Origin of the sequence: Mangrovibacterium diazotrophicum, from assembly GCF_003610535.1 — a bacterium.
GTDB classification, from domain to species: domain Bacteria; phylum Bacteroidota; class Bacteroidia; order Bacteroidales; family Prolixibacteraceae; genus Mangrovibacterium; species Mangrovibacterium diazotrophicum.
Window position 1 is genome coordinate 2,941,242 of the sequence record NZ_RAPN01000001.1, and the last position, 57,671, is coordinate 2,998,912.

The 57,671-nt window shown below is 43.2% G+C and carries 44 protein-coding genes and 1 tRNA gene (2 of these 45 cut by a window edge); 33 read left to right on the forward strand and 12 right to left on the reverse strand.

Features of this window, described 5'->3' with window-relative positions:
* The 24 genes from BC643_RS11605 to BC643_RS11720 form a co-directional block, all read left to right on the forward strand.
* A protein-coding gene (locus BC643_RS11605) for a radical SAM protein (protein WP_120273244.1) crosses the window boundary here: on the forward strand, positions 1–963 show its 3' portion. It extends 171 nt beyond the left edge of the window; only the last 963 of its 1,134 coding nucleotides appear in the window; its start codon lies off the left edge, out of view; its stop codon occupies positions 961–963.
* A gap of 469 nt (positions 964–1,432) precedes the next feature.
* A complete protein-coding gene (locus BC643_RS11610; RefSeq protein WP_120273245.1) occupies positions 1,433–2,575 on the forward strand; it encodes a glycosyltransferase family 4 protein in 1,143 nt (380 codons plus the stop codon).
* Between the two features lie 510 nt (positions 2,576–3,085).
* Positions 3,086–4,324: a YjbH domain-containing protein gene (locus BC643_RS11615; RefSeq protein ID WP_120273246.1), complete on the forward strand. Its 1,239-nt coding sequence runs from the start codon at positions 3,086–3,088 to the stop codon at positions 4,322–4,324.
* On the forward strand, positions 4,321–5,079 hold the full coding sequence (locus BC643_RS11620) for a hypothetical protein (RefSeq protein ID WP_120273247.1): 759 nt from the start codon (positions 4,321–4,323) through the stop codon (positions 5,077–5,079). The genes BC643_RS11615 and BC643_RS11620 overlap by 4 nt, the downstream gene beginning before the upstream one ends.
* Before the next feature lie 258 nt (positions 5,080–5,337).
* On the forward strand, positions 5,338–6,018 hold the full coding sequence (locus BC643_RS11625) for a YjbH domain-containing protein (RefSeq protein WP_147377204.1): 681 nt from the start codon (positions 5,338–5,340) through the stop codon (positions 6,016–6,018).
* Positions 6,019–6,205: 187 nt separating this feature from the next.
* On the forward strand, positions 6,206–8,650 hold the full coding sequence (locus BC643_RS11630) for a GumC family protein (protein WP_120273249.1): 2,445 nt from the start codon (positions 6,206–6,208) through the stop codon (positions 8,648–8,650).
* Positions 8,634–9,026 (forward strand): BT0820 family HAD-type phosphatase, encoded by a 393-nt coding sequence (locus BC643_RS11635; protein ID WP_120273250.1) that lies wholly within the window; start codon positions 8,634–8,636, stop codon positions 9,024–9,026. The genes BC643_RS11630 and BC643_RS11635 overlap by 17 nt, the downstream gene beginning before the upstream one ends.
* Before the next feature lie 1,060 nt (positions 9,027–10,086).
* Complete coding sequence (locus BC643_RS11640) at positions 10,087–11,778, forward strand: capsule assembly Wzi family protein (RefSeq protein WP_120273251.1); 1,692 nt, start codon at positions 10,087–10,089, stop codon at positions 11,776–11,778.
* A gap of 97 nt (positions 11,779–11,875) precedes the next feature.
* Positions 11,876–13,408, forward strand: a complete 1,533-nt coding sequence (locus BC643_RS11645) for a lipopolysaccharide biosynthesis protein (RefSeq protein ID WP_120273252.1) — start codon at positions 11,876–11,878, stop codon at positions 13,406–13,408.
* Positions 13,401–14,423 (forward strand): nitroreductase family protein, encoded by a 1,023-nt coding sequence (locus tag BC643_RS11650; protein ID WP_120273253.1) that lies wholly within the window; start codon positions 13,401–13,403, stop codon positions 14,421–14,423. Before BC643_RS11645 ends, BC643_RS11650 begins: the two co-directional genes overlap by 8 nt.
* A 5-nt stretch (positions 14,424–14,428) precedes the next feature.
* Positions 14,429–15,529: a polysaccharide pyruvyl transferase family protein gene (locus BC643_RS11655; protein WP_120273254.1), complete on the forward strand. Its 1,101-nt coding sequence runs from the start codon at positions 14,429–14,431 to the stop codon at positions 15,527–15,529.
* 7 nt (positions 15,530–15,536) lie between these two features.
* Complete coding sequence (locus BC643_RS11660) at positions 15,537–16,529, forward strand: glycosyltransferase (RefSeq protein ID WP_120274249.1); 993 nt, start codon at positions 15,537–15,539, stop codon at positions 16,527–16,529.
* A gap of 17 nt (positions 16,530–16,546) precedes the next feature.
* The gene (locus tag BC643_RS11665) at positions 16,547–17,803 is read left to right on the forward strand and encodes a VpsF family polysaccharide biosynthesis protein (protein ID WP_211338042.1); all 1,257 of its coding nucleotides are present in this window, start codon (positions 16,547–16,549) and stop codon (positions 17,801–17,803) included.
* A gap of 112 nt (positions 17,804–17,915) precedes the next feature.
* Entirely contained in the window at positions 17,916–19,022 is a 1,107-nt protein-coding gene (locus BC643_RS11670) for a glycosyltransferase family 4 protein (RefSeq protein WP_120273256.1), read from the forward strand.
* Positions 19,023–20,150, forward strand: a complete 1,128-nt coding sequence (locus tag BC643_RS11675; protein ID WP_120273257.1) for a polysaccharide pyruvyl transferase family protein — start codon at positions 19,023–19,025, stop codon at positions 20,148–20,150.
* A 71-nt stretch (positions 20,151–20,221) separates the two neighbouring features.
* Positions 20,222–21,409, forward strand: a complete 1,188-nt coding sequence (locus BC643_RS11680) for a glycosyltransferase family 4 protein (RefSeq protein ID WP_120273258.1) — start codon at positions 20,222–20,224, stop codon at positions 21,407–21,409.
* Between the two features lie 11 nt (positions 21,410–21,420).
* Entirely contained in the window at positions 21,421–22,581 is a 1,161-nt protein-coding gene (locus BC643_RS11685) for a polysaccharide pyruvyl transferase family protein (RefSeq protein ID WP_170154530.1), read from the forward strand.
* A gap of 35 nt (positions 22,582–22,616) precedes the next feature.
* Positions 22,617–23,060, forward strand: a complete 444-nt coding sequence (locus tag BC643_RS11690) for a glycosyltransferase family 28 protein (protein WP_120273260.1) — start codon at positions 22,617–22,619, stop codon at positions 23,058–23,060.
* Complete coding sequence (locus tag BC643_RS11695) at positions 23,057–23,539, forward strand: glycosyltransferase (RefSeq protein WP_120273261.1); 483 nt, start codon at positions 23,057–23,059, stop codon at positions 23,537–23,539. The genes BC643_RS11690 and BC643_RS11695 overlap by 4 nt, the downstream gene beginning before the upstream one ends.
* 62 nt (positions 23,540–23,601) lie before the next feature.
* Positions 23,602–25,017: a Coenzyme F420 hydrogenase/dehydrogenase, beta subunit C-terminal domain gene (locus BC643_RS11700; protein WP_120273262.1), complete on the forward strand. Its 1,416-nt coding sequence runs from the start codon at positions 23,602–23,604 to the stop codon at positions 25,015–25,017.
* Positions 25,018–25,041: 24 nt separating this feature from the next.
* A complete protein-coding gene (locus BC643_RS11705; protein ID WP_120273263.1) occupies positions 25,042–27,423 on the forward strand; it encodes a GumC family protein in 2,382 nt (793 codons plus the stop codon).
* A gap of 32 nt (positions 27,424–27,455) precedes the next feature.
* Positions 27,456–27,851: a BT0820 family HAD-type phosphatase gene (locus BC643_RS11710; protein ID WP_120273264.1), complete on the forward strand. Its 396-nt coding sequence runs from the start codon at positions 27,456–27,458 to the stop codon at positions 27,849–27,851.
* A gap of 117 nt (positions 27,852–27,968) precedes the next feature.
* On the forward strand, positions 27,969–28,490 hold the full coding sequence (locus BC643_RS11715; protein ID WP_245994921.1) for a DNA-3-methyladenine glycosylase: 522 nt from the start codon (positions 27,969–27,971) through the stop codon (positions 28,488–28,490).
* A 222-nt stretch (positions 28,491–28,712) separates the two neighbouring features.
* Positions 28,713–30,398: a S41 family peptidase gene (locus BC643_RS11720; protein ID WP_120273265.1), complete on the forward strand. Its 1,686-nt coding sequence runs from the start codon at positions 28,713–28,715 to the stop codon at positions 30,396–30,398.
* An 87-nt stretch (positions 30,399–30,485) separates the two neighbouring features.
* On the opposite strand, the gene BC643_RS11725 is transcribed toward BC643_RS11720, so the two are convergent.
* Positions 30,486–31,001 carry a response regulator gene (locus BC643_RS11725; RefSeq protein ID WP_120273266.1) on the reverse strand — a complete coding sequence of 172 codons (516 nt, stop codon included), beginning with the start codon at positions 30,999–31,001 and terminating at the stop codon, positions 30,486–30,488.
* A gap of 204 nt (positions 31,002–31,205) precedes the next feature.
* On the opposite strand from BC643_RS11725, the gene BC643_RS11730 reads away from it, so the two are divergent.
* The 7 genes from BC643_RS11730 to BC643_RS11760 all read left to right on the forward strand — a co-directional run bounded on the left by BC643_RS11730 (position 31,206) and on the right by BC643_RS11760 (position 35,633).
* Entirely contained in the window at positions 31,206–31,967 is a 762-nt protein-coding gene (locus tag BC643_RS11730; RefSeq protein ID WP_147377206.1) for a type III pantothenate kinase, read from the forward strand.
* A 132-nt stretch (positions 31,968–32,099) separates the two neighbouring features.
* The gene (locus BC643_RS11735; protein ID WP_120273268.1) at positions 32,100–32,816 is read left to right on the forward strand and encodes a head GIN domain-containing protein; all 717 of its coding nucleotides are present in this window, start codon (positions 32,100–32,102) and stop codon (positions 32,814–32,816) included.
* 55 nt (positions 32,817–32,871) lie between these two features.
* The gene (locus BC643_RS11740; protein WP_120273269.1) at positions 32,872–33,585 is read left to right on the forward strand and encodes a head GIN domain-containing protein; all 714 of its coding nucleotides are present in this window, start codon (positions 32,872–32,874) and stop codon (positions 33,583–33,585) included.
* Positions 33,586–33,889: 304 nt separating this feature from the next.
* The gene (locus tag BC643_RS11745) at positions 33,890–34,153 is read left to right on the forward strand and encodes a YtxH domain-containing protein (protein WP_120273270.1); all 264 of its coding nucleotides are present in this window, start codon (positions 33,890–33,892) and stop codon (positions 34,151–34,153) included.
* 44 nt (positions 34,154–34,197) lie between these two features.
* Positions 34,198–34,554 (forward strand): hypothetical protein, encoded by a 357-nt coding sequence (locus BC643_RS11750; protein WP_120273271.1) that lies wholly within the window; start codon positions 34,198–34,200, stop codon positions 34,552–34,554.
* Entirely contained in the window at positions 34,551–35,045 is a 495-nt protein-coding gene (locus BC643_RS11755; protein ID WP_120273272.1) for a hypothetical protein, read from the forward strand. Before BC643_RS11750 ends, BC643_RS11755 begins: the two co-directional genes overlap by 4 nt.
* A gap of 156 nt (positions 35,046–35,201) precedes the next feature.
* Positions 35,202–35,633 carry a DUF1761 family protein gene (locus tag BC643_RS11760; RefSeq protein ID WP_120273273.1) on the forward strand — a complete coding sequence of 144 codons (432 nt, stop codon included), beginning with the start codon at positions 35,202–35,204 and terminating at the stop codon, positions 35,631–35,633.
* A gap of 109 nt (positions 35,634–35,742) precedes the next feature.
* Here the strand turns inward: BC643_RS11760 and BC643_RS11765 are convergent, their stop codons facing one another.
* From BC643_RS11765 to BC643_RS11775, 3 genes are read right to left on the reverse strand one after another with little or no spacing between them, the layout of a single operon-like run.
* Positions 35,743–36,498 carry a succinate dehydrogenase/fumarate reductase iron-sulfur subunit gene (locus BC643_RS11765; protein WP_120273274.1) on the reverse strand — a complete coding sequence of 252 codons (756 nt, stop codon included), beginning with the start codon at positions 36,496–36,498 and terminating at the stop codon, positions 35,743–35,745.
* A 24-nt stretch (positions 36,499–36,522) separates the two neighbouring features.
* The gene (locus tag BC643_RS11770; RefSeq protein WP_120273275.1) at positions 36,523–38,460 is read right to left on the reverse strand and encodes a fumarate reductase/succinate dehydrogenase flavoprotein subunit; all 1,938 of its coding nucleotides are present in this window, start codon (positions 38,458–38,460) and stop codon (positions 36,523–36,525) included.
* Positions 38,461–38,479: 19 nt separating this feature from the next.
* The gene (locus tag BC643_RS11775; RefSeq protein WP_120273276.1) at positions 38,480–39,160 is read right to left on the reverse strand and encodes a succinate dehydrogenase cytochrome b subunit; all 681 of its coding nucleotides are present in this window, start codon (positions 39,158–39,160) and stop codon (positions 38,480–38,482) included.
* A gap of 381 nt (positions 39,161–39,541) precedes the next feature.
* On the opposite strand from BC643_RS11775, the gene BC643_RS11780 reads away from it, so the two are divergent.
* Positions 39,542–39,616, forward strand: a tRNA-Arg gene (locus BC643_RS11780).
* 68 nt (positions 39,617–39,684) lie between these two features.
* Here BC643_RS11780 and BC643_RS11785 read toward each other — a convergent pair.
* The 7 genes from BC643_RS11785 to BC643_RS11815 all read right to left on the reverse strand — a co-directional run bounded on the left by BC643_RS11785 (position 39,685) and on the right by BC643_RS11815 (position 54,106).
* Positions 39,685–40,914, reverse strand: coding sequence for an ROK family transcriptional regulator (locus BC643_RS11785; RefSeq protein WP_120273277.1), 1,230 nt, complete (start codon positions 40,912–40,914; stop codon positions 39,685–39,687).
* Positions 40,915–41,144: 230 nt separating this feature from the next.
* Positions 41,145–42,830, reverse strand: a complete 1,686-nt coding sequence (locus BC643_RS11790; protein WP_245994924.1) for a SusD/RagB family nutrient-binding outer membrane lipoprotein — start codon at positions 42,828–42,830, stop codon at positions 41,145–41,147.
* 19 nt (positions 42,831–42,849) lie between these two features.
* Complete coding sequence (locus BC643_RS11795) at positions 42,850–45,948, reverse strand: SusC/RagA family TonB-linked outer membrane protein (protein WP_120273279.1); 3,099 nt, start codon at positions 45,946–45,948, stop codon at positions 42,850–42,852.
* A gap of 740 nt (positions 45,949–46,688) precedes the next feature.
* The gene (locus tag BC643_RS11800; protein ID WP_120274251.1) at positions 46,689–47,969 is read right to left on the reverse strand and encodes a TolB family protein; all 1,281 of its coding nucleotides are present in this window, start codon (positions 47,967–47,969) and stop codon (positions 46,689–46,691) included.
* A gap of 117 nt (positions 47,970–48,086) precedes the next feature.
* Positions 48,087–49,664, reverse strand: coding sequence for a RagB/SusD family nutrient uptake outer membrane protein (locus tag BC643_RS11805; RefSeq protein ID WP_120273280.1), 1,578 nt, complete (start codon positions 49,662–49,664; stop codon positions 48,087–48,089).
* Positions 49,665–49,698: 34 nt separating this feature from the next.
* Positions 49,699–52,953: a TonB-dependent receptor gene (locus BC643_RS11810; RefSeq protein WP_170154531.1), complete on the reverse strand. Its 3,255-nt coding sequence runs from the start codon at positions 52,951–52,953 to the stop codon at positions 49,699–49,701.
* A gap of 190 nt (positions 52,954–53,143) precedes the next feature.
* Positions 53,144–54,106 carry a FecR family protein gene (locus tag BC643_RS11815; protein ID WP_120273281.1) on the reverse strand — a complete coding sequence of 321 codons (963 nt, stop codon included), beginning with the start codon at positions 54,104–54,106 and terminating at the stop codon, positions 53,144–53,146.
* 143 nt (positions 54,107–54,249) lie between these two features.
* Between BC643_RS11815 and BC643_RS11820 the strand changes: the two genes are divergently transcribed.
* A complete protein-coding gene (locus tag BC643_RS11820; protein WP_120273282.1) occupies positions 54,250–54,822 on the forward strand; it encodes an RNA polymerase sigma factor in 573 nt (190 codons plus the stop codon).
* 25 nt (positions 54,823–54,847) lie between these two features.
* Here BC643_RS11820 and BC643_RS11825 read toward each other — a convergent pair whose 3' ends face one another.
* Positions 54,848–57,671: the 3' portion of a hybrid sensor histidine kinase/response regulator transcription factor gene (locus BC643_RS11825; protein ID WP_170154532.1), read on the reverse strand. It continues 1,376 nt past the right edge of the window; only the last 2,824 of its 4,200 coding nucleotides appear in the window; the start codon falls outside the window, past its right edge; its stop codon occupies positions 54,848–54,850.

A 57,671-nucleotide genomic window follows, 5' to 3' on the forward strand; every position in this document is an offset into this window, starting at 1 on the left:
GGCGAGCCTTTCCAGCGGGAAGACCTGGAAGATATCGTGGAAGTGATGTTCCGCAAGGCGCCGCGCATTGTAATTTCCACCTCGGGCTGGCATCACGACCGCATTTTGAAGCTGGCCGAGAAATATCCCAACATTGGTCTCCGAGTCAGTATTGAAGGGCTGGAACGCACCAACGACTCGTTGCGTGGCCGGATCGGCGGATTCGAGCGTGGCTATGGCCTGCTAAAGGAACTGAGCCAAATGGGCATAAAAGACATTGGTTTCGGAATGACGGTTTCGAACCTGAACCACGGCGACCTGATTCCCCTTTACGAACTGTCGCGCGAGCTAAAACTGGAATTTGCCACCGCTGCTTTTCACAACTCGTACTACTTTCACAAGGAGGACAACCTGATTAGCAACAAGGAGGCTGTGAATGCCGATTTCGAAAAGCTGATCAACGCCTTGTTGAAAGAAAACAGTCCGAAAAGCTGGTTCCGGGCATTCTTCAACATGGGTTTAATCAACTACATCAACGGAGGGCGCCGTATGCTCCCCTGCGAGGCGGGCCTGGTAAACTTTTTTATTGAACCTTACGGTGAAGTGTATCCGTGCAACGGGCTGGAAGACGGCATCTGGAAACAAAGCATGGGCAACATTCGCGAGGCGAAGAACTTCGAGGAGATTTGGTATGGCGAGAAAGCCCGCCAGGTACGCGAACGGGTGGCCAACTGCCCCAAAAACTGCTGGATGGTGGGTACAGCCGCCCCGGTGATGAAGAAATACATTAAGCACCCGGCGACCTGGGTGGCTAAAAATAAACTGAAAAGCCTGATGGGCCAACATATTTGCGCGGATCAAATCCCCTGGTTCAATGTGGGCCAGGATCCGAAGCAAGGAGACCTGAACTTTCACCGTCTTCAACCTTACAACGACGGCACGGGCGTTAAACCCGACCGCAAGCTGCCGCTGGTAGAGGAATAAAGAACAACAAAGTCAGCGCAAAGATTGCTTTTCGATACTCGCCCGTCTGGCCTGCCGGACAGGTAATGACGGACGAAGGTTCCTTAGATCGTCCTTGCGGGGAGAAACAACGAAGCAATCCATTGATTCCAACACGGCCTCGTCATTGCAAGGAGGATCCGCCAGTCGGCGGAAAGGACGAAGCAAGCTCTGCGGATACTGGTAACAGATTGCTTCATTCCGCTAAGCTTCATTCGCAATGACGATGCCAGAGACAGATTGCCGCACTTCACTGCGTTTCGCTCGCAATGACGATGCCCAATTGGGGTAAAACTACACCCCCTCTATAAAACACCTCCGTCATTGCGAGGGAGGAACGACCGAAGCAAACTCAGATTGCCGCTCCCAATAACAGCTATAACAAAACACAAACAACCCAAAAACCTTTTCTCTCCACCCCTGAGAGAAGCCTAACCCAAACTCACAAAACATGAAAATCTTTGTCACGGGCACCCGCGGGATACCAGGTATCCAGGGTGGTGTGGAAACCCATTGCCAGGAGCTTTACCCGCGCCTGGTGAAGATGGGGCACGAGGTGGTTATTGCCCGCCGCAAGGCTTACGTGGACGATCATTGCCAAAGCAACACGTATAAAGGGGTTCGTTTAGTTGACGTACCTACTGTAAAATCGAATGCGATTGAAGCCTTCGTACATACCTTTCTTGCTGTGCTAAAAGCACGGACGATGAACCCGGATTTGGTACATATCCATGCCATCGGCCCAAGCATCATGGCTCCTTTAGCGCGTTTGCTGGGCCTGAAGGTTGTGGTGACCAACCACGGGCCCGACTATGACCGCCAGAAATGGGGACGCTTTGCCAAGCGGGTCCTGAAAACCGGTGAGAACTTAGGAACCCGCTATTCCAACCAGGTGATTGCGATCTCGGAACCGATCCGCACAACACTTAAAGAGGATTATAAGCGTCAGGATGTCCATTTGGTTTTTAACGGGGTGAATACGCCAATTAAACATCCCCGAACCGATTACCTGGAATCCCTGGGAATTCAACCGGGCAACTATCTGTTTGCAGCGGGACGCTTTGTTCCGGAGAAAGGCTTTATCGACCTGATCAAAGCCTGGGATCAGCTGCCGGAGCCCAAACCTCAGCTGGTGATTGCGGGCGACTCAGATCACGAAACCTGCTACAGCAAAGGAATCAAGAAACACGCGAAAAAGTACGGCGCCATCCTGACCGGATTTGTTAAAGGGGGAAAACTAAACCAGCTGTTCAGTCATGCCCGGTTGTTTGTGATGCCTTCCTACCATGAAGGTTTACCAATTGCCTTGCTGGAAGCCTTGTCCTATGGGTTGGATGTGGTGGTGTCGAACATCCCGGCCAACCTCGAAGTCGCCCTCGACCCGGCTTGCTTCTTCGAAACCGGAAACAGGCAGGCCCTGACCGCATCGATTCAAAAGCGGCTTACCCTTAACCAACAACCGGATTATGAGCAGCTGTTGAAAAAATACAATTGGGACACGATTGCTTTACAAACAGAAGCCGTCTACAAGCGCTGCATGAAGAATCCGCTTTCCAAAGCTATTAAACCAGACCCGGTTCGGGTAACACACTAAGGGCGTGGAGCACGGAGCGCTGAGAAGAGGAGAATGTGAGAGGGAGAGAAGATGAAAAGGATAGATGGAATGACTGATTGAAGGTTAATTAATGATTAATGATTAACGATTGAGGATTAACGAATAGCGATTGTAGTAATCGAACTACCTGCAACTTGGAATCTGAAACATGGAACTTACATTAACGCCCAATAATAAATATTCAATATAGAATAACCAATAAAAAAACTCTACGGTTAACTCTGCGTCCTCTGCGGTTAAAATGGATTAACGATTTGAACCCAGAACTCGAACCCTAAGAGACAGATTTTCAGACACCGGATTTCCAGATTGCCGGACAAGAAACGCAAGGCGCAAAGAGCAGAGCGATTGATTAGTGATTAACGATTGAGGATTAACGAATAACGATTGCTGAAATCGAATTAGCCGGAACTTGAAATCTGAAACCAGAAACTTGGAACTTAAACCAACACGCACCCACCTCTGCGAAGCTGAATAAAAAAATAAAACATGGGAAACTTAACGCGAAGATTTTTACACACGCTGGCAGCGACGCTGGTCGTGGGAACGGCTGTGGCCCAACAGGCCGCTAAAGAAGTGCAACAACAACTTCGGGAAACCGGGTTCGAAGAGATCCGGTTGGAGGCTGTACGTATGCTGGAAGGCGATTCGATTGTGACCTGCACAGTAGAACGTGGCCTGGAAACTTCGCCGGGCAAAGATTTCCGGAAGGCATTGGATTTGTTGAGCAGCCATTACCCAGCAACAACGACCATCCGCATTGTTATGCTCGAGCAGGGACAAGCGACTTATGTCCTGGAAAGCGCCGGATCAGCTGTTTCTGTCCAAAACAGCGACGAACAAACCGATGGCAGCTCCCAACGTGCTTTTGAATTAAACTATGCCGACGGAACGTACTTTAAACGGATTGAATGGCAAAAGCCCCTACGTTCGGTGCATTCGGGAGTCACCTTTACAATCTTCCCGCAGCTTCGTTTGCAGAATACCTATTACGACAAAATCTACGAGGTTCAGTTCAACCTGGCTCCCGCCCTCGAATATTCGCCCTGGCGCGGCATGTTGTTAACCGGTCAAATGCTATTCCCTCTGTATAACGACCTGGATTACGCCGGCGACTATATCCGTCCGGGCTTCCTGACCGCCCGTCAGCAATTCAACCTCCCCCACCTGAACCGAATTGCCTTGACAGTTGGTAATTTCAACCAAAGCCGCTACGGCGCCGATCTGAAATGGTACAAGTTCTTTCAAAACAGTCCGTGGAGTGTTCGCGCTCAGATAGGATTGACCGGGCACTCGAATGTGAAAAACTGGTATTGGGATCACAGCTCTGTTGAAGATCTTAGCTGGAATGTCCGGGCTTCGTATTACCTAAGCCGGTATAACCTGCGGGCCGATGTGCAAGCCGGTCGATACTTTGCCGGCGACTATGGTACACGCGTTGACTTGACCCGTCACTTTGGGCAGGTAAGTGTCGGCTTTTATGCCTCGTATGCCGGTGGCGATGCCAATGGTGGCTTCCATGTAGCTATTCCGATCGACCCGTTCCGTCATCGCCACCAACATGCCGTTCGCGTGATGGTTGCCCCTTACTTCGACCAGGAATACACGCTTGAGGGCGCCCTTACGACCGCCCGGTACTATGAAACGAGCCCGCGCGAAAACCGTTCAGAAATGGATCTTTACCCGCAATACATAGACTATTTAATCAATAAATCGAAAACAAAATGATGAACGTGGAAAAAACTCTGAAAGCACCTTTTATTTTACTCGCCTTTTTAACTCTCGGACTTTGCAGCCTGAATGCCTGCCGTGATGAAGATCCGGAATTTACAACGATCGACGACATCCTGGATGTTAGTGTAGCAACCGACTATTCTTCCGCTATCACATCGGCGACCAGCCTGGATGCATTACCGGAAGAGGTTGATGCCGCTGCCACGGTAGCCGAAGAGGTGATAAGTACAGAGAGCATTGAAACCTTCAGCAGTGTTGACCTGACTAATGTTGTTGCCGATCTGGAAGCACAAATCACACTGAGTAAAGAAGAAACCTCCCTGTTATTGAAAAACGACGCGGCGACCTACAAGACGGTTGTCAGCCGCTTTGCGACTTTACCCGGCTTTACATCAGGCACGGAAATGAATCAGATTGCCTCGAATATGGCAGGGAGCGAGGAATGGAGTGACTTCCGGATCGAGGTGAGCGGTTCGGCAGAATACCTGTATGCTGACGACTATTACAAAGCAGTGGTGACGATGCAGAAGTTTATCAGTCAAACAACCATCCCAACACTCGAACAGATTGAAGTCCTCAAAACATCAGGCGACAAGGCAGCCTATATCAACCAGCAGACGGCTGCACTTACGGACGCGCAAAAGCGCCAAATTGCAACGATGGTTTGCATCAGCATTCATCATTTTCAGCAATTCGTACAAGCATTCCTGAACTCTCTGCCCGACCACGATGGCGGCGCGTCGAACTAATCCTGATCTTCATTGAATTTGTCAGTTCTAAAAAAACGCAACGCAAAAGCTGCGGAAACCAATTTCATCCAGCAGCTTTCGCATTCGTTTCACTATAGCGGAAATCAGACCTTGCAGCATAGGCGATTTCCCGAACGGAAGACTCCTTGTCGTGAGAAAATTGATGCAACGTCCGAAACAGATGTCCATCGTGCTGAGCTGAGCCGACGCGGTCGAAAGACAAAACCAGCTGCTAGAGGCGCACTCAAAATCTGTCTTATGATTGGGCTTACAATTCTGGCATTTTCGAGTCAACTATCCGCTCAACAATACATCGGCGGTAGTGGTTTACTAAAGATCCCCGGGGGAGAATTGCGCCCGGATAAAACCGTAATAATTGGTTCCAATTATCTACCGGAAGGAATCGAAACCGCTCGTATCCATTATAACACCGCTAACTATTTTTTCAGCATTAGTTTTCTTCCTTTTCTGGAAGCGAACTACTACTTAACCTTCTTAAAAGACAATGCTGGTGTATTCAATCAACAAGATCGTTCTTTCGGGCTAAAACTGAGAGCATGGAAAGAAAAGGCCGCCCGCCCGTCTCTTTTACTTGGCATGAACGACTTTTACACTCACACAGCCGAAGAAAACAATCAAACCTTTGCCAGTATCTACCTTGTCTCTGACAAAACACTGCCGATTCAAGACCATCGACTGAAACTCACACTTGGTTATGGGTTCCGTTTTAAAGGGAAGAGCAATTTGAATGGCTTGTTTGGTGGCCTTCGTTTTTACCCGGCAAAACTAAACTGGCTGGAGCTATTGGCGGAATATGACTCAAAGCACCTCAACTGTGCAGTCTCGGTGCTACTATGGAAACACCTTTCGCTTTACGGTGGCTGGTACGGAATTGGAGAACCGGCTGCAGGATTGGCTTATCGGTTTCAGTTACCCTAGCAGAGAGCTGGGAGCAAAGAGCGAAGAGTCCTGTGATAAGTGATCAGTCGCAGTTTACAGGGATAGAAGGATGGATGGATTGATGGATTGATTTACTCTTGAAACCCGTAACCTGTAACTCAAAACCCACAACGCGTAACTCGAAAACAACGAATCAACAAATAGAATAATTTTACTGACCTGAAACATGGATAACAACGAAGAATTACTAAAACTCTTACTACCGAAAGAGGAAGAACCGCAGAACATCAAAGATTTTCTGTTTAAAATACTTTACTACTGGAAGTGGTTTCTGCTGACTGCGATTCTGGGTGTAGGTGCAGCTTTTGTGTTCAATCATTTCGCGCCTCCTCAATACCGGGTGAACAGCGTACTAATCGTGAAAGACAGTAAATCTGAAAGCCTGAGCCTGGATAATATTTTCAGCAGTTCACCGCTAAAATCAGATGTGAAAATCGAGAACCACATCGGCATGCTGACTTCATTCACGATGAACCACCAGGTTTTGGAAAACCTGGGCTGGCATATTTCGTGGTATAAATCGATGCCACTGGGCGATTTTACCATGTACGGAAACGAACCTTACCGAGTTGAATTCAGTTCCGATGCGTTTAACCTAAAAGGAGTTCCCATCCATGTTGAGGTTTTAGACGATAAACGCTACAAAGTTGACGTCGATGCAAAGACGATGCTATTGGGGATTGAAACCGAAGTTGTCTTTGAAAAAGAGGGCGTGTTCGGACAGCCCTTCGAGAACCAGTATTTTAGTTTTACCCTGCAAAAAGCGGTTACTCCTAAAGAAGGGAAATATTACTTTGTGTTTAACGATCTGGGGAAACTCACCCTGGCTAATCTCGCAAAACTCCAGATCAGCGCCGTTAATAAAAATGCGGATCTGATCAATCTGCAGATTGAGGGACAAAACCCGAACCAAGAGATTACCTATCTGAACGAGCTTTCGCATGTGTACATTCAATACGGGCTGAAGGAAAAGAATCAGATTTCAGAAAATACGATTCAATTTATAGACCACCAGTTGAAGGACATCGTAGATACCTTGAAATCGACCAGCAACCAGTTCACAGAGTACCGTTCCAGCAAAAAGGTATTTGACCTGGGGACAGAAGCCTCGCTGGTTGCAGAGAAACTCTCGGACCTTGATTCGAAACGCTCCATGGCTAAATTACAACTCGAGTATTACGAAAACCTTCGCAAATACGCGAGCCAGGAAGACGAGATGAAAAACATGGTCATTCCGAGTGTGGTTGGCATCACCGACCAGGGCTTAAACAGCATGGTGGTTCGTTTGAGCGAGCTGAATAGTAAAAAAGAAGCCCTCTCCTACAGTTTGCATAGCAAAAACCCGAGCGTATTGGTCATTGACAAAGAGATCGAATACCTGCGAAAGAGCCTGGAAGAAAACCTGAACAACCTGGTTTTCAACACAACCAACGAGCTTAAATCGATTGAGAAAGACATTGCAGAGGTAAACAAACAGCTGGCCATGTATCCGCAAACCGAACAGGACCTGATCAACATCAAACGGATGGTAGACCTGAACAACGAATTGTACACCTTCCTGTTACAACGCCGGGCTGAGGCCCAGATTACAAAGGCTTCCAATGTACCGGATGTCGACATTTTGGATCCGGCGCGCTATGATACGATCGAAAAAACCGGTCCCCGTAAGAAGCTAAACCTGATCATCGGGCTAATTATGGGCTTGGCAATTCCTTTTGTGATCATAGTTATCCGGGACTTTTTAGATGAAACAGTGCACGATCGCGAACAGGTTGAAAAACTAACCGACATACCGGTTGTTGCCGATATTATGCACAGCAACTACCGTGAGCCTTTGCCGGTGATCACGCACACCCGGTCGGTGTTGGCCGAATCCTTCCGCGATTTACGTACGAGCCTCGAGTACCTGAGCCTCGGCAAGGAAAATGGTGTTCTGGGCGTCCACTCTACAATTCCTGGAGAAGGTAAGTCATTCGTTGCCTCCAACCTGGCTGCGATGATCGCCATGAACAAGATGAAAGTTGTGATCGTTGGAGCCGACATGCGCAAACCGACACTGCATAACTATTTTGGCTTACCTAAAGAAGTGGGTCTAAGCACTTACCTGATCGGCCATCACGATTTGGATGAAGTGATCAAACACAGTGAATTGGAAAACCTGGATGTCATAACATCGGGGATTGTTCCTCCAAACCCGGTTGAATTGTTGAGTTCTGACGAATTCGGAAATCTTATCGACGATCTAAAGCAACGTTACGACCTTGTGGTCATCGACAATTCTCCGATGAACCTGGTAACAGACGGTGCGGTCATTAGCCGCTATACAGATAGCAACCTGTTTGTCGTGCGTCAAAAATATACACCACGCAAACTCATTCTGAAACTGAAACAAATTATCAGTAAGAACAAAATGGAGAAGGCCGGCATTGTATTAAATGATATTAACCCGAAACGCTACGCCAGCTATAGCTATAATTATAGTGGTGGCTACTATAAGAAAGGCTACTATGGTAAACGCGACGGCTACTTTGACGAAAACACGAACGGGAAAGGCAGTCTGAATGATTTTAAACCCGGCAAGAAAAAGAAAGTAAATGATTTTAGCCATTGATTTCGACGGCACGATCGTCGAGCATAAATACCCAAAAATCGGTAAAGAAATCCCCTTGGCGATTGACAAACTACGCCAGCTACAGGAAGATGGTTTCCAATTAATCCTTTGGACATCGAGGTACGGCGAATTGCTCGATGAAGCGGTAGCCTATTGTCAAGACCGGGGGCTGGAATTCTATGCCATCAATAAGAACTTCCCTGAAGAGACAGATAACCATGAAGCGGGCCGCAAGATTGTCGCCGATTGTTACATTGACGACCGCAATCTGGGCGGCCTTCCCAACTGGACAGAGATCTACCGGCTCGTAACGGGTAAAGAAGAAATTGTCACTCCGGTTCGTCGGGCATCTGTTTTCAGTTGGCGGAGAAGCTGACCAGTTTGAAAATGTGATAGAAGTAACACTGGTTATTTAAAGTCAATGGTAGCCCCGGGAGTTGTCAGTTATAAGGTTACAGTTTTGAGTTAGAGGTTCCAAGTGCTGCCCTTAATCGTTAATCAATTACTCTGTTCCCGGTGCTCTCCCTCTCCGCTATCTTAGGCTTTTGCGTTCTGTAATCGTTATTCGTTAATCCGTCAAGGATAATCTTGCAGCAAGCACCTGGCTACTTGTAGCCTGACTACCATCTAAAATCCGATATTCCTCGTCCTTGAGTTAATAGCCCCGGCTTGAAAACTCATCCTATACTTACGGCTGATTCGTTGTTAAATAGCAGCAGGCCCTTGCTCCTTGCGTTTACTCGCTTTGGTAGCAGGGGCTTTTTAATTTTAATTGAATGATCTTTGCATTAAGACACGCTTCCCCAAAAAAAGCCCCCTGATATCTATATTACCTTCCTAAAACATCAAAATCTCCATCGACTGACTATTCATTTTGCTTCCACCCCCTTGCAAATCCAAACAATCTGTCAACAAATCCTCAATCAACCGATCAGCCGCCTCGGTTTTTGTTAATTTAATCTAAACGACTCTATCCTTAAAAAGTGCTGTGAAACATTATTTTTCTCATTTCGTGTTCTGAAATTACGCTTTCAATCACCAATTCACCTCATTCATCCAACTTTGCATTGGCTTAACACATATTAACATCAATTGTCGTAATTTAGACTTGTGACTCTTTTTCTCCGAAAGGTAAAAGAATAAGATTCACCTAGGACTTAGTAATTCAATCATTTTTTTCAGCATTACAACTACATGTAACTGACGAGGCGAAGCTATGCGCTTCTATCTACCTTTCAGGGTTTAATCATTCGGGGTTCGACTTTTAAAGCATAAAATAATTTGTATTCGGCTCTTTAAACGATGCGTTTTCAACATCGAGCCAAACTGGTTTAGTTCGGGATTTACGTCTATTGAAGCGTCGATCAGTCAGGACATACCTGAAGTCGAAATCAAATTTGACTTCGATCAGTGTTTAAGAGATCAACGGAAAAATCATGAGAAAATTAAAATTCGGAAAAGCGGCTCAATTGATCTGCTCTTCTCTTTACATAGTCATACTCCTATTGGCATGCTTTAGCAACACGCTACATGCACAATCGAACGAGACACTTCCTACTTTATCTAAAGTGGAAGGGAGTGGCTCTCCGACCAGGTATGCCCTATTCGCAGAGATGAAGCAAGATGGCTTCGGAGCAGTCACCAATAGCCCTGCTTATCCTAAATATTATACCTCGAGTGGGACTTCTCAGCAAGTGTATGAATCCCCAAAAACAAAAAATTACGGCGCGTTCATCCAGACAGGAGTTATCTTGACAACTGACAGTCTGGTTCCCTTTTGGATGCGAAGCCGCCAGTACGGGAGTATCCCCTTGGATGGGTTTTCCGGCTCTGTCTTGGCCGGAGCTCACAAGGAGTACAATAAGAACCGCAAGCAACTTCTTGATTGGGCGGCAGGATTCGAAGGGCGATTTAACGTCAACGAATCAAAGAATGAAGTTCTCTTGATTGAGGGCTACGTGAAAGGCCGCATAAGTATGTTTGAGATCAAAGGTGGTCGCTTCAAGGATTTTACCGGATTAGTTGACAGCACACTCTCCAGTGGAGCATTCTCACTCTCCGGCAATGCCTTAGGTATTCCTAAAGTTGAAATCGGATTCCCTGAATATTGGGATATCCCGTTTACAAGAAAACTTATTGCCGTCAAAGGCAACCTATCTTACGGTTGGTTCGGAAAAAATTACTATCGAAATTGGAAATATTATTTCTACACCGAAACTTATTATCACCAAACCAGTTTTTACGGGAGACTTGGCAAGCCAAATTGGAAAGTTAAACTCTACGGAGGGATAAACCATCAAGCAATTTGGGGCGGGGAAGATGAAGCTTATAACAGTTGGGATCTCTCTCAATGGGAAACCTTTAAATATGTCTTTATAGGAAAAACATATCGAAAAAAGAATATACCAGCAACCAAAATAGGCAATCATGTGGGTTCCATAGACCAAGCATTGACTTATGATACCAAGAAATTATCGTTCTTTCTGTACCATCAATTTTTCTACGAAGCTGGTGCTATCGCAACCTTTGCAAATGCAAAAGACGGTCTTTGGGGGCTTAGCGTAAAGAATAAAGTCCCAAATTCGAATACTGTTTTTACTTGGAATAAAATCTTGTTTGAATTTCTTTATTCCAAAAGCCAGGGTGGAGAGCCTGATTCAAAACCAAGAAATTCCGGTTTCGAGGACTACTATGACAACCCCTATTACGTCTCTGGTTGGACCTACCAGGGAGAAAATTTGGGTAACCCATTCTTCACTCAGGTTAAGTACGCGCGAGACGAATTACCCGAACCGAAGTCAACATTTCAAAGTTTCTCAAACAATCGGCTGATGCTTTTCCATCTTGCATCAGAATTTTCCATTAGCGGATTCTATTGTAAAACACTTCTAAGCTATTCGATGAACTATGGGAATTACACCACCAGCCCCTCTGCTAGAGGATTGGGAGACCATATACGATATTTCCCACCACCCTATTTTGGACAACAGAATCAATTCTCCGGTTATCTGGAAACTTGCAAGCTCGTTGGCAAAAACCTTGAACTGGGCGTAAAATTTTCGATCGATCAAGGAGACTTACTATACAATTCTCTGGGTGGAGCCATCACACTAACCAAAAGATGGTAAACCAACATAGAACTACAATAAAATCTTTTCTGCTCCTGGAAATGTAATTACAATCGAGCAAAAATATAAGCCCTCAACATCAACAGAACACTCTCTCATGTCTACTTCCGCAAACAACAAGCGAATCGCTAAGAATACGATGATGCTCTATATCAGGATGCTCTTAACCATGGGAGTTTCCTTGTATACAGTGCGGGTTGTACTGGACACGCTCGGAACTATTGATTACGGTCTATATAATGTCGTCGGTGGAGTCGTCACCATGTTTGCTTTTTTAAGTGGCACCATGGCTTCCGCTTCTCAACGTTTTTTCGCCTTTGAACTAGGACGAAATAACATGGGGAAACTTACACAAACGTTCAGTATGACGATGAATATTTATCTCATCATAGCAGTAATAATTGTCGTACTCGCGGAAACTGTCGGACTTTGGTTTTTGACCCATAAGATGACCATTCCGCCGGAACGAATGGACGCAGCTCAATGGGTTTTCCATTTTTCGATTCTGACATTCATGATGACCATGTTCACAATACCTTACAATGCTGCGATTATAGTACAGGAAAAAATGACTGTATATGCATACGTCAGTATATTGGAAGTGGTGCTTAAGCTTATTCTAGTCTTTTTACTTGTTTTTTCTCCATATGACAAACTAAAGCTATACTCGGTGCTAATGTTTTCTGTAACCACGCTTGTTACGCTAATTTATCGCACATATTGCAAACGTAAATTCCAACATTACCGCTACTCCTTTTTTTGGGACAAAGCGTTATTTTATAAATTGATTGGCTATTCGGGATGGAACTTGTTTGGTGCTTTAGCGGGAATGTTCAATAATCAGGGGGTTAACATCATTTTAAATCTCTTCTTTGGACCGACCATTAATGCAGCCAGAGCAATAGCATACCAGGTGAGCGCTGCGATCAATCGCTTTGCCCAAAATTTTATGACAGCTACCCGACCCCAAATTGTTAAACACTATGCGGGCGGCGAGAACAAGCAAATGCTAAAACTAGTATTTCAAAGCTCAAAGCTTTCTTTCTTTTTACTATTTATCATTTCAATGCCTATGTTGCTTGAGACCAATTTTATTATTGGACTGTGGCTTAAAAAGGTTCCGGAGTACGTAACACTATTCACCAGATTAGTCATATTGACCGCGCTAATTGATTCTTTGTCACTTCCATTAATGACAGCCGCTCAGGCTACAGGTAAAATACGAAAATACCAAACGGCTGTTGGTGGGACGATGCTACTGGCCCTACCAGTCTCCTACTTTCTTCTTCTAGGTGGATTCCCTCCCGAAACCGTTATGTATGTTGCTATTGTCAACTCTGTAATTTGCCTCTTCCTCAGGCTACTCATATTAAAAGACTTAGTTGAACTTCCTGTAAAAAAATATTTGATGGAAGTCATTCTTCCTAGTTTATCAGCGGCTCTTGTAGCCTACGCAGTACCCTCAATTCTATCATCACAAATCCCTAGAAGCATGGCCCGCGTTTTTATTGTCGGCTTTACCGGAATAATAACTTCCACGTTGGCCATATATCTGATTGCCTTGACAATGAACGAAAAAAGATACATCCTCGAAACACTACATAAATTAAAAACCAGACGCAATGCTTAAGCAAACAGTCAAAAAAATAATTCCGCCTGAGTTGTTAGACCGATATAAAAAGAAGAAAAAAGTTTTCTCTTTCAAAAAAGGTCTGAAAAAATCATACGAATATGACTACACCAAATATGTTCTCCATTCAAACTCGATTGGGAATGGCACAGCCGATAAGTTGATTGGTGACATTATAAAAGAGTACCACGTTATCGAAAAAGGATTGACGATGCCTGATACCCGGCTTGGATTTGGTCAACCAAAACTTATAAACCTGATTAACAACTGCATCAAATACATCAACCTCTATGGTAACGCGGACGAGCAAGTAGCACATGCAATACAGGTCATTTTAGAGTACGAAGACTTTCATAGAAAGGAAAATTACATTTTACTCGCAGAGACAATACAAGCGCTAAGTAAGATAAAAGAATCCGCTCAAGGGATGAATGCTTGTTCTCAAAGAGAGGTATCGAAAGCGGCTTACTTTAGCCATATCGAAGATCCTTTTCCTGAGTTCTCAGAATCAAGATCGAGCATACGTAACTACAGCCAGGAAGAAGTTCCAATCAAAGAAATTGAAGATGTTCTGATATTGGCTAAAAACACACCTTCAGCCTGTAACCGCCAAACGTGGAGGACCTACGTCTACACAAACAAAAATCGAATCAACAAAATACTGGAGGTTCAAGGCGGAAACAGAGGCTTTGGACATTTAGCGAATAAACTCATTGTTATAACATCTGAATTGGGTGTTTTTTCGAATACCGCCGAACGTTACCAGGCGTATGTTGACGGAGGAATGTATGCGATGAATCTTCTATATTCCTTGCATTCTCACAAAATAGCAGCTTGTATACTAAACTGTAGCAATCCCCGCGACAAAGACATCAAAATGAGGGAAGTATGCAATATCAAAGACTCTGAAGTATTTATCGCAATGATCACTTGCGGATATCCACCAGAAGAATTCAAAATTGCTATCTCTAAAAGGTACACTATCGAGAAAACTCACCAAACGATTAACGATTAAGATTCATGAAGATTGCGATACTAACATTCCACAATGCCCACAACTACGGAGCTGTATTACAGGCATGGGCGTTAAAAACGTACCTTGCGACAACAGGCAACGACGTTGAAATTATAGATTATCGTACATTCGTTAACACCAGAAGTGATTTTAAGAATTTCTTCAAACGTCGAAATATTGCCACACTCGTCTTTAGCGTCGCTTTTAAATTCAATCGGTTTTACAGACGCTTCACCCGTTTTGACAATTTTATCAAGAATAAATTAAATCCGAAATCTACCGTCTATACCCCTTCTGACTTTGCCGATCTCGATTACGACCTGTACATCATCGGAAGCGATCAGGTATGGAATAATAAAATCACCGGAAGCCATGATCCTGTATTTTGGGGAGATATTGAGCAGAAAAAAGACTTTAAGTTGATAAGCTATGCTGCCAGCATGGGAAATGAAACGCTCAATACCCAAAACACGTTACAGATTCAAGACTCATTAATCCGGTTTGACAGTATAAGTGTTCGAGAGAAAAACACTGTCGATCAACTACGAAAGATCGTTTCGAAAGAAATCTTTCACGTATTTGACCCGACATTCCTGCTAAAGGCACAAGACTACAATGAAATTTTAGCCTCCCCCGTTGTAAAAGGTAAATACATTTTGGTTTATCAGGTTGCATTCTCCCCAAAGGTCGAGAATGTCGCTAAGCAAATCGCGAACCAGACGAATTCAACAATCATTCATTTAGAATCCACAATCAAGTACAACATACCTGTAAAGAATCATTTCGAGACAATGGGCCCGATGGAATATCTGAGTTTAATAAAATACGCCCATTGTATTGTGACAACCTCTTTTCACGGGACAGCATTCTCCATTATATACGAGAAGCCATTCTACCTGGTAAATCTGGATAGTCACAACAACCGTCCTAAATCTTTATTGCAAGATCTGGGGTTGACCCACAGAATAATTGAGAAAGCTGAAGATTGCTCCTTTTCTCCGATTGACTATTCTAAAATTCAATCCGCACTATCTGAAAAACGAGCGTCTTCGCAACAATTTCTGCAAAACTCGTTCATTCAACCCATCGTTGGAAAATATGCATGATCACTGTATGCCCACACTTTCTATTATCATTCCGGTTTACAACGTAGAAGAGCACATCCGAAAATGCGTAGATAGTATCGTTGTCAACAAATCGAGCGCGATTGAGATAATCCTGGTTGATGACGGAAGCTCTGACAAGTCGGGAGCAATTTGCGACCAGATTGCAGAAACAGATTCCAGAGTTACAGTCATACATAAAAAAAACGGAGGAGTCAGCAAAGCCAGAAACACAGGACTAGCTGTTACTAAAGGAAAATACATTGGCTTTGTTGATTCTGATGACTATGTAACAGAAAACTATGTCGATAGCTTAATCGAGTTGCTCAACACCGAGTCTCCTGATATTATTCAATTTGGCGTTGAAAGGGTTTCAACCAGAAATGCATACACGATTTGCCCTGAAAAATCTAGGTTGTATCAAAACTCAAATAACTACATCCTCAAGGAGCATTATTCCCATGGTGTTTGGTCTTATGCTTTCAAAGCCGAATTAATCGAAAAAAACAAAATTCGCTTTCCGGAAGATATTCCGTTTTCAGAGGACCAAGCGTTTATCGCAAGATGCTTCTTAAAAAGCCATTCAATAAAAGCTATAAACAGGTGCTTATACTATTATATCGATCGTTTTAACTCTGCTGTTAACAGTAATAAAAAACACGAAAGAGCATATTGCAACCTTTTAGTTTTTAATGACCTCCTACGATTTCACAAGGATAATGAATTAAATGCTACCGCGTTCTCCCGTTCAATTTTGAAAAACTTGTTCTTCGACTATTTCTTGTACTTAAAGAGATTTAACATCCTCAAGAAAGAGTTCATTAAAGAAGATTTAAATGTCATCGTCAATTCAGATTATTTAAAAACGTTCAGCAGGAAACTCCATATTTTATACGCAACGGCAACTGTCTATCCGGTTGAATTTGCGCTTTATTCCCAAGCAGTCAGAAAAATAGACAGAACCATACGCTCAATCAAAAAACGAGTCCACCGCCTCTATTAAGAAGAAGAAGAATCCAAATGAGAAATATTTTCTACATCACAACATTACTTCTGCTTACACTTGGTCCTACAGTACTAAATTACTTGGGCTGGAAGATCGGTTTCTCGAACGGTCCTTTTTATCAAAAGTCTTATCCGGCTTTTTGGCTTCTGATGCTACTGTTTTCCTGGATATTGACACAAAAGCCAAAATCTACCTTGAGGTACAATCGCACTGAAGTAAATATTTTCGCCCTGTGCATTATAATAATCCTAACAATGACAGCTTTGGGATATGACTCTGGACTTTCGATTTTCTCAAACTCAATATTATTACCAGTACTACTCTCTATAAGTCTGACCTATTTTATCGCATATAAACCAACAAGAACAACAACCGACATCAAAACTATTTTACTGGGCTTCTTAATTTTAAATTCCGGTCTGGCAATTGCAGAACGAGTCCTGCATACTAATTTTTTCCCTTTCACCCTAGCCTTACAGGACGAAACAGTTTCGATAGAATATGAAAGCATAGCAGAATTCAGAAGCACAGCATTAATGGGACATCCTTTGAGCAATGCATTATGCACCACTGTCATTATGAGTTTTATTTTGATTTCCGAACTCCCGGAAAAAAAGAAATACGCTTTGTGGCTTTTGGGATACGTTGCGATTCTATGCTTTAATGCCAGAAGCTCGATATTAGCCTGGGGGGGGTTTGCCGGAATCTACATCATGAACAGATTATGGGATCGACAATATTCAGTCTCAAAGAAAATTTGGTTAATCGCATTGGGGGCAATTGGTTTACTAGCTATACTTTACCTAATCTTTAATACGGGTATCGGTGGACGCTTACTCTCAATGGAACTTTTTGATAATAGTGGTACATCCCGCCTACGTATATTTGAAATATTTGACTATTATAGTTTTGGATCATTTCTCTTTGGGGGGGTATCACCTGAAACCATGTATATCATGGCCAATACTGTAGGATTAGGTCATATTGAGAACTACTGGCTAATCTATATTTTCCGGTTTGGTATAATCTATACGGTAATACTAACGATACTATTCTACAATCTATTTAAACGCTATTTAACTCCATACAACAAGTTCCAAAAAATATTCGTCGTACTGTGCTTTCTACTTATCAGCAGCACGAACAATTCGTTAGCCATGGGGGTCCCTGCAATATCAGTATTCTTACTCTGTGCTGTTGCATTTGGAGATAGTAATATGGAATACAGTGGCGAGATTTACGAGCCAACACCCTATCCCCTGCAAAACTAAATTGCTTTCCCTGGGGAAAAAAACATAACAGGGACGACGCACATACCGCCTTTGGAGTTTAAATAGCGCAAGTCTAACATAGCAAAGTTGTATTGCCCTAATAATATTGAAGATGACGAAACTCTTGCATGTAATTCACGATTTCCTTAACGGAGGAATAGAGAGCTTCTTGTTTTATTTGTCACAAGAACAATTAACGAATAAAAACTTAGAGGTCACAATTCTTTGTTTACAAGAAGAGCATAAAATAACAAATCCTCGGATCAAAAGTCTCCCGTTAAAAATTATATATATTCCTATACCGCCTTTCGGGAAGTCGTTCAAAAGGTATCGGGAATTTCTTAGAACGATTAATGATTATGATATTGTACATTGGCATACTTTTAAACCAAACCTAGCATTCCTTTCCAGGTTTTCGAATACAAAACACGTTTATACTGTTCATAGTGCGGGTACATTACTTCGTCAGAAATCTACCTACCGCGATTTCAAAGCCTACCTATTCAAAAAGTTCTTAAATCAAACAATAGATGGCATAGCTAGCAACTCAATCTATACTCAGAATTTTTGGAAAGAAAAGGGAGTAAAAACGAAGAACAACAGGGTCATCTATAATGGAGTATACTTCAACAATAGGTACAACAAGGAAAATGTATATCAGGATTTCCCTCATTTACGTGGTAAATTCATCATCGGCACAACCTCTCGATTGATCTCTTGGAAGAGAGTAGACATACTGATCAAAGCTTTCTCTGGTCTCACCAACTCAGATTCAAACACTGTCCTTTTAATTGTCGGCGATGGCCCGGAGAAGGAAAAATTACAAGCACTAACAAAAGCTTTAAAGATCCAAGACCAAGTGACATTCACCGGCTATAAAAGCAATGTTACAGACTACCAGGACGCAATGGACATTTGTGTATTTGCCTCTGCTTCTGAGCCTTTCGGTTTGGTAGCAGTCGAATGTCTCCATCTTGGAAAACCCGTTCTGGTTATGGAAGACGGGGGTGGACTTGTAGAAATAATTGAAAAAGTAGACCATAGAAACATTGCAAATTCCGAATCCGAATTAACATCGCTTCTTGAAAAATTCACAAACAATAAAGACAGAGATAGAGAAGAATTTAACCAACGAAAAACTGTTGCAAAAAGCTTTAGTATCACGAATTGTGAAAAAAATTATTGGGAACTCTATTGTAGCATCGTTAAATATAAATAAATGAACAAAATACTTTATCCGAGTAGAATCATAAAGGGCAACTTAGGGGATGTACTTATTAACGTTTTGCTTATTCGGGAATTACTAAATCATTCAGAGGTTTACCTTAAAGGAAAACCGAGAGCAGAAGTTTACGATTTGATCGTCCAAAATAATCCGGACAAAAACAAACTCAACATAATCGATTCAAACAGCAAAAGCCTGTTCCTGGAGAAGCTCAAAATATTCTCGAATATTGCATTTAAAAATAAATATAGAATCGTTTTCGATACTCCAGGACATGTTACAGAGAAAAAGAAACATTTGAAAACATTACTCAAAGCGATTTCTGACATCGTAAAAGCAGACATCTACCATCTCTTAAATATCAAAATTTACAAATTCGGAATAACACTTGGCCCTTTTAAAAACGACAGTTGGTTCTTATACAAGAAAGTATGCAAAAAAACTGATCACGTTATGCTCAGGGACAAGAGAAACTATGAACAACTAAAAACGAGGAAATTAAAAAATATCCACTTAGGTCCCGATCTCGCTTTCTTACTCTACCGACACCCGCAGCTTAATCCAATCCCTGAGACTAAGATCGAAAAAGAAGGGGTTGTCATCTCCCTACGAGGTTCGCTGATCGGGAAGAAAATTGAGCATAACTACTTCGACACTGTAGTTTCCAACACAATCTCATTAGTGAGTCAAATAGTCTCAGAGGCACAGATTAACGTCGTTAAACTCTCATATCAAGTTGATTGTGACAGAGAGCCCGCGATGGTGTTATTCGACAAACTAAAAATCGTTTTCCCTTCAATAGAATTAATCTTCATAGATCATATTCTGAATTTCGACCAAGCATCTGAACTTTATCGAAACTCGAAATTTGTTATCACTAACAGGCTTCATGTATTTCTATTTGCAATGATCTTAAATACCAAAAGCTATGTTGTCACCGATATCGTCAAGCACCAAAAATTAATTGCTATTATAAATGACTTGGAACTTAGCTCTTTGGTATATTCTCCAGAGCTCAGGTATAGTTTCCAAGATCCCTCTCAAATGGAGCTATTCGCAAAACATGCTGACATAAATGCCAGAACCCTGCGCGAAAGTATTAAAACAATTGCCACTCTCTGAAGGAACCAGCTCTTTTCGATTAACCTCGCTGAAAAGAATTCTAAGTTAAACATTACAAAAGTCAATGTACAATGAAGATCGTAATTGCCAATCATGAATTCCGGGCACATTTCCCGGCTCGCATCAAATATCTGCATGAACATCTCAAAAAAAATGGCCATGAACTCAAAATCATCGAGTTATTTGGCAAAAGCATATGTTATGAATTCTCCAATGATGACAAAGCGATCAATGACTGGGAAATTCTATTCCCAAGCTCTGACGCACATATGGTCGATGGCAAAGAAATTGAACAGAAACTAACGACTAGACTCAACGAAATTGATCCGGACGTAGTACTTTCCGGAATAGCAACTTTTCCTGTTGGGATTATTTCTCTTCGCTGGGCAAAAAAAAACGGTAAGGGTATCGTCGAATTTGGCAACGCAAGAAAAGATACCTTCGCTCACAACAAACTCATTCATCAGATAAAAAGAATGATGTTCCGGAATGTCGATGCCTTCTTCTGTCCGTCACCTGCCTGGGACGAGAGCATGATGTACTGGGGTTTCAAAAAGAAAGAAATTTTCTACGGTTTAAACGTTGCCAACAATGCCTTTTGGCTAACTTCTGTAGAAAATATCCATTTTCATAATCTACCTCAAAGCTATTTTCTCACCTGTGGAAGACAAGTTCAAATGAAAAACCTTCCCCGGTTACTAAAATGTTTTTTCAAATACAAAGAAGAGGGGGGCAAGTTACCTCTTGTAATGATTGGAGATGGTGTCTTACACGACACCTTAGAAGAAATAGCGAAAGGAAGAAATGATGTTATCTTCTTACCATTCCTTAACCACGACAAAATAAAAGAAGTCTTTGTCCAGGCAAGAGCCCTTTTGCTACCGAGTTTCAAAGAAGAAACCTGGGGAATAGTCGCCAACGAAGCAATGGCTTCAGGAGTTATAGTTGGAGTAAGTAATGAATGTGGCTGCTCTTCAACGATCGTTGTTGACGATTATAATGGTTACACCTTCAGTGCTTACGATGAAAACCAAATTATTAATACGCTACATAAAATCGAGCAAATCCCGAACGAAAAATTTTTGCAGATGAAAGAAAATGCCCGAACTCTAATATTGGATTGGGGTGTGGAGCGGTTTGCGAAAGGCGCATTTGCTGCCGCAGAATACGCTTTAAATAACAAGAAAAAAATTAATAATCCGATCGACAAACTTTTAATTAATTCCTGGAGAGGCCGGATGACAGTAACAAACAAATGACAGCTAACAGAATGGAAAAGAAAAGAATCGGCATAATAACAATTTTTGACGTTGACAATTACGGTGCGGAACTTCAGGCATTCGCTTTGCAACACAAATTACGTCAACTCGGACACGACGCGGAGTTAATCAGATATCTGTTCGGAAAACATCCCCTTCACCAGAGGGATAAAAACGAAAAGATCATTGTTCCCTTGGACTTCAAAAAGAAGCTTAAGGTTTCTTTGCTTCCTTTAATCGAAAATCTAAAAACTTTACCATTCAAGAATACCAGGAACAGAAGACGCGAGAATTTTGACAACTTTCACAAGTCGTTTTCTAAAACAACGACTGATACTTATCCTTCTGTTAATTCCCTCAACAGAGCTCAAATGGACTACGATGTATACTGCGTAGGCAGCGATCAAGTTTGGAATTACACATTTGGGTTTAGTCTTTCTCCCTATTTTCTCGACTTCGTTCCACCTAATAAGAAAAAGATATCATTTGCATCCAGTTTCGGCGTCTCAGAACTCCCAGATCATGCATTGGAAGAATATAAAAAGGGATTAGGAAAATTCGACTCTTTGGCTGTAAGAGAGGAAAGCGGTGCTGAATTGGTGAAAAAGATCACGGGTAAAAAAGCAACGGTCGTTCTGGATCCTACCTTATTACTAAACAAAAAGGAATGGTCTGAATTTTCGGATGATCGCTACTGCCCAAATCAACCGTACCTATTACTGTACGTAGTTACACTAATCCCAAGTAAATATGCAAGAGAACTCGCAAAAAAAATCGCGTCAGAACATAAACTCAAGATAGTAAGAATATGCAGAGATGCAGCGCCGGAAGACTATGGCAGTAACATCATCAATATCCGTGATGCAGGACCGTCTGACTTCGTTGGTTTAATCAAAAATGCGTCTTTTGTTGTCACAAATTCTTTTCATGGTACCGTATTCTCAATCAACTTTAGCGTGCCATTCTATTCAATCGTTAGAAAATCTAAGAATAACAATTCCCGGTTATCGAATATACTTAAAAAAGTAAAACTTCAGGAAAGGCTAGTCTTCTCGGGAGATTCCTATCCTGACACATCAAAGGCACTAATATCGATGGATGAAGCCGATGAAATTATCGGTCTTGAAAGAAAAAATTCCGAAAAATATTTGATTCAAGCGATCTCCTGCTAATTACAGTTCCCATTTTAACACTATCAACTCACACTATGAAAATCATGGCAATAGCCTCAGTTGGCGGACATTGGATAGAATTACTCAGATTAGTACCGGCGTTCAGAAATATGGAAGTAATTTTCATTTCCACAAATGCCAAATGCGCGTCCATGGTTCCCAATCAAAAATTCTACGAAATCCCAGACGGAAGTAGGTGGAATTCGATAAACCTAGTCGGCTCACTTTTTAAAATCATAAAGATCATAAAAAAAGAAAAACCTCACTTCATCATATCTACCGGAGCAGCCCCCGGATTAATGGGAATAATTGCAGGTAAACTAATGGGATGCAAGACTATATGGGTCGAAAGCATCGCCAATGCTGAAGAATTATCAATGAGCGGCAGAATTGCTTCTTCCTTTTCAACGATAACTTATGTGCAGTGGCCACACCTATCAAACCATAAAATAAAATATAAAGGAGACATCTTATCATGATATTCGTAACAGTAGGTACTCAAGCACCTTTCGAGCGCTTTGTAAAAGCGATGGACGAAATTGCAGGTAAAATAGAAGAACCTGTCGTCGCTCAAGTTTTTGACGAAAACTACAAGTCAAAGAATATGGAAACATATGCATTTATTTCTCCTGAAAAATTTTCTAAACTCCTACTAGAAGCTCGCTTAATCGTCTCTCACGCAGGTACCGGCACCATACTATCAGCGCTAGAAAACAAAATCCCGATTATTGTAATGCCAAGATTAGCATCACTTGGAGAGCATCGAAATGAACACCAAACGGCCACTGTCAGAAAATTTTTGGAACTAGGTTATGTTTACTCTGCGAACAACCTAGATGAATTAGAAAAGCTGATTATAAATGATAAAACAATATCTCTCCATCAATTGGGCAAATACGCTTCTACTGAACTAACGGAATCATTACATGATTTCTTCATTTCGAATGCACCTGAATAGGAGCATCTATATTACCTCTAGAGTTAGATATTCAAAGAAGTACAATCTAGTTAATTTTAGTTATGAAGTTAGAAATAGAAAAGGTAATTGATGGAAACTACTGCATGGGCTGCGGAGCGTGTGCATACCTTAGTTCGTCTTCAATGAAAATAAATAAATATGGGGAATATGAGCCTGACATCAATCTGATAAAAAAGTCAGTCAAAACAGAGGAAGATATCCAAAAAATATCATTCGCATGTCCGTCCCTAAACCCAGAATATAACGAAGATAATCTGGGGAAAACATTTTTAACAACAGCCAAGGGTTACGACTCTCATCTTGGCTATTACTACTCTACCTATGCCGGTTTCGTTAAAGAAAAAAAGTTCCGTGAAAATGGGACTTCCGGAGGATTTGGAACATGGATTGCAACGGAATTATTGCGAAATAAATTAATTGATGCAGTCATTCATATTAAACCTACCCGAAAAAGGGAAAAGCCCCAAGACCCTTTCTTTAAATATGAACTCAGTAAATGTGAAGAGGAAATTATTAACGGTGCAAAAACTAGATACCACGTTACCGAAATATCAGATGCACTCAATATCGTCAGGACAAATCCAGGACGATATCTTTTCGTGGGACTACCATGCATGATAAAAGCGGTAAGAAGAATACAGCTCATCGACCCAACGATTAATCAATGTATTAAATACACAGCATCGTTGGTTTGCGGCCATCTTAAAAGCCTTAATTGGACTTTGTCATTAGCTTGGGCAAAAGGTCTATCTCCGTCTGAAACTCTGCAAATTGACAGTTTCACCTATCGTACAAAAGCGAAAGACATCCCAATAAAAGCCTACGTTTACAGTGCTCAGATAAATAACGGAAAGAAAAAAATTCAAGAAGATACTTCTAATGTCACTGGTGGAAAATTCAATCAGGGTGCTTTGATGTTACCTGCCTGCAACTTCTGTGATGACGTTGTTGGCGAAACGGCAGACATCACAATTGGCGATGCGTGGCTACCAAAATATGAGATCGATAATAAAGGCACAAACCTTATAATAATCCGAAATAAAACTCTAGATGAACTACTCCAAAATGGTAAAAATGAAGATAGGATACATCTTGTTGATGTTTCAAAAGAAGATGCAATAAAGTCCCAATCCGGAGGTTTCCGGCAACGAAGAGAAGGACTAGCATACAGACTTGAACATACTCAAAAGAAAGGTCTTTGGGTACCGGAAAAACGTGTCACTCCCGGGAAAAAGGGAATTGCTCCATTAAGGAAAAAAATCTACAAAGAAAGATTCAAAGTTACGTCTAAATCAAGAAAAGCATTTCTGAAGGCTATTGAAGGCGACAACTATAACATCTACACCTCCACAATGAATCACCATCTCAAATTCCTGCGCTTTTTAGAAGTAAGCAGTACTTTAACTCGCATCCTGAAGAGGAGGCTATTTTATATCTCACACAGATTGAAATCGTAATCATTGTTATAATATTCTGAGACTATGGAACGTAACGACATGCACGTAAAACCGAATGCTTATCGGGAGGAAGAGCCTTTAAATTTCAAAGAGCTTATTCTAAAATTACTACAATATTGGTATTGGTTTGTAATATCAACGGTTGTTTGTGGATCAATTGCTGTAGCATACATGCTTTACGTCCCTTCAACTTATGAAACCAACAGCATATTATTGGTAAAAGAGCAAAATAATAGTTCGTTAAGCTTAGACAATTTATTCGGCAAATCTCCTCTTAAATCAGATGTTAAACTCGAAAACCACATCGGAATCTTAACATCATTCAGTCTAAACTACCAAGTGCTTGCGAATCTAGGGTGGCTAACCTCTTGGTACCGCGAAATGCCATTCGGTGATTATAGCATGTACAAAGCCGAACCCTACAAAGTTACCTTCGCGAAGGACGCTTTTAATCTGAAAGGGGTTCCAATTCACATTAGTATCCTAGACGATAACCACTATAAAATCGTAGTCAACAGCGAAACAAAGATTTTAGGAATTGACACAGATATTAGTTTTGAAAAAAAAGGAGTGTTCGGCGAAAAATTTGAGAATCAATATTTTAGTTTTACGATTCAAAAGGCGTTGGTTCCAAAGGAAGGAAACTACTATTTCATGTTCAACAATTGGGATAAAATGACCCTCGTGAATTTAGAGAAACTGAAAATTAACAATGCTACTAAAGGAGCTGACTTAATTACGATTAAATACAGCGGGCAAACGCCAGACCAGTGTATTACTTACGTTAATGAACTTTGCCAAGTTTATATCCAATATGGTCTAAAACAAAAAAATCAAATTTCCGAAAACACGATTCAATTTATTGACCACCAATTGAAAGACATCGTCGACACTCTTAAATCTACAAGTAACCAGTTTACCGAATACCGGTCAAACAAGAAGGTTTTCGACCTAGGAACCGAGGCATCGTTAGTTGCAGAAAAGCTGTCTGACCTGGACTCTAAACGATCGATGGCCAAAATGCAATTGGAGTATTACCAAAACCTCTTGAAGTATATTGACAAGGAAGGCGATATGGGGAACATGGTTATCCCCAGTGTTGTTGGGATTACTGACCAAGGACTGAACAGCATGGTCGTACGGCTTAGTGAACTTAATAGTAAGAAAGAAGCACTGTCGTACAGCTTACACAGCAAGAACCCTAGTGTACAAGTTATCGATAAAGAACTCGATTATCTCAGAAAAAGCTTGCAAGAAAATCTAAACAACTTAGTATTTAACACAACTAACGAATTAAAATCGATCGACCAAGACATATCTGAAGTGAATGAACAACTCAGCAGGTACCCACAAACTGAACAAGATTTGATTAACATCAAACGTATGGTTGATCTTAATAATGAGCTCTACAATTTTCTTCTTCAAAAGCGAGCAGAAGCCCAGATCACGAAAGCATCAAACGTACCAGATGTGGATGTCCTAGACCCCGCAAGATGGGCTACAACTGAAAAAATAGGACCTAAAAAGAAAATAATTCTGGGGGTTGCACTAGTCCTCGGCCTAGCCATTCCCTTTCTTATAATAATGCTCAAAGATTTCTTCGACGAAACTGTGGAGGATAAACAACAAATTGAAAAACTGACAGGCCTAACGGTAATCAGCGACATCATGCACAGCAGTTACAAAGAACCGCTTCCGATTATTGGGCGCCCGCGTTCGGTGTTGGCGGAGTCGTTCAGGGAACTGCGAACGGGTATTGAATACTTGAATTTCGAAAGTGAGAACCGGGTGATCGGGATACACTCGATGGTGCCTGGCGAAGGCAAGTCGTTTGTATCATCTAACTTAGCGTCTATTATTGCCCTTAATGATATGAAAGTCGTTTTGATTGGTGCCGATATGCGCAAACCAACGCTACATAACTACTTTGGAATGAATAACGCTGTCGGCTTGAGCACCTACCTGATCGGTCACCATACACTTGACGACATTATTAAACCGACCAAACTGAAGAACATGGATGTGATCACTGCCGGTGACATTCCACCAAATCCGGTAGAACTATTAGCCTCGAAGAAATTTAAAGAATTGATTGAGGAATTGAAAACTCGCTATGACCTCATCATGATTGACAATTCGCCATTGACTTTGGTTACCGATGGCGCCGTGGTAGCTAAATACACGAACAGCAACCTATTCGTCGTTCGACACAAATACAGCACAAAAGGCTCAATGGAGATGCTTCAACAAATTGTGAAGAAAAACAAGATTCCGAAGCCAGGCATTGTCTTGAATGACATTAATCCGAAGAAATTGGGTAGTTACGCCCATCGGAATGGAGGCTACTACCGTAAAGCTTATGGTGAAGGAACAGGCTATTTTGACGACAGTTCGAAAAAGAAATAATATTTGACTATTTTTGGACGAAAAGGAATGAAATGATTATTGCAGTTGACTTTGATGGGACGATCGTAAAAAATAAATTTCCGGCTATCGGTGAAGAAATTCCATTTGCGATCGACAGTTTATTGATGCTTCAGAAAAAAGGAGTGCGCATAATTCTTTGGACTTCGCGACACGGCGAGCACTTAACGGAAGCAATCAGATACTGCCGGAAACGGGGTCTGGAGTTCTATGCCGTGAATAAAAATTACCCGGAAGAGAGCGTTAATTCAGAGGTCAGCCGTAAAATTGTTGCCGATTGGTATTTGGATAGCCGCAATTTAAGTGGACTACCATCTTGGGGTGAAATCTATCAAACCCTGGTTGAAGAGTTAAATCCCAAACCTAAGTCCAAAGGCTTTAAATCGTTATTTAGCTGGAAAAAAAGTTAACGGCTAGTTGACACTCAAAATAGTAATTGACAATACCCCTTGTCGCTGATTGAATTTAAAAATCAAGGCAAGGGGTATTTTTATGCCGTATTGTAAGCCATTTCTTTACATTTGAATATGCCAACACAGAATATCAGACTAAAATTCGATTTCTACCGACGTGACACGGTGATTGTAGCACAAGAACTGCTCGGCAAAACCTTGGTTCGACACTTCCAGAACGGCACAGTTCGCCGCTACCGAATCACAGAAACCGAGGCCTATTGCGGAGTAGCCGATTTAGCCTGTCATGCCAGCAAAGGCAAGACCAAGCGCACCAAGATCATGTTTCACGCGGGAGGATACATCTACGTTTATCTCATTTACGGTATGTATTGGTTATTAAACATTGTTTCAGGGGACGAAGGAGAAGGCTCTGCCGTATTAATCCGTGGCCTCGACGGCTTTAACGGGCCGGGCATACTTGGGCGCGAACTTCAGCTGGACGCCTCCTTTTACAGCGAAAACCTGGAAACTTCAAATCGAATTTGGCTTGAAGACGCTCCACCTGTTAATCAATATCAATCTACTCCACGCATCGGAATCAACTACGCGGGCGAGCCTTGGATTAGTATGCCATGGCGTTTCGTTCTTAAATAGTCATTTTCAGCTTTAAGAATAATTAACGAAATCTAAGACCTGTAAACCTGATATTCCGGCAAGCTTTATTACATTTGCTTTCATGTGGAAAAGAGACATCGAAATCCCGGTAAAAAGAAATTAAACCACGGGTTCATCTACTTGTTATCTTTCCGAAGGGCTTTAGCTAAGAAACCCGCTAATACGTAGCCTCGTTATTGACGTTAAACGAATTAATCGCAAATGAAATCAGTCAACAAAAAGAAAATTGGAATATTGTTGGGGGTTGTACTCGCCGTATCGGTGCTGTTTACAGCTTTTACCCGCGACGAAAAGTTGTTCCAAATCGACAAAAACCTGGACATCTATTACACTTTAATCCGGGAACTCAATTTGTTTTATGTCGATGAAATCAATCCGAACGACCTTGTAAAAACCAGTATCGACAAGATGTTGGAGTCGCTCGACCCTTACACAACCTACATTCCGGAGTCGGATATGGAAGACTTCCGTTTTATGACGACTGGGGAGTATGCAGGTATCGGTGCATTGATCGGGAAACAAGGTGATCATATTATCATATCGGAACCATACGAAGGATTCCCTGCTCAGAAATCAGGCTTGAAAGCTGGTGACATTTTGCTTGAGGTAGCTGGCAAATCAACAGAAAACATGTCAACTGAAGATGTGAGCAACCTCCTGAAGGGACCTGCGAATCAGGTTGTCAAAGTTAAAATTGAGCGCCCCGGCGTAAAAAAATCGATTGATGTAGACATCGTACGCGAGCAGATTCAGATTGACGCTGTTCCCTATTACGGCATGCTTGACGATAAAACAGGTTACATCCGGTTATCAAGCTTCACAGCCAACTGTGGCGACGAGGTGAAGCAGATTGTAAAAGAGCTGAAAGAAAAGCAGCATGCACAATCGTTGATTTTAGATCTTCGCTCTAATCCCGGTGGACTTTTGAACGAAGCCGTGAAAATCGTGAATATTTTCGTGCCTAAAGGCGTCGAAGTTGTCAGCACAAAAGGTAAAGTAAAACAGTGGGACAAAGAATACGATGCAACCGAACAACCAGTTGACACCGTTATGCCTCTCGCTGTATTGGTTAACCGTGGTTCTGCTTCTGCATCCGAAATTGTTTCGGGAGCTCTTCAGGATCTTGACCGCGCAGTCATTATTGGGACACGAACTTTCGGTAAAGGCTTGGTACAAACTACCCGCGACCTGAGTTACAATACGAAGTTAAAAGTTACAACTGCTAAATATTACATCCCCAGTGGACGCTGTATCCAGGCGTTGGATTATTCACACAGAAATGATGACGGAAGTGTAGGCGTTGTTCCGGATTCTCTGATTTCAGAATTTACGACCCGCAAAGGGCGTAAAGTTTACGACGGCGGGGGAGTCACACCTGATGTCAAACTCGACCTGGATCAGTTGAGCAGCCTTAGCTACAACCTGATGCGCGACTACATGGTATTCGATTTTGCAACCTTGTACGCAAATCAACACGAATCAATTCCGGCACCGGAAGATTTTGAGGTGACACCTGAAATCTACACCGAATTCAAAAACTTCCTGAAAGAACAAAACTTTGAATACGAATCGGAAACAGAGAAGTCACTGGATAAGTTGGAAGAAACAGCGAAAGCCGAAAAATACTACGATGTAGCAAAAGATCAGTTCGAAGCACTTCGGGCGCAGGTAGGCCACGAATTGGATAAGGATCTCAACCAATTCCAAACTGAAATTAAGGAAATGATGACTGACGAGATCGTTTCACGCTACTACTACCAAAAAGGAGCCATTCGTGCCTCTATTAAAACAGACCGTGGAATTGACAAAGCCAAGGAAGTTCTGGATTCACCCGAAACATTCTCGGCAATCTTCGCACCAGGAACTGTAATTGCAAAAGCGAAATAAAATTCAGTATTCAAATAACAATAAACAAAGAAACCCGGCCTTCACAGACCGGGTTTTTTATTTGCGTATTTTGATTAAATCAAATCCTTAAATTCCACCCATCTTCAAACCGAAGTACTGCGGGTACATCAGGGCAATCGCGATCAAAGCGACAATGAAAACGGCGAGGAATACGAAAAACAAGATAACCCCCATTTTGTATCTTTTTTTCGAAACTTCGAGCTGGTTGTACGACTGAATCTTATGAATTTTATTGACCAGTTTCTTCAAAGCCATCTGGTCTTTTACGATATAATCGTAAGCACCATACTTCATTGTATTAATTGCAACGTCGATATTATCCTGCCCTGAAAGGAAAATGAACTCAACGTTCGGAGCAATCTTCTTGGCTCTTTTCAACACCTCGATCCCGTTCATTCCTTCCAACAAATAGTCCTGAATAACAACAGACGGTTGTTTATCCATTGCTTTCAGCGCATCTTCTCCGGTCGAAAAGGATTCTACGTTTGTCAGCTTATTGGTTTTCAGAAAGCTAACAATTAGCCTATTGTAGACATGGTTGTCCTCAACTACAAAAATCAGGGGGTTCTTACTTGTAACCATAGGTTAGAGAATAAAGGTTAAAATCCAGTTAAACATTAGAGTCTCTCAAGGTACACCTGATAAAAATAAGTAAAAAATAAAACATTAATATTTTTCATCCAACATTTTATCCGGCACACTTCACATAAGGTAACGAAGAAACTTCCAATAAATTTTATCTGATCTAAGAAATCTGCTAAATTGCTTGAAGAAAAAACAGAATTTATGCTTTTAGCAATCGATATCGGCAATACAAACATCGTGTTTGGCGTGTACGAAACCAATGAATGGACTCGGATCTGGCGGATACAAACCGATCCGCTGAAAACGGCGGACGAATACGAAGTTATTTTCCGAAGCCTGTTTACCAGCAACAAAGTTTGTAAAAATCATATTGAAAAAGCGGTCGTCAGCAGTGTTGTCCCAAAACTGAACCGCGAGTTTGACGAGATGCTTTCCCGCTTTATCGATTGCCGTGCTCATTTTATATCTCCTGAAATCTATGATCGTCTGCCGCTGAAAATCCTGAATCCATACGAAATAGGGAGCGACCTGGTCGCGAACTCGATGGCTGCACACTCACGCTTTAAAAGCGATTGCATGGTGATTGATTTTGGCACCGCGCTAACCTTTACCACCATTTCCGCCAACGGGGAAATACTGGGCGTAGCCATTGCACCTGGCCTGCGAACCGCGATTCATGCACTGGCCGGTAACACCGCTCAGTTGCCCGATGTACAACCCGTGTTGCCTCCTTCAGTACTCGGCACAAATACGGTGCACGCCATTCAAGCGGGAATCGTCATGGGGTACACCGGTCTGGTCGACCGGATTATTACAAAAACAGAAGAAGAACTAAACCGAAAACTGGCGATCGTTTCCACGGGCGGTCTTGCGCAGATTTTTGCACACCAGTTGACAAAAATTGAACATATCGATTCCAATCTCACACTCGAAGGTCTACGATTAATCGGAGAACTAATCTAGAAGGTTCCGCCCTGCCCTTCTTTACCGATCAATTTCCCCCGTTCGGCGATTTAATCACCCCGAAACGAATTTGTATGCCGATTTTTGTAACGTATTAGTCTTTCAAACGTCATTTACTTAAATCTTCGGTGTATGAAAAAAACGATTCTCTTTTCAGGCATTTTCGTATTAACAATCCTTCTTCATTCGTGCATTTTACTGGGACCTTCCGTGAAAGGTGACGGCGATGTGACCGAAGAAACGCGGCAAATATCCGGATTTGAAAAGATTGAAGCATCCACCGGGCTGGAGGTTCTCCTTATTCCTGACTCAACCGAATTTGTCATTGTCGAAACCGACGAAAATCTGCACGAGCACATCCAGACAGAGTTATCACACAAAACATTGAAGATTTTTACCGAAAGTCGCATCCGCTGGGCGAAATCGAAAAAGGTAAAAGTGCATTATATTACATTGAATGAGCTGAAATCTTCTTCCGGTGCCCAGGTCAGAAGCGAGGGATCTATCGAGACGAGAGATATTGAGGTCCACGCCTCTTCAGGGAGCCAACAACACCTGGAAGTTATCGCAAAAACAGTTGACGGACGATGTTCATCGGGCGCCCACATCTACGTATCGGGGAAGAGTGAACGCGCAGACCTGAAAGCATCGTCCGGCGCACATTTGAAGGCAGGTGACCTTTGGACGAGCAAATGCGACGCTGATGCATCAAGCGGAGCCCATATATGGATTGCTGTTAGCGACGAACTAAACGCTGAAGCATCAAGCGGGGGGCACGTTTACTATTCCGGAAATCCGGAGAAAACAAATGGACACAGCTCATCGGGCGGTGTGATTTCAAAAGATTGAGAGCAAAAAAGAGCCCTATGGCAAATCTCCAAAATGCAATATTAAACACGAAACCATGAAAACAATTACACTCAGAAAACTACCGCTACTACTCTTGCTTTTGTCCATCTCGATATGGGCAAACGCAGAGAAAAGTAATACACAATCCCGCAATGTTGCCTCGTTCAGTAAAATCAGCGTTTCCAGCGGCATCGACCTCTATCTGACACAAGGAACAACCGAGAGTGTCCGGGTTGAAGCCGACGCCGATCTGATTGACAAAATCATCACCGAAGTGAACGGCGAAACCCTCCGAATCTACGTGAAGAACACCAGCGCGTGGAATTGGGGATGGAACAAAACCCGCAAAGTGTACGTCACCTTTGACGACTTAAGCTCTCTGGATGCGTCAGCAGGGTCAGACGTTGAAGCCAAGGGCGAAGTGAAAGTTGAGAAAATCAACATCTCGGCCAGCAGCGGATCAGACGTTGAATTCGAACGACTTTTTGCTCAAAGCGTGCGCGTTGAAGCAAGCAGCGGTGCCGACGCTGAGGTCGCCGGAGAAACAAAGAATTTGACGGTCGATTCTTCAAGTGGCAGCGATATCGATTGCGAAGACCTGCTCTCTGAAGTTTGCAAAGCAAGTGCCTCAAGCGGCTCCGATATTACGGTCTATGTAACCCAATCGCTGGAAGCCAACGCCAGTAGCGGGGGCGACATCAGCTATAAAGGAAATCCTTCACAAAAGGACATCGACGAATCGAGCGGTGGCGATGTAAGTTCATTTTAATTCAATATATATTATCCCGGACTAAAGCTTTGACATTGTAGGTCCGGGATTTTTATTGCCTAGTTTCTCCAGATCTCCAAACACCAACGAAGGCCCTTTCATCCTGCGATTTGGCTCCGAAATCCCCCGCTATCCCGCCGTTTTTCCGGCTCCTTTCCTTTTTGAAAATATTAACAAAAAAGTTAACTCGGAGTGCACTTCTTGCGTTCAATTAATTGCCTTTCATTCCAAATTCAGCTAACTTAGTATAGTAAAGCCGACAATATAAATGAACACAATTGTATAACCTTAAAAATTTAAAGCTATGAGTTCAGGAAAAGTTGTACTAGGCATGCTGGCAGGATTGGCTGCCGGAGCGATGTTGGGCATTCTATTCGCACCCGACAAAGGCACAGAAACCAGACGTAAAATTGCCGAAAAAGGAGAAGACTACTTGGATGACATGAAAGACAAGGTAAATGACCTGATGGATGATTTACACGAACAAGTCGACTCCGCAAAAGCAAAGGTAAAAGACCTGGAAAACAAACTCCACAAAAAAGTTAAAGAAGAAACATCTGCGAATTAGTTCAACCTATCCAGCCATTTCTTGTTAACAAGAAACAAAAGTCTATGGAAGAGCAAACAGAATTAATTGACGAGCTTATTGAGAAAGGCCACAAGTTTGGCCAAACAACACTGCATTTAGTAAAACTCAAGACATTGGACAAAACATCGGATGTTTTGTCCAATTTTGTTTCGTGGCTGCCGGTAGTCATCTGCGTTACGATCTTCTTCTTGATCCTGAATTTTGGATTAGCCTTATGGCTTGGGAGAATGATGGGTGAGATCTACTACGGCTTCTTCGCTGTAGCCGGCTTTTATGCGCTGTCCACATTGATTTTCTGGCTATTCAGGAAACCTCTCATTAAAGATCCGTTGGACGTCTCAATCATTAACCAGATCTTAAAAGAGGAGGAAGATCAATGAAACACAGCCGCGCATCGCTAAAAGAAACAATCCGCTTACTGGAGATCCGGCAAGCGGAAGAGAAAGATGAGTTCAACAAACAATTGAAAACTACTTTTGACAGCCTGAAACCGGCCAATCTCATCAAAAGTACCTTCAAAGATATCACCAATCAGACCGAATTAAAGAACAACATTTTTGAAGCCGTTTTTCCGCTGATGACCAGTTTCATTTCGGGAAAGGTTATGGGTTTCGGTCGAAAAAACAGTTTCTATCGGATCATTGCAACAATGCTCCAGATGAGTATCACCAATTATACCGCAAGACATAGCCACTCGATCCTCGAAATTTTTTCAAGTTCAATTGAACACGTGAAAGATTGGTTCAACAAAGCCAAAAAAGAGGCTGAAGAAGTTCTGGAAGAGCAAGAAGAAACTGTCGTCAATGCAACTCCGGAAGACACCAATCCGATTGACCAAACCATGCGGGAAGACCAAAGATCTTCGAAGTAGCTGAGACATCAAGACTAAGCACGCCGCAATTTGATGTGAAACTAATTCTCGCAACAGCAAGACGGCAGTCTCGGAGCGACATGTTGTAGGAATGATTTAGGGAAACGTTTCGAAAATTCAGCTAAATTGACGAAACCAAACCTAAAATTGTGCCCTATGACGAAGAAACTTCTACTTTCAGGATTGGCAGGTGGAGTCGTGTTTTTCCTGCTTGGATGGGTATTCTACGGAATGTTATTCGGAGAATTCTTCGCCAACAACGCCGGCTCGGCAACCGGAGTTTACAAATCCGACGAGGAAATGAATCTCTTGTTATTATTCCTCGGAAACCTGGCTTCCGGTTATTTACTTGCCTTCATTTTTGGTTGCTGGGGCACGGTCAAATCAGCCCTGGATGGTACTTCAAAAGGATTTATTATCGGCATACTCATTGGACTTGGATTTGACTTTGTGATGTATTCAACATCGAATCTTATGAACTTCACAGCGGTAATTGTTGATATCATTATTTATGGCGTAATGACAGCAGTTGCCGGCGCCGTGGTGGGCGGTATTCTAAGCAATAGTAAAAAATCAAAACAAGCCTGAATGCGGGGAATTTGGGCTTTCACCCCAGCTGACGAAAAGGGTAATTTCTGAGTATAAAAAAGGCCTCAACGATTTCCGTTGAGGCCTTTGCATTTATCGTTAGTCAAGACTATTCTGAAAAACGAGAAATCAGGTACTGACGGTTCAAACGGGCGATGTTTGTAATTGAAATGTTCTTCGGACATTCAACTTCACATGCTCCTGTATTGGTACAACCACCGAAACCGAGTTCATCCATTTTAGAAACCATCGCTTTTGCACGACGTTTAGCTTCAACACGACCCTGTGGCAACAATGCCAATTGGCTCACTTTAGCTGAAACGAAAAGCATCGCTGATGAGTTTTTACATGCTGCAACACAAGCGCCGCAACCAATACATGAAGCTGAGTCCATTGCTTCGTCAGCATCAACCTTTGGAATTGGAATTGCGTTTGCATCAGGCACACCACCTGTTGAAACAGATACATAACCACCGGCTGCAATAATTTTATCGAAAGCAGAACGGTCAACCATCAAGTCTTTAATTACAGGGAAAGCAGCAGCTCTCCATGGCTCGATTGTTACAGTTTCGCCATTTTTAAACTTACGCATGTGCAACTGGCAAGTAGTCACATCGTCATCTGGTCCGTGCGGGCGTCCGTTGATGTACAACGAGCACATACCGCAAATACCTTCGCGACAGTCGTGGTCGAAAGCCACCGGTTCTTTATTTTCACTGATCAACTGCTCATTTAAAATGTCCATCATTTCGAGGAATGAGCTATCAGTAGAGATATTATCTAATTTGTAGGTTTCAAAACGGCCTTTTTCTTTGGGACCGTTCTGACGCCAAACCTTTAACGTGAGATTTATTGTTTTTTCCATGATTGATCTCCTTTTAAAAAGCCATTACTTGTAATTACGTTGAACCATTTTCACACTTTCGTAAACCAGCGGCTCTTTGTTCAGCACCGGTTCACTTCCTTCGCCTTTGTATTCCCAACAACCTACATAGGCAAATTTGTCGTCCTGACGAAGTGCTTCACCCTCTTCAGTTTGGTATTCTTCACGGAAGTGACCACCACAACTTTCTTCACGGTTCAAAGCATCACGAGCCATCAAATCACCAATTTCAAGGAAATCGGACAAGCGGCTGGCTTTTTCCAATTCAACATTCATTCCTTCTTTCGATCCCGGAATACGTAAGTTTGACCAGAATTCTTTTTTGATCTCAGCAATACGTTCGATTGCGTGTTCCAAGCCTTTTTTGTTACGGGCCATTCCCACAAAATCCCACATCACCAACCCAAGCTCTTTGTGCAAGCTATCAACAGAACGTTGACCTTTGATGTTCATCAGTTTCTCGAAACGAGCTTTAACAGCTTTTTCTGCTTCAACAAACTCAGGTTCGTTACCGGTCATGCGCGGTGTACGAATGTCATCAGCCAGATAGTTCTGAATAGTGTATGGCAATACGAAATATCCGTCGGCCAAACCTTGCATCAATGCCGAAGCACCCAAGCGGTTTGCACCGTGATCAGAGAAGTTAGCTTCACCAGCTGCGAACAAACCAGGGATAGTTGTTTGCAATTCGTAATCAACCCAGATACCACCCATTGTGTAGTGGATCGCGGGATAGATCATCATTGGTGTTTCATATGGATTCTCGTCAACGATTTTCTCGTACATCTGGAACAAGTTACCGTAACGAGCTTCAATTACATTTTTACCCAAACGATCGATAGCCGATTTAAAATCGAGGTAAACAGCTAAACCTGAACCTACACCGAAACCAGCATCACAACGTTCTTTAGCAGCACGTGAAGCCACGTCGCGGGGAACCAGGTTACCGAATGCAGGGTAACGACGTTCCAGGTAGTAGTCGCGTTCGTCTTCCGACAAATCGGTTGGTTTCTTTTTACCGGCGCGGATCGCTTCAGCGTCTTCTTTTTTCTTCGGAACCCAAATACGACCATCGTTACGCAATGATTCTGACATCAACGTCAGTTTCGATTGGAATTCACCGTGAACAGGAATACAAGTCGGGTGAATTTGCGCGTAACATGGGTTAGCAAACATGGCACCTTTGTGGAATGCCTTAATAGCAGCAGAACCATTCGAGCCCATCGCGTTAGTCGACAGGAAGAAAGTGTTTCCGTAACCACCAGTTGCCAATACGACAGCGTGACCGAAGTGACGTTGCAATTCGCCTGTTACCAGGTCGCGAGCAATGATACCGCGTGCTTTTCCATCAACAATAACAATGTCAACCAACTCGGTACGAGTGTGCATTTGTACGGTTCCGGCGTTTACCTGACGCATTAAAGCCTGGTAAGCACCCAACAACAATTGTTGTCCGGTTTGACCTTTCGCGTAGAATGTACGGCTAACCTGAGCACCACCGAAAGAACGGTTGTCCAGCAAACCGCCGTATTCGCGTGCAAAAGGAACACCTTGAGCCACACACTGGTCGATGATGTTGTTCGCAACTTCCGCCAAACGGTGAACGTTCGCTTCACGTGCACGATAGTCACCACCTTTGATTGTATCGTAGAACAAACGGAAAACTGAGTCACCGTCGTTCGGATAGTTTTTTGCAGCATTGATACCCCCCTGTGCAGCAATTGAGTGCGCACGACGAGGTGAATCCTGAATCGTAAAGTTTTTTACGTTGAAACCCATTTCACCAAGTGAAGCAGCAGCTGCCCCACCGGCCAGACCAGTACCAACTACGATCACATCCAGTTTACGTTTGTTGGCCGGGTTAACTAATTTTTGATGGTCTTTATAATTTGTCCACTTCTGGGCTAATGGCCCTTCTGGTATTTTTGCATCTAATACGCTCATAATTTCAACTTCTTTTCAATTAAAATTTAATCAGGAAATACAATGGAATAATTGAAAAACCAACAGCAACAAGAATGGCATAAACCTTACCTACAATTTGTAAGCGGCACAACCAGTTTTTGTTGTTAAGGCCAAGAGTTTGGAAAGATGACCAGAACCCGTGTCCCAGGTGAAATCCAAGTAAAATACCACCGATGATGTACAAGATACCGTAAACTACGCTTGACTTGAACAGGCCGGCAACCAACGCGTAAGTGTCGTGCATTTCTGTTCCGTCAACCACAGCGGTAGACATTGAATGCGGGTCAAATTTGATAACGTAATAAAAGTTCATAATGTGGATAACCAGGAAAACCAAAACTAATCCACCCAGCACCAACATATTACGTGATGCCCATGCACTTGAGTAGGAAGCATTCGACTTGTCATAGCTCACCGGACGAGCCTTATAGTTCTGAAAACTAATAAGAAATGACCAGATGATATGTACTGCGAATCCCAGACCAAGTACTGGCTCCATAATTTTGATGAATGGATTGGTGGCCATGAAGTGCGCCCCCTGGTTGAATAACGCTCCGCTGTCATCAACAATCAACAGCAAGTTTACGCCTAAGTGGACGCAAATGAACATCATCAGGAACAAACCCGTAATGCTCATAATAAACTTTCTTCCGATAGAGGCAGTCAGAAAATTGCTCATAGGATAACTGATTTATATTTAAACATTAATACTAATTCTGCAAAAGCTCAACAAAAGTAGGCCTCTCAGACGTTCCCTACAATGAAAACGAACCCTAAAATAGCTAATTTAAACTGTTTCTAAGCAGGCTCTTGCGCAAAATAACCCAATCTACTCGATCACAATTATTTAAAGAACTTGAAGATGTAAATTTTCTGTTAACATCAATACATCTTTATACTGACAAAACTCACAGATACAAAATGATGGATATTTAGATAAATTCGATTTTATGAAATTGGCAAGAATCCAACGATTAGCAAAACTGCATTCCCATGAAAAATCGGGATCGATGTTGTATTAAGCAGCTTTTTCCTATTTTTGCAAAGCTTTTTAGCGGATGGTTCCATAGTTCAACGGATAGAACGACAGTTTCCTAAACTGTAAATCCGGGTTCGATTCCCGGTGGGACTACCACCCAAAATATGAAATCTCCACGGTGAATACATGGAGATTTTGCTTTTTAAAAATCACGTTCGCGGAATCTACGAGAGCGATTTATCACTGAAGATTTTTTGATAAACCATGACGCCTACTCCTTTCAGCCCGGAGTTCTCTCCCATTTCCGAGACTTCAACCCTAACGCTTTCCAAAATACTCTCTAAACAGTACTTGTGCAAAGCTTGCTGAATGGGAATTAAAACGTATTGACTGGCTTTGATGATGGGACCGCTCAAAACGATCAGTTCCGGGTTAAATAATTGGATCATTACAGATAAGCCCCAGCCCATTCGGGTGCTTAATCGCGATAGCAGCGAGATGCAAAGTTCATCACCCTTTTTGGCGCAATTAATCACATCAATCGCTTTAATATTGTCGATATCTTTCGTAAACTGACTTGCCAACTGGCTCACGGCGCCTTTCGCCAATTCTTCTTTCGCCATGCTGATGAGTTTGCGGGTTCCGGCCATACTTTGCAAACACCCTTTTTTGCCACATTCGCAAAGGTCACCATCCTCCTGGATCCGAATATGACTCAATTCACCGGCACTGCCGTTTGACCCACTGTAGATTTCTCCGTTCAGGATCATTCCCAGACCAAGCCCCCAATCCCAGTTAATGACGATAGTGTGTCGCGAATTGCGGGCCTTCCCAAAAGTAAACTCTCCCAACGCCTGCATGCGGGCGTCGTTTTCAATATAAGTACGAATATGAAACTTCGAGTAGAATCGATCAACGACATGTCGCTGGTTTTCGGCAACGATTGTTTTATTGACTCCTGCTTCGGCATCAATCAATCCAGGCATACTCAGACCAATTGCGACAATCTGATCGCGCGATAACGACGCTTGTTCCAGTAATACCTGAAGCACATGATCAACCTTCGTCTCAAGTTCCCCGTCGTTGATATTTGTATCAAACTCCCGGACAGACGAAACCTCAACGTTCTGCCCATTATAAATAACTGCTTTGGCTGAGTAGTGCCCCAGCTCGACCGCCAGAATGTAAAAGGCATCGGAATATAAACCATACATCACCGGCTTGCGGCCACCCCGAGAATCTCCAATCCCCTCAATCCGAACGATCTTCTCCTCGATCAACTCATCCAGTACTGCTCGAATAGTCGGTAAACTAACATTGATTTTCTTTCCAAGAGCGGAAGCAGATCGGGTTTTCTTCGCATACAAAATTCTCAATATGTGCATCTTAAGCCGATACCGCTTCAGCTCACTTATGGGCATTTTGCGAATGTCTTCTGCGTTTAAAAGAATCATGGAGTGGTTGTTTAGCGATTAAGTTAAGTAATAGGTTCTGCCTTCCAGAGTTCGCTTAAAATACTCCTACTTGTATTTTTTACGTTTTGCTGGCTGTTTCAAATTTAATTAACAGAATAAAACGATCAAACCGGAAAGACTCTTTCGATGAGAGAATTTTAAGACTTTAAGGATAGAAGATCGAGTTAAGGAGAATGAAGATCTTCTCCTTAACTCGTCTCATGAAATGATTATTTTGCCCACCACAATTGGGTTGCCTGTACATCGGCCCCCTGGCTTGCAATAGCTTCCTGCAAGTTATCGGCATTGGTACTGTACGGACTCGATCCGTAACGCATACGCTGCGGATAAGCACCGTTCAATGTCCCAAGTCCGTAGATGTCGCCATCGGAAACACCAGCAGCCAAGGAAGCCGGGTAGCCATTTTTACGAACGATTGCCCAGGCTTCGAAACCTTCGGTGTAGTTGGCCAGCCAACGCTGAACAATGACTTTTTCCATATCATTCGAGCCATCCAAAGTTGCCATTGATGAGTTCGTCAGGAAGTCGTCGACTTCGTCTTCTGTAACTCCCCAAAGCAACATGGCATATCGCAAGCCTTCGCGATAAATTGTATTCGCATCGCCGCTTCCGTAGCCCATCAAAATTGCCTGTGCTTTCATGAAATAAGCTTCAGCAGTCGTCAGAACAATTTCAGGAGCAATATCCTCTCCCTGGTTCTTTTGTTGAATGATGTATTCAGCGGGTTTACTGAATAACGGGTAGCGGGCATAATTGACCATATTGGAATTTAACCGAACCGGTTGACCAACATAGTAAGTCGAAGCAGCCATGGAAATAACTGATGCTCCATCGGCGTCAGTAGTTTCTGTATAAACAGCTCCAGCGTCGTCCAACGCCGCCAAAATGAAATTTTTACGTTTTTGGTACATCTCATCTGTGTCCGACCCTGGCTTTGGAATCGTAATTGCATCACCACCCACAGCTGGTTGAGCGTATTTCGACAAACGTGGGTCGTCGTATTTTTGCAAGTAATCGATCACTTCCTGGCTCACAGTCCAATCAGAACCGTCACCGAAATTATACCAAACATCGCCATAGCAGGCACTACTCCATTGGTCGATTTCTGCATCTTTCGGCAACAAGCAGTCATCAGAACTGTCCATGAGAAGATCAGACGCCAATGCTTCAGAAATCGCACTGTCGACAAAAGTAGCACCCGACGCACCGTAGGCACGCAAAGCCACTTTCAACTTTAAGGTATTAGCCAGCTTTTTCCATTTTTGTAAATCGCCACCATAAAACAAGTCATTAGAACCCAAATCTTCGGTTCCCACACCTGTTACTGATTCGTCACCAATCAGGCTGATCGCAGTGTTCAAATCAGCAATAATACCCTCATAAATTTCCATTTGGGTATCAAACTTCGGCTGAAGAATTTCCAGGTCACCGCTCTCTGAGTAGGGAACTTCACCAAAAGTATCAGTAAACTTCTGATAGAACATACTCTTCATAATCAACGCAGTAGCATAAGTCAGCGAATTATCCAGGTCTCCACCCGGCTCGGTCAGCTGCAAATACGTATTAATGGTGCTGTTGTATCCTTCGTAATAATCCCAGGCAGCATCGGTATAACCGGAATTGTATGAATACCCCAGCTCATCGGACCACCAGGAACTACTAAACCCAAAACAGAACATCCCTGCGTAACGGTCGGCATGAATCAGCTGTGCGCGCCAGTATGGATAACGGTTTGGTGCAAACAATTGAACCTGCGTACCAGTAATAAAATATCGTGCTGAAATCTGGTCACCCAAAATTGCATTCGGATCTTTGTTTATGTCCACAAAGTCGGAGGTACAACTTCCGAGACCGAGTGCGACAACAGTGGCTATCAGTGCTATTTTAAATTTCATAATTTTCATGGATTAAGGATTAAAAGTTCACATTCAAATTGAATCCTATACTACGACTGGTTGGCAACGGGTAATAAACAACCCCTTGAGAGAATGAGGACACACTGTAGCTGGCTTCAGGATCGAAGTTGTCGGTATCCTTGTAGAAGAAGAACAAGTTACGGCCAATTACACCAATCGATGCATTTCTGACAATCGTGTTTTCCAACCATTTTGAAGGAAGATTCCAAATCAATGAAATTTCACGCAGACGGACATTCGTCTGATCGTAAACATATTCCGAAGCAATTGAGCTGACTGCGCCCCAGTATTCCTCAGCGGATATTGATGTCGCATTCGCTGAACCGTCATCCAACATACCATCGACAACAACACCACCTTCACGATAAGCTAATGTTCGCTTGCTGGTACCTGCCGCATCCATGGCAGCATCGGTTCCCGAATAAACTTCACCACCGAAACGAGCATCAATCAGGAAACTCATTTTCCAGTTTTTATAGCTGAATGTATTCGTCATACCTCCGGTCCAGTCTGGTTGATAATTCCCCAAAAGAACTTTGTCGCTCGATACCTGCGGTTTACCATTATCCAAAACCAGGATATTTCCATCGTCATCCTTTTCCCAGGTTGTTCCGTAAATATCACCAAAACCACCACCGACGGTCGCCTTCACGATCACATTGCCGCTGTTAATGGTTGAGAAGGTGTAGTCGTCGGTTCCTTCAATCAGTTCGTTCAACTTGTTTTTGTTCGTCGCAAAGTTGACAGATACATCCCAGGTAAAATCATCTGTTTTAACAGGAACACCTCCAAGCATCATTTCAAAACCTTTGTTTCGGATCTCACCAACGTTCTCTTTCATATAGCTGTAGCCAGTTGATTTTGAAATCGGAACGTTCATGATCAAATCCTTCGAGGTAATATCATAGTATGACATATCCGTATACAAGCGATCGTTGAAAAAGTGGAATTCACCACCAATTTCAATTGAACGCACATCCTCCGGTTTAAGGTCCGAAGCGTATTTCACATCACTTCTGGACATGGTTGTTTCGCCAAGATAAGAACTGGAGGCTGCAGCAAGAGAATAGGTATCGTACAACTGATAAGGATCGGTATCGTTACCTACTTGTGCCCAGCTGGCGCGTACTTTGGAATATGACAGCACTGAATTTTCGATTTCCAGCAAGTCGTTAATCAAAATTGATGCACTGGCAGAAGGATAGAAATAAGACCAGTTTGTCTCGGGCAAGGTAGAAGACCAGTCGTTACGAGCTGACAAATCCAAATAGAACCAGCGATCGTAAGCAAAACTTACTGTACCGTAAAGCGAGTTAATCTCTTTTTCTTCCAGTGGCGTAAAGCCAGCTGTTACAACCGACGCCGCACTCAACGGTGGTCCATCGGGAATACGGAACTGAGAACCGCTAACGCTGTGTCCCCGGTTGGTCGAGTACATGTGGTTTCCACCTAACGAGGCGTTCAGATTAATTTTGTCGGTCAGGTCTTTTTTAAACATCAACAAGAAGTCAGCATTCGTCTCCTGCTCCTGGCTCTCGGTGTAGCTAAACGCTCCTGTTGTGCTATACCAGTGTCCGTATTGGTTGACGGTTTCAATGTTCATAGTCGACATGTCGGTACCAACGCGAACGTATGCTGACAAGTAGTCGGTAAAATCATACTGAATTTTTGCAAAACCCTGCAATCTGTCTTTCCAGTCTTCACGCTGGTCATGGTAAACCGACCAATATGGGTTTGCTCCCAGCGACGTTGCAGAAACCGAACTCAAAGTTTCCGGGTCCTGGTAGGTCTTATAATCGTTAATATCTACGTTTCGCGGAATATTATACAAGGTCGACATCAAACCTTCTGTACCCAATGTGGGCCTGTTTTTACCGTACTGTTTGAAATAGGTCGCTTTCGCATCAACCGACAATCTATCGGTTAATTTGGCAAAACCTCTTAAGTTAAAATTATGTCGTTGAATTTTCGAATTCGGAATCGTGGCTTGAGCCTCGGTATTCGTATATGAAAAACGAACATTTACCTCGTCGTTACCTGCTGTCAATGCCAACGTATTGATCAACGTTGATCCGGTTTCAAAAAAGTCTTTTACGTTATCCGGCTGAGGACTGTAGGCTTTGGTTTCACCAGTGTAATAAAGTTGGTTTGAGCCATCCATCCGTGGTCCCCATGAACCCCCTGCTGATTTCAAATCGGCAACAGTTGACGGAATATACCCCTCGGTACCTTGACCATACTCGTTCTGATAGTCGGGTAACAACATCGGGCTTTCAAAAGTGGTGTTCGAAGTAAACGTAACCCCCACCCCTTTGCGAGCCGAACCTTTTTTTGTTGTGATCATGATTACCCCGTTTGCTGCACGAGACCCGTATAGAGCGGCGGCGTTCGGTCCTTTCAGAACGGAGATGCTTGCAATATCATCCGGGTTGATGTCCGAAATTCCAGAGCCATAATCCGACTTCGAATATTCACCGGTGTCAGATCCGTTTGCCGAACCATATCCGGAATTACTCATCGGAATACCGTCCACAACGTAAAGCGGCTGGTTGTTTCCGGTAATTGAGTTGTTTCCGCGGATCACTACCCGCGAACTACTACCGGGACCAAACGATCCTTGCGTAATTGTTACACCGGCAACGCGACCCGAAAGAGAGTTCATCGGATTCACGTCTTTTACGGTAGCTACTTCATCACTTCCAACCTCTGCCACCGAATAACCCAGCGATTTTTTCTCGCGGGTAATACCGAGTGCTGTAACAACAACTTCTCCCAATCCCTCAGTTTCCGGATCTAAAACAACATCCAATGTTTGTGAAGAACTTGCTGTTATTTCCTTTATCTCCATTCCAATGAATGAGAAAACAACAGTTGCACCCTGCGGCACACTGATCGAATACTGACCATCAACATTCGTAACTGTTCCGTGATTGGTTCCTTTCTCCAAAACGGAAACACCAGGCAGTGGACTGCCATCTTCAGAACTGGTAACAATCCCCGAAAGATTGACTTCCTGAGCAAGCAATGCTCCTACTCCTAAAAAAAATGCAGCTAAGAGTGTCAGGCATTTTCTTAACCAATTAACCTTTAGATTCATAAGCAACTTTTTTTTGATTCTTAATTGATAGGAAAGAATTAATTATTCATAAAGGAGAGACATAAATTATTTAGAGATTCGTTAATCTTTATTTGCACAATTTAACCTTTTTTAGGATTTTGAAAATATCTTTTGAAGATTTTTTCATAATTCATGTCTGAATAACATCAAAATTTTACATTGAATTGACTAGTTTGTGATTTTTGTCACTAAAAAGTCCACGACACCAACCCTATTTGCTTAAAATCAATGACATTTATAAAATTCCAAACATTATTTATGCAAACTAGGAGGAAGAAGTTTGTTATCAAGACGACATGTCGAACCAACACATATCACCTTCACGCGATAGGGGAAACGTTTCTCGTATATATAATTTAAGGGAATCCTTAGGCCTGAAAAAAAACAACGCAGGAACCTCGTAAAAAATCCGATTTTTTATTCGAGGCTAATGCCTCAACACTTAGCTGAACTCAACTAGATTTCAAGCTGTATTAGTAGCCAATTCGATTTAATCTTCCACAAAAACAAGCATATCTTTCCACTTCTGCAGGACAGTTGATTTTACGGAGATTTAGATTACAGCTCCGGAAGCAGCGGTCAAACACACCAATCCCGAATCGAATCACGACAGCTGACAAAGGCAAATAAACACACCAATACCCTACTGGATTGAACACTCGGTGTAATCCATGTACAAGTATGGTCACATGTACCCTGCAGCCTCCAATCTCATCAAGTTACTTCCCCGGAAACAAAGGCAGTAGCAACACATCGCTTTCAGTAAAACGACTGGAATTGATCAACACCCATTTACCGTCGGGACTAACAGACGGGTGCAAATGCGCCTCGCTGGTGAACGGGCTAACGCTGATCCCGCGGTGTCCCTGTGTTAACAGCGCCCAGTCGTTGTTATCTTCTGCATTAATCCGGTATAGCTTTCCGTCGAAGGTATCCGTAACAATCCACTTCCGATCGGGCGTTGCGTTACAATGCCAAAAACCGCCGGTCCCCGTTTGCCCGTGAAAGGTGAGTTTGTTGGTGCGAATATTGAGTGAATACAATCCGGTTTGATTGGTTTGAAGGCGATCCAAATGCCCCATCAGGTGAAAAAGAATATCGTCGGGCCCCATAAAAACCTCGTGGGTTACCCAATCGTTCGGGTCTTCCTCGTAGATAGCCCTGTTATTTACTTTTCCATTTTCATCAACTTTCATGTACCACATCCTTTGCGGCGAATCGCCACCAGTCTCCCAACAGTACATTACCTCGCCCGTCACAAACGGGTTCGATTGCAAATGCCCGATCCGAAAAGGCACTTCCAGAACCTTGGTGGTTTCGCCGGACTCAAAATCAACGCAATAAATCTCGGATTTGTCAATGCCCAATCCCCGGGAAAAGAACACCCGGTTTTCGTTGGCATCCAAGCCCAAACCAGATGGCCGAATGGAATCAGGCACAGTCGCCAACAAATCTTCGTAATCCTCCGGCTCTCCAACTTCTCCTTTCTCGCTGTCGGCTAAAAGCTCATCCAAGTTCAGTTTTACAAGCCGGTTGCCCCGGAACAGATAGGCAGCATTGGTGTGCCAGCCCAGGTGCAAATCGCTCCCCCGGTCGCCTGTTGTAATCTGTGTAATTTCAAAATTATCCATCGATATCGCATAAGCCTGTCGGTCTCGCTTCTCGTGGGTTGAAGTCCGGTCCGAGGTAATAACCACGTACTTTCCGTCTGCCGTCCATTGCGGGTGCGTTTGGTACATCTTCGAGTTGTTGTGACGCGACGTTGTCAACGCGTTTACGTTCGTTCCGGTAAGCTCATCAACATAGGAAAAGTTCTCAGCCGGAAACCGCTGCCCGAAAACATCATCACCTGCCATATCAAACGTATGATAAACGCCCGACAGCCCTGAATAATCTTTACCATTGATAATCTGCGCCTGTATTTCTGTTGAAATGAAAGAAACTGCCCCCAGCAGCACTGCTGCCAGACATTCTCCAAACCTGATTAATTGTTGATTCATGGTTGATTCGTTTAATGAGTAGTTCATAAAAAAGCCAAAGTGGAACAATCTGAACGATCGATCCTTTCCAAAACAGAAGCAGCCCGAAAGGCTGTTCGGGCTGCTCTAATATTTAAATTAGTATCCAGGATTTTGTTGGAGGTTGGAATTCGCATTGATAGCAGCCTGTGGTATCGGAAATAAATTCCAATGGTCGTCGGTTGCTGCATCTTTAAATTCCCAGGCATCATTAAATTTACCGAAGCGAATCAGGTCGTTTCTGCGTTTCATTTCAAACACTAACTCCCGACCTCGTTCTTCGAAAATATCATTCAAAGTAACAGCGGAAAGTGTCGATGCATGACTTCGTTCACGAACTTGGTTAACCAGCGGCAAAGCACCGGAGAAATCACTTTTACGTGCCAACGCTTCGGCTTTCATCAAGATCACGTCTGCCAAACGGAACCAGGCAATGTCGTTACCGGCATTACCACCATTGGTGTTTGGATCGAGTCCCCATTTAATCCACTTGATACCGGCATTCATGGGTTGGTTACGAATACCTGTCGCGTTGATAATCACGTAAGGAACAGGCCCTTTGGTTGATGTACCTTCTTCGTAAAGGAATGAGTTTCCATCAGGGACAATTTCTTCAACCATCACGGTTTCTCCATTGCGAGGATCTTTCAGCTCTCCCGGCATCAGGAAAATTCCCAAACGATCGTCTCCCTCTTCGTACAATGCCGGAACAGAAGGTCGTGTACCGAAACCATCCTGAGGCGTATAAGGCAAACCAAACAAGCCTCCCCCGATGCCCGGAAGAACTTTCTGCACAATCGGGTGACCAATACCTCCGGTAACATCCGGTGTGTACACGCCAGCCCAGATCATCTCGGCATTTTCATCATTGTTATAGACAAAATTGTCAAAATAGTCGTCGAGCAATTGGAAAGCTCCCGAGTTGATAACTAAATCTGCATTGGTGATTACATCATCCCAATGTGCTGTTCCGGTATAGATTTCCGCATTCAAATAAACCATTGCTCTCAGACTGTAAACAGCTTCCTGTGTCAGACGACCGTAATACTCGCTGCCCACATCATTCTGAGAAGGAAGGTCGGCGACTGCATCATCCAATTCACTGATTACAAAATCGAAGACTTCAGTCCGGGTATTTTGCGTTGGCAAGTCATTCGGATCAACTTTAGGTTCCGTAAATATGGGTACGTTGCCATAAAGATCCATCAAATAGAAATAGGCATAAGCACGTAAAACCCTTAACTCGGCCTTTGCACCAACAACGTTTTCCAAACCTGAGGCATCCAGTGAAGAAATCAACGCATTCGCCTGACCGACCGTGCGAAACAATGTATTCCAGAATGTATTGATATAGCCATGACTGGCATCCCATTTATGCTCCGACAGCTGTTCCAGATCGCTGTTAGCCCACCATCCCTGGATCTTTCCGTGACAAGCTACCTGGTCGGCACAAAGTTCGAGGGCACGGTATTCCTGCCCAAAGGTTGGTATAGCCGCGAAATTTCGGTATGCTCCGGACAGGGAAGAAAGCACCTGTGCATCGTTGGAATAGAAATTATCCGGCGTGTAAATTGAATAGACGTCCTCTTCCAGTAAGTCGTCACATGCAGAGAAGACCAAAAGTGAGAAAGAGAGTCCAACAATTAATTTCTTATTTATAGATTTTAAAAATTTCATGATCTAAAGTTTTAATAGTTAGTCTTCCTTCAAATTAAAATGACAAGCTAGCACCAATCATAAACACACGCGGTCTTGGGTAAGACAAGTAATCAATACCCAGAGGAGCAGTACCACCACGGTTGGTGTTTGTTCTCACCTCCGGATCGTAACCGGAGTAATCAGTAATCACAAACAGGTTCTGGCCTGTAACGTAAATACGTGCTTTTGATAGGAATTCCACGCGGTCAGTATCGAAAGTATAACCTACACTCATGTTGTCAAGTCGAAGGAAGCCGGCATTTTGAATCCAGCGAGAAGAGAACTGCGAAATTTGGTCCCGGCTCATCCCCAAGTCCAGTGCTGATCTCAAGACGTTAACACCTGGCGTAGCATTCACATAACTAAATTCAGCCTCGGTGTTGTTATAAACATCGTTACCCACAACACCCCGGAAAGAGATCGATAAATCAAATTTCTTCCAAAAGAACGAGCTACTAAAACCATAGGTGAAATCCGGGTTTGCAGAACCAATTGCAACCAAATCAGCTGTTCCGTCTCCGTCTTCATCCAAATAAGTTTCCATGCCATCTTCATCGAGGCCAGTGTACTTGCGCCCCCAGAAAGTTCCCAATTCATAGCCTGGCTTGATAATTTGCGTGCTGGTTCCGTTACTTACGACACCCGAAGTAGCGGCAGTATAAATGTATTCGCGCGAGAAATCTTCGTTCGACAAAGTAATTACCTCATTCTTATTGGTTGAAAAATTCAAACTTGCATTCCACTGGAAATCGGATTTACGAATTATTTTACCCTCCAGCGTAAGCTCAAAACCGTTGTTGTCAACTTCTCCAACATTTGCCCATTGCGTAGAAACTACAGATGGTGAAGCGGTCGAGAATTCCAGCAACAAATCAGTTGTGTGCTTTTTATAATAGTCAAGCGAACCGGTGACGCGTTGATCCCATAATCCAAAATCGATTCCGACGTTTGACTGAGCTGTTGTTTCCCATTTCAAGTCCGGATTTGGATAGTTACTTGGGAGCACACTTGGGATAGCCGTACCTCCCAAAACATACACGTTTGAGCCCGAAATTGACAACTGTTCACGGAACAAATCGTTCGGTATTTCCTGGTTACCCGTCACACCGTATCCTAAACGAACTTTCATGTTGCTAATCAGTTCACTATTGAAAAACGGCTCATCCGATAATTTCCAGGCAAATGCTCCTGAAGGGAATAAACCGTATTTGTTGTTGCCACCAAAACGGCTCGAACCATCGCGTCTCAACGTTGCGGTAATCAAATAACGATCAGAGAGTTTCAGATTTACACGAGCATATTGCGAAGCTAACCGGTTAGCAGATTTATAAGATGTATTGGACACCAAACTTCCCGACTGCATCAGGTTCCACTGTACGGAAGTTGAAACAAACTGGTTGGCCGATGTAAAGGTATTTTCGGTTACAAAACGCTGGTAAGAAGAACCGACCAAAGCGGTAATACTGCTATTGTCTCCGAAGTCTTTGGTATAAGTCAGGTTACCTTCAATCAACGAACTGGTGTTATGCACCTTGCTGATTGAAGCGCGGCCTCCTTCTGATTCACCGATTGGGTGGTCAGCCGGAACAGCAGAATAGCGATTAACGGCCTCGTCGTTGTGACCAAAATTCACCGAGGCTTTCAAACCTTTATAAATTTCGTAGGAAAGATTCACGTTTCCCAAGAACATGTTTGTTTTGCGTTCATCGGTAATTTCAGTCGCCCACGACAACGGGTTGACACGCAATTCACCAATCTGGTAGTAGCTGCCATCTTCATTGTAAACAGGCAGAGTCGGCGCCCAACGGATGGCATCTTTCAAAATGTTACCACCTTCGTTACCAATATTGGATGAAATCGGTACGATGTCGTCCATAATTTTCCCATAGGTCATATTGAGGGCAATATTCAACTTGCCATCAATGGCAGTATGATTCGCATTTAAACGAGCGGTGTATTTCTGAATCTTAGAAGCTTCGATAATTCCTTCCTGCGAGTTGTAACCAAAAGACGCGCGGTAATTACTGTTCTTTGAACCTCCCCCAAATGACAAATTGTGGTTCTGGCTCAATGCACTGCGGAAAATAACATCCTGCCAATTGGTATTCGCGCCCAAATCCGGATAAGACAAGCCATTGGACTCAGCATAGTTTCGGTACTCATCGGCCGTTAAAACATCCAATTCCTTCCGAACAGTAGAAATCCCAACATAGGTATCGTAAGAAACCGACTCGCCGAATGATTTACTTTTGGTTGTAATGATGATGACACCGTTTGCACCGCGAGAACCGTAGATCGCCGTTGCAGATGCATCCTTCAAAATTTCAATCGACTCAATATCCGATGGGTTAATGGCATTCAGCGGGTTTGTTCCTTCAGAAGAAAATGGAGATGTGCTACTTTCTCCCGAAACATTAACATACTCATTCGCAGACGTAAATTGCAAAGGAACACCATCAACAACATACAAGGGGTCGTTACCGGCCGATACCGAACTGGAACCGCGGATCCGAACTGTTGACGCAGCACCGGGCTGCCCACTATTTTGAATAATATTTACCCCGGCAACTTTACCCTGCATCAGTTGTTCTGGTGCCATCGTAATACCAAGGTTGAAATCGTCGGCTCCGATGGATGAAATAGAACCGGTTACATCGGCCCGGCGAACAGTACCGTAACCAATCGCCACAACCTCCTCCAAACCGATTGTTTCTTCTTCCAAAACAATATCAACAGATGTTCGGCCATTCAGCTCGACTTCCTGCAATTTCATCCCAACAAACTGGAAGATTAAAGTTGATTCAGATGGAACTTCAGTCAGGGAATAGTATCCGTTAGCATCAGTAATCGTCCCGTTCGACGTTCCTTTGATAACAACAGTTACCCCCGGCAGAGGCTCGCCACTATCGCTTTTTACAGTCCCACTTACGGTTAACGACTGCTGAACAGTCCGATCACTTCCTCCCTCATGCTCGTTGAACAACGCAACCTGGCGACCCGAAATCTTGTAACTGATATCAGTGCCACTTAAAATTTGAGTAAGAATAGTTTCAATATCCTCATTTTGGCTGTTTACTGTTACTTTTTGATTCGTATTAACAGTACCTGAATAGAAAAATCGGTACTGACTTTGATCTTCGATTTTTCTCAACACCAAATCAATCGATTCATTTTGTGCTAAAACAGAAAGTTTAGCGGTTTGAGAATAGGTCTCTGAAGCAACTGCTGTGAAAACAGACAGGAATAACAACAAGACACTTAACTTCATAGCAATTAGGAATTTAATGAAGAAAAACCCCAAAGGAGTAACCTTCAATTCATTTTTTTTCATAAGTTTGAATTGTTAGAATTAATAATTCGCAGAAATTATTGATTAAAGGTGGGGAAGTTGGGAGCTTTCCCACTTTACATTTTCTCAATCGTTTAGGTTCTATGCATAGGCAATTTCGTTTTTCGAATTAGTGTTTTCGTATGATTAGCTTTCTGGTTTCTTTATCATAGGAGTACTCAATAGGCATCGTCAATCGCATCAAATCAAGCACTTCCTGAATCGATTCATATTCAATATTGGCGGTTACCTCATTTGCAAGCAGCGAGCTGTCGACCACGTCGATATCCACATTATACCAACGCTCTAATTTTTCCACAACTTGTTTAAGTGGTTCGTTTCTGAAAACCATTCGATGGTCGCGCCAGCAGGAAAACAAATCGGTTTCCACTTTCGTAACCGAGACTTGTTTATTCAGGGTATCCAGCACAGCCTGAAAGCCGGGCTTCAACATCTGCTTCGCCATTCCTTCTGTACTAATGGCCACCGAGCCACGATCCAAGGTAACAGCAGGCTGTTCATTTTCATAAGCCATTACATTGAAAGCCGTTCCCAAAACCTGAACATGCAGCTGGTTTGCCTGAATGACAAAAGGCGTTGAGCTCTTCACTACGTCAAAATAAGCCTCCCCCACAAGTTCAACTTTGCGTTCTTTGCCGGAAAACTTACTCGGGAAATTCAAGCTGGAACCGGCGTTCAGCCATACTTTTGTTCCGTCGGGTAGTTGAAAGGAAGTCTGCGAAGCCAGCGGTGTTGAGATAAACTGTTCAACAGCTCTGCTTTGATTGAAAAACAGATAGGCAGAAGCGATCAAAACGGGTATTAACAGGATTGCCGCAACGCGAGTGACAATATTCAGCATGCGCAACCGTCCGGACCGCCCCTTTTCCAACCGATTAATTTTATAATGAATTTCGTGAAGTGTTGGTTCCAGGTTCGGAGCCGCCTGTTCATTGATCGTCGTTTCCCAATGCTCCTTCATCTCAGCAGTTAGCAACTCCTCATTGTCCGAATCTTTCATCAGCTTTAGGAATGAAACGAAATCTTCTTTCGTTGCTTTATTTTGAAGGAAATTTTTGAAGTAGTTTTTCATTGGTAATTCTTGGTCATCTGATTCGGTAAACGCACAACCATCAAACTACCCCTGCTCCGACCAATATTTTTTTGAAATAAAAACTAGGAAATGCCTATAACTATTTCTTAATTTTACGATCGTACTACTGCAAGCCCGACTACATGACAGACGCCAAACTAATCCAAAACCTCAAAAACGGGGACAAGAACACCCTTAATGAACTGTACCAAAAGTACAGCAGGCGGCTTTATGTATTTATTTACGGGTACCTGAAAACGGAAGCCGACACGCTGGATTTGATACAGGAAGTTTTCATCAAGATCTGGATAAACCGACAGTCGATCAAACCGGATTCACAACTGGACTCCTACATTTTTACCATTGCCAAGAATACAATCATCTCCGCTTTCCGAAAGAAAATCTCGGAGCAGGATTACTACGACTACCTGAAGAATACGGTTGTCACCAATTCCATCGCAACCGAGTCGCAGGTTAATTATGACCTGTTATCCGAAGCTGTTGGAAATCTGGTCAGCAAACTCCCCTCAAGCCGGCAACACATCTATCGGCTTAGTAAAGAACAGGGATATTCGAACAAACAAATTGCCAGTGAACTTCAAATTTCCATCAAAACAGTTGAAGACCACATGACCAAAGCGAGAAAGTTTATCCAGGATAATCTGCAGGAATACGGATTGTTGGCAGCGCTTTTTATTTCGCTCTTTCTCGTCTGATCAGATCTGGCTTCGTCAAACAACCCTAAAAGTCATCCTTGAAATCATTTTCAATGCGACGGTGCTTAGCGATGTACTCCGAAGGCAGTTCCTTGTAATATTCCTTGAAGTAGCGGGTGAAATAGCGCGGGCTGTTAAAACCTACCTGGTAAGCCACTTCCGAAACCGACAGCTGCGAGTTTTCCAGCAAATCGGCTGCTCGTTTCAAGCGAATAATCCGAATAAATTCGACCGGTGATTTCTTCGTCAGCGACAGCAGTTTTTTGTACAGGCTCACCCGGCTCATGCCGACTTCCTGCGCCAAATCCTCCACAGAGAAGTCCGAGTTCGAGATGTTCTTCTCAACCACTTCCAGCGCTTTCTTAATGAACTTTTCGTCCAGTGATGTCACCTCGATTTTCTCCGGATTAATGCCAATCATGGTCTGGTAAGTTTGCCGCAGCTGCTCGCGACTGTTGATCAGGTTTTCAATCCGCGACTCCAGAATCCGGAAATCGAAGGGTTTAGAGATGTAATCATCAGCTCCCGATTCGAGCCCTTCCAATTTGTCTTCGGCTTCAACTTTAGCGGTTAGTAGAATCACCGGCAAGTGCGAGGTTCTCCCGTCGCCCTTAATCTTCTTGCACAGCTCAGTCCCTGTCAAAACCGGCATCATCACATCGCTGACAACGATGTCGGGCAGGTGCTTCAGACACATTTCCCAACCGGCTTGTCCGTTCGGAGCTTCAAAAATATTGTAGTTTTCGCGCAGGTTGTCTTTCAGGTAGAACCGGAAATCATCGTTATCCTCAACCAGTAAAATCGTCCGTTTCGACGAATCAAACGCAGGATCTTTCACTTCCGGTTGGGCCGACTCCGCAAAGAACTTCATGCCTTCGCGTTCATCCTGCTCCTTGTTTATGATTTCAGCTTCCTCTGCGGTGAACAGCTGCACCGGCATACGCACCGTGAATGTACTTCCTTTGCCAACAACACTGTTAACCTTTATCGTTCCATCCAGAATACTGACGTATTCGTTCACCATTGACAAACCAATACCACTTCCCTGGTTAACGATCGAGTTGGGCACATCGTCCTGGTAAAAGCGGTCGAAAATCTTCGTTTGTTTATCTTCCGGAATACCGATCCCACTGTCCTGAACTTCCAACTGAAACCAAACATGTGGCTTGGCATTCATCAGAAACGACTCACCCTCCATCGTCGCCGAAACAACAATACTGCCTCGCTCGGGCGTAAATTTAAACGCGTTGGAAAGCAGGTTCGAGATGATTTTATAGGTTTTATCCTGATCGAAGTAGGTGTAAAAAGAAGGACGATTCACGCTCACATTAAAGTCCACCTGCTTGTTGTCGGCCATATCGTGAAACGAAATCCCGAGATCGGAAATGAAAGCCGCCAGATCACCCCACGAGCGTTTCGCCTCGATCTTTTGAAACTCCATTTTCCGGAAATCGAGCAGCTGGTTTACCATCGCAAGGAGTCGCCGGGACTGGCGATGGATAAAGATCAGCTGATTGCGGTTTTTCGCATCATCCGTGCGGTTAATCAACTTCTCCAACGGAGACATGATCAGCGTGAGCGGCGTGCGGAACTCGTGGCTGATATTCGTGAAGAACTTTGTCTTCAGGGTATCCAGCTGCTGAATGCGTTGCGCCTCCAGGTGCTCCTGCTCTGCCTCAAATTTCAGGCGCTGCCGCTCCAACATGAAACGACGCGTGAAGTACAAAATGACAATCGCCAGGATCAGGTAAAAAATCATTGCCCAGGTACTTTTCCAAAACGGTGGAAGAACGGTGATTTTCAGCGGTGGCTCCAGACTGCTCCAATGCGTTCCGTCGGTGCTCACCTGCACCTGAAAATAATAGTCGTCAGCATTCAGGTTTGTAAAAGTTGCTTCCATGTTTTTGGGATCAGCATTTAACCATTCCTGGTTAAAGCCTTCCAATCGGTACCGGAACATGTTCTTCTCTGGGTGAAAATAATTCAGCGCCGCGAACCGAACCGAGAAAACATTCTCGTTGTATTGCAAGGTAATCGCCTTTTGCCGGTAAAGGGTCTGATCCAAAATGACCCGATTGCGAAGAGGCACCCCAACCTTTACTTCCTGGTTGAAGACCCTCAGCCCGGTCAGAATTAGTTTATTGTCGGGCTCTAACTTTTGAATCTCTTCGGGAACAAACAAGTTAAACCCGTTCCCGCCGCCAAAAATCAATTCCCCCCGCTTGGTCCGGTAGGCCGCCTTCTCGTTAAATTCTTTTCCCTGCAATCCGTCCATCACATCGTAATTGACAACCTGAATCTTCAAGTCGCCAACCTGATGACTCTCTCCTTCCTGAACAACCGTAATCTTGGAAAGACCGTGTGTTGTCGAAACCCAAAGGTTTCCGTCCTGATCTTCCTGCAATGTTTTGATATTGCTGTCTTCCAAGCCATCTTTTTCAGTAAACACCAGGAATTGCTCCGAACGTTTATCAAAAACATTCAAGCCTTCCATAGTCGCAATCCAAAGGTAACCACGCGAGTCTTCGTGCAAATCGATGGCGTTTTTATCGCTCAAATGGCCAGGAACTCCGGGTTCTGCTGCAAAATGGTAAAACCGGCGGGTATCCAGGTTGAACCGGTCGATTCCATCAGACGTTCCAATCCACAGGTTGTTTTCCGAATCTTCAATGACGGACGTAATGAAATCGGCCCCAACAGAATTGACATCCCCATAACGGTAGTGGTAAAATGCATCTTTCTCCCGGTCGTACAGGTTGAGTCCGCCGGCGAGCGTACCAATCCACAGGTTACGCCGCGAATCCTCGAAGATTTCCCAAACCCGGTTATCCGAGATTGTGGTCGGATCG

Coding starts and splice junctions, on each gene's coding strand:
- BC643_RS11625 (WP_147377204.1), top strand. CDS start 5,338: ATGATTGGGCTTACAATTCTGGCATTTTCGAGTCAACTATCCGCTCAA.
- BC643_RS11760 (WP_120273273.1), top strand. CDS start 35,202: ATGACGAAGAAACTTCTACTTTCAGGATTGGCAGGTGGAGTCGTGTTT.
- BC643_RS11640 (WP_120273251.1), top strand. CDS start 10,087: ATGAGAAAATTAAAATTCGGAAAAGCGGCTCAATTGATCTGCTCTTCT.
- BC643_RS11730 (WP_147377206.1), top strand. CDS start 31,206: ATGCTTTTAGCAATCGATATCGGCAATACAAACATCGTGTTTGGCGTG.
- BC643_RS11685 (WP_170154530.1), top strand. CDS start 21,421: ATGGAAAAGAAAAGAATCGGCATAATAACAATTTTTGACGTTGACAAT.
- BC643_RS11800 (WP_120274251.1), bottom strand. CDS start 47,969: ATGAATCAACAATTAATCAGGTTTGGAGAATGTCTGGCAGCAGTGCTG.
- BC643_RS11745 (WP_120273270.1), top strand. CDS start 33,890: ATGAGTTCAGGAAAAGTTGTACTAGGCATGCTGGCAGGATTGGCTGCC.
- BC643_RS11710 (WP_120273264.1), top strand. CDS start 27,456: ATGATTATTGCAGTTGACTTTGATGGGACGATCGTAAAAAATAAATTT.
- BC643_RS11810 (WP_170154531.1), bottom strand. CDS start 52,953: ATGAAGTTAAGTGTCTTGTTGTTATTCCTGTCTGTTTTCACAGCAGTT.
- BC643_RS11775 (WP_120273276.1), bottom strand. CDS start 39,160: ATGAGCAATTTTCTGACTGCCTCTATCGGAAGAAAGTTTATTATGAGC.
- BC643_RS11675 (WP_120273257.1), top strand. CDS start 19,023: ATGAACAAAATACTTTATCCGAGTAGAATCATAAAGGGCAACTTAGGG.
- BC643_RS11740 (WP_120273269.1), top strand. CDS start 32,872: ATGAAAACAATTACACTCAGAAAACTACCGCTACTACTCTTGCTTTTG.
- BC643_RS11615 (WP_120273246.1), top strand. CDS start 3,086: ATGGGAAACTTAACGCGAAGATTTTTACACACGCTGGCAGCGACGCTG.
- BC643_RS11650 (WP_120273253.1), top strand. CDS start 13,401: ATGCTTAAGCAAACAGTCAAAAAAATAATTCCGCCTGAGTTGTTAGAC.
- BC643_RS11695 (WP_120273261.1), top strand. CDS start 23,057: ATGATATTCGTAACAGTAGGTACTCAAGCACCTTTCGAGCGCTTTGTA.
- BC643_RS11815 (WP_120273281.1), bottom strand. CDS start 54,106: ATGAAAAACTACTTCAAAAATTTCCTTCAAAATAAAGCAACGAAAGAA.
- BC643_RS11680 (WP_120273258.1), top strand. CDS start 20,222: ATGAAGATCGTAATTGCCAATCATGAATTCCGGGCACATTTCCCGGCT.
- BC643_RS11805 (WP_120273280.1), bottom strand. CDS start 49,664: ATGAAATTTTTAAAATCTATAAATAAGAAATTAATTGTTGGACTCTCT.
- BC643_RS11765 (WP_120273274.1), bottom strand. CDS start 36,498: ATGGAAAAAACAATAAATCTCACGTTAAAGGTTTGGCGTCAGAACGGT.
- BC643_RS11795 (WP_120273279.1), bottom strand. CDS start 45,948: ATGAATCTAAAGGTTAATTGGTTAAGAAAATGCCTGACACTCTTAGCT.
- BC643_RS11705 (WP_120273263.1), top strand. CDS start 25,042: ATGGAACGTAACGACATGCACGTAAAACCGAATGCTTATCGGGAGGAA.
- BC643_RS11660 (WP_120274249.1), top strand. CDS start 15,537: ATGCCCACACTTTCTATTATCATTCCGGTTTACAACGTAGAAGAGCAC.
- BC643_RS11635 (WP_120273250.1), top strand. CDS start 8,634: ATGATTTTAGCCATTGATTTCGACGGCACGATCGTCGAGCATAAATAC.
- BC643_RS11715 (WP_245994921.1), top strand. CDS start 27,969: ATGCCAACACAGAATATCAGACTAAAATTCGATTTCTACCGACGTGAC.
- BC643_RS11735 (WP_120273268.1), top strand. CDS start 32,100: ATGAAAAAAACGATTCTCTTTTCAGGCATTTTCGTATTAACAATCCTT.
- BC643_RS11665 (WP_211338042.1), top strand. CDS start 16,547: ATGAGAAATATTTTCTACATCACAACATTACTTCTGCTTACACTTGGT.
- BC643_RS11770 (WP_120273275.1), bottom strand. CDS start 38,460: ATGAGCGTATTAGATGCAAAAATACCAGAAGGGCCATTAGCCCAGAAG.
- BC643_RS11750 (WP_120273271.1), top strand. CDS start 34,198: ATGGAAGAGCAAACAGAATTAATTGACGAGCTTATTGAGAAAGGCCAC.
- BC643_RS11790 (WP_245994924.1), bottom strand. CDS start 42,830: ATGAAATTTAAAATAGCACTGATAGCCACTGTTGTCGCACTCGGTCTC.
- BC643_RS11670 (WP_120273256.1), top strand. CDS start 17,916: ATGACGAAACTCTTGCATGTAATTCACGATTTCCTTAACGGAGGAATA.
- BC643_RS11720 (WP_120273265.1), top strand. CDS start 28,713: ATGAAATCAGTCAACAAAAAGAAAATTGGAATATTGTTGGGGGTTGTA.
- BC643_RS11725 (WP_120273266.1), bottom strand. CDS start 31,001: ATGGTTACAAGTAAGAACCCCCTGATTTTTGTAGTTGAGGACAACCAT.
- BC643_RS11620 (WP_120273247.1), top strand. CDS start 4,321: ATGATGAACGTGGAAAAAACTCTGAAAGCACCTTTTATTTTACTCGCC.
- BC643_RS11785 (WP_120273277.1), bottom strand. CDS start 40,914: ATGATTCTTTTAAACGCAGAAGACATTCGCAAAATGCCCATAAGTGAG.
- BC643_RS11820 (WP_120273282.1), top strand. CDS start 54,250: ATGACAGACGCCAAACTAATCCAAAACCTCAAAAACGGGGACAAGAAC.
- BC643_RS11700 (WP_120273262.1), top strand. CDS start 23,602: ATGAAGTTAGAAATAGAAAAGGTAATTGATGGAAACTACTGCATGGGC.
- BC643_RS11755 (WP_120273272.1), top strand. CDS start 34,551: ATGAAACACAGCCGCGCATCGCTAAAAGAAACAATCCGCTTACTGGAG.
- BC643_RS11690 (WP_120273260.1), top strand. CDS start 22,617: ATGAAAATCATGGCAATAGCCTCAGTTGGCGGACATTGGATAGAATTA.
- BC643_RS11645 (WP_120273252.1), top strand. CDS start 11,876: ATGTCTACTTCCGCAAACAACAAGCGAATCGCTAAGAATACGATGATG.
- BC643_RS11610 (WP_120273245.1), top strand. CDS start 1,433: ATGAAAATCTTTGTCACGGGCACCCGCGGGATACCAGGTATCCAGGGT.
- BC643_RS11630 (WP_120273249.1), top strand. CDS start 6,206: ATGGATAACAACGAAGAATTACTAAAACTCTTACTACCGAAAGAGGAA.
- BC643_RS11655 (WP_120273254.1), top strand. CDS start 14,429: ATGAAGATTGCGATACTAACATTCCACAATGCCCACAACTACGGAGCT.